The organism is Bacillus sp. CHD6a (assembly GCF_001293645.1).
Lineage (GTDB): Bacteria > Bacillota > Bacilli > Bacillales > Bacillaceae_I > Sutcliffiella_A.
The window spans coordinates 170912-228582 of the sequence record NZ_LBMD01000002.1 but is presented as its reverse complement, the minus strand read 5'-3'; the positions used below and the strand labels follow the sequence as shown (position 1 = coordinate 228582).

Here is a 57671-nt window from a genome sequence, read left to right as displayed (position 1 = left end):
AGACTCCTGAGGGAGCTAGCGCTAGGTGGAGACCCCGCAGGCGTAGCCGAGGAGGCTCCAGCAGTGCCCCTAGGAAAGCGAAGCCATTTGCGGAAATCACCAGCGGTGTTTAGTACAATTTCAAAATAAAGGTCTTTTTCAGTAGCTTCTGCGCAAGGATATGAGACTCCCCAAACGCCCCTAGGAAAGCGGACCCTAGTACGTAAATCACCAGCGGAGTTTAACAGAGCCTTTACTTAAACAACTCTTTCAACAAAGTCCAAAACCCCTTCTTCTTCTCCGGCTCCGCTTCCTTCGGTTTCTTCTCTTCCATCTTAATTGCTTCCGTTTTAATCACAAACTGAACGGAAGTCACTTTCTCATTTTCTTCCGATACAAACGACACAGGTTTAAAATCCGACTTATCGTATTCCTGAATCATCTTATCGATCTCAGCTTGCATTTTGGCAGGAAGGTCTTTCGTTTCGGAATACAATTCCTCTGTTCCCTCCGATAACTCATTCACTCCTGATGACAGTTCACTCGTACCGTCCGTCAAGCCAACCAAGCCTGTATGAAGTTGTGAATAGGATGTGGATAGCTCTGCAACTCCATTCGTATAGCCCACCAGCCCAGAATGGAACTGATTATAGTTGACTGCTAATGTTTCCAATCCTTTCGTCAACTCTGCAAACCCACTCAAGTCCGTTTCCTCTATTGAAGCAGATAACTCATCCGCAATTGTCGTCAACGTGCCACTTATCCCTCTTACTGCTCCATCGACTTGCTTCAAGGATGGTTCCACTGCCGCAAATGCTTCCTGCACCTGTGCATAAGTCCCTTTTACCTTTTGAGCAGCTGCATAATTGGCTGCTAACTTATCCACAACGGCTGGGTCTGCACCACTTTCATATAACCCGGCAATTTCTTCTTCCGAAAGGTCACCGGCAGGAATTTCTGTGATTGCTCCATCTAGTGCAGCATAGGCCGCCCCGTAGTTTTCCTGTAACTTCACAAGACCATCCGCCGTTGCATTCAAGCCTTGTGCAAGTTCACGCAACCCGGCAGGCAATTCGGTCAAACTGCTCAGATCAACGTCTGCCGCACCATTGGAAAGCTCACGATTAATCGTTCCTAGCGCTTCTTTTATAGAGCTCGATGCTCCCACCAACTCAGATGAGGAGCCATTCAACTGATTGATGCCATTTTTATATTGCGCAGAGCCATCCCTTAGCTTCGCTGCACCGCTGTTCCACTCAGAAACCCCGTCCTGCAGCTCGCCAACTCCATCATTCAATTGCCTAATGGCATCAGACAGTTCCGCCATATCATTGGTCATCCCTTCCGTTCCGGTTGTATCAATCGGAAGGCTGGATGGGACTGCTGCTATCTCGACACCATTAAATTCAAAGTTTTCTACATCGGCCTCGACCTGAAGCTGCTCTTCTTTTCCAGGCATCACCGTAAACGTGATCTGTTTATTTTTCCCCACATTTGCCTGCATGCCACCAGAAGATGCTTCAATATTCTGGTACGTATTTGGCAGTGTCAGGGAAACCTGAAGTAAGTAATTTTCATAAAAAACGGATGCAACACTATTGTTCGCCGCTGTTTCAACTTGTATTTCCACATGACCACTTTCCCCCGCAAGCTCTGCAGGGTCAACTTCACGTCCATCCAAAAGATACGTAACCGTCACATCCCAAGGCAGTACCGTTCCTTCTTCCAAGTCTCCTTGGTAGTAGAACTTCCCTTCCTGTTCCACATCGGCCACCACACGCTCGCCTTCTTGCTCAAGCTCTGTCATATCCGTCAGGTTTTTCACAGTTTTGTACTCCCCGAAATCGAGGATCTCTCCCGCCTTGGCAACCTCAAGGGTATTCACGACATAAATTGGTCCAAGGTCTCCATTGGCTTTCAGGGTGGCATAGACTACTTCTTCCTTGGATCGTACATTCTTTTGATCTTCTGCATAAGCCCCACTCGCATTCCCAAGAAATGAAGGCAAGAAAATCATTCCGGCTAGTGTAACAGATAGTAGTTTTTTCTTTCTCATCATCACTTCTCCTCTTTAAAATTGGATTTATAGGTCGTTTTCTTGATGAATCGATCACACACAAGCAGCATCGCCGGCAGGAAGAACAATACCATGACAAACGCTAGGAGCGCCCCTCTTCCAAGCAACAGTCCAATCGAACCGACAATCGGGTTAGAAGACGTAATCCATAAAATAAACCCGACACTTGAAAGGATGGCTGCTGAAATCGAAATCGAGAAGGTCTTCTCATCCAACGTTTTGATAATCGCCTTCCTCGCAGACATTTCCTTGCGGTGATGCGTGTAAGCCTCTGTAAACAAAATCCCATAATCCACCGTTGCTGCTAACTGCACCGTACTGATGATGAGGTAACCTACAAACACTAGGGACGTTTCCGTAAAATATGGGATCGATAAGTTCATCCACACAGAGGACTGAATCGCCAATAATAAGACAACCGGAATGGAAATGGACCGGAACCCAATCAATAACACAATGGCAATCGTCACAACCGTCAGCACATTGACCAGAATATTATCTTTCGTTACGGTTTCTTTAATATCATACAAGGTCACACTCTCCCCAAGGCTGAGCGCGGAATCCCCATAATACGCAGATGCGGCTTTATCCACATTTTCCACAATCGCAAACGGAATGTCTCCTTCTGTCGCTTGATTCGTATTGATCACTATACGGCTATAATTTTCCGAATAAAATTCATTCCGTACCTCTTCATCCAAGTACTCTGGTGGAATCACCGGGTCCACCATATTCACGTAAGACACAACGCCTGTGACATAGTCCATGGACTCAAGCTCTTCCACAAGTTCCTCCTCTTTTGCCACCTCGCCTTTTGGCACTAAAAGTACAATGGGAGTAATTTCGCCAAACGACTCGTTGATTTTTTTATAATCCGAACCCGCTCTCGTATGGTCTGGCAGTTCACCAAATCCATATGTAAAAGAGGTGTTGGTCTGTGCGAGGAATGCGGGCACCAATAATGCAAGTACGATGAGCAAACTTGGCACTCTTAACTTCACTACGAAGTTCCCAATTCCCTCAAAGCTTGGGATAAAGCTTCTGTGCTGCGTCTTATCCATCCATTTATAAAAGAACAGCGTTAATGCTGGGAGAAACACCATTACACTGATAAAACTAAGGACGATTCCTTTTACTAGATTCAACCCAAGGTCAGAACCAATCTCAAAGTCCATAAACGTCAGGGCGATAAAACCGAAAAAGGTTGTCGCAGCACTCGCAGTAATCGCTGGGAACGATTTTTTCATCGCAAGTTCCATGGCCTCTTCGGGATGGTTTGTTTTTTTACGATATTCGGTGAAACTGTGCAACAGGAACACCGCGTAGTCAAGCGAGACGGCAAGCTGCAAAATTGGCGCAACCGACTGCGTTACAAAGGAAACTTCCCCGATAAAGATGTTGGTTCCTAAGTTAATTAAGACAGACACACCAATTGCCGTCAGGAAGAATACTGGTTCCACCCAAGACGTGGTCGAGATAATTAGAATGAAAATAATGATAGGCACAAGCAGCATGGCCGCATACATCGATTCGTTTCCGGCCATTTTTTGTGAAGTCGCCGTATTAATCGCTTCCCCTGCAATTGCACCATTTTCACCAATCAATTCATAAACCGCATCCGTGATCGCTACCTCATCCCCACTACGGACGCTAATAGAAAACAGGGCATTTCCATTTTTGTAGTAACTTTCGACCATCTCCTGATCCGCTATTTCAAGTGGCGTTTTCAGGTCCACTACATCATCAAGCCAGATTACCTCTGCCACTCCATCGATGGCTTCTAATTTTTCTTTAAACGTAACGGCTTCCTGTATCGTCACATCAGCTATCATGACCCGCGTATCCGGAACTGCACCCGTAAATTCCTTTTCCATGATCTCCATGGCCTTTGTCGACTGGGCATCATCCGGCAGATAATCTACCATATTATAATTGACCGAGACAAAAAACTGCGCCACGGCCGAGATGATGGTCACCAACGCAAACACAATCAACACTGCCTTTTTATGTTTTATAATACGCGATGCAATATTTATCGTTGTTCATCCTCTCTTGTTTCTTACACCTTTTCATTTTATTATTATATTAGACACGGTGTTGGGTATACAACAGACAGTTGGGTTCCGTATGTTAGATAGACAACAAATCATTCTATTGTGTTGTTTTTTTATGAAAGGGTGTAAGGAAGATGAGCGAAAAGATGGATAGAAGAAAGCAGTACACACGCATGGTGCTGAAGGAAAGTTTACTCGACTTGCTTAAGGAAAAATCCATAGCAAGCATTACCATAAAAGAAATATGTACAAAAGCCGATATAAACCGCTCCACCTTCTATGCCCACTATTCCAGTCAATACGACCTACTTAATGCCATTGACGATGAATTCACCGAAGACATGGTCAAAACACTTAACCAATATAATTTCTCAAAAGAAGACGAGGCATACCAAATGGCCGAAAAGATCTTTGAATACATCGCTTCAAAAAGTGATATTTGTTGTATCCTGTTAAGCGAAAACACTGAAGTGCAATTCCAGAAAAAGGGCATGATGATTGCAAAGGAATACATTTTAAAGAATTTTATTCCTAGTAAACAGGTCGACGCGGACACCTTTGAGTATTTAAGTATATTCTTTGTTAGCGGCAGTATTTATATGATAAAGAACTGGTTGGAGAGTGGGAGGAACAAGACACCTAAGGAAATGGCGGGTTTGTTGAATGAGTTTTTGAACCGTGGGTTGAGGGGACAGGTGCGGTGAGGCAAGAGTTGGATATGGGAAGGGTGAAAGTAAAACGGGTGGAATGGAAAATAAATTGGGGACTTTGGAAAATAAAACTAGGGGAACGGAAAATAAATCGGGGACTTTGGAAAATAAATTAAGTCTAACGGAAAATAAAATCACCCGAACGGAAAATAAATACCCGCTTTTGGAAAATAAGTCACCGGAACCTACCATATCCCTCTCGATTCCGGGAAGCTCGTCATCATATGGTCCTTTAATCTCCCCCTTAACTAGCAAACTGACTAATCCTTAAGACTTTCTAGCTCAAAAAGAAAAAACAAGACCCACACATCAGGTCTTGTCTCTAACTCTATCTATTTCGCATTCTGATCTGGCTGGTGGATACCAAAAACGTTGCCTTCTGTGTCCGTGTAGTAACCCTGCCATGCCATTCCCGGTAAGGCATGCTTTGGCACAGCCACTTTCCCGCCGTGATCAAGTATCAATTTTTCCGTAACATCGTATTCTTCCACACCTAATGTGCAGGCAAAACCATTTAGAGGTTGATTGGCCTCAGGCGCGGCACCTTTTCGTTGCATCAATGCACCATTGATCCCTGGCTCCCCTTCTTCCCCTGTAACGGCTCCAAAATAAGGCGTTCCAGCATATTCGCTCCAATCCTGAAACGTCCAACCGAATACCTCTCCATAAAACCCCTTCGCACGCTCCATGTTATCCACATGAATTTCGAAATGAATTAATCTTCCCATAGTACCCCTCCTACTAGATTAATATTTCTAATATGTACCAATGTACTTCTCTATCATAAATCATCGATGGACATGGATTCAATAACTAGTTACGACGATACGGAAACTTCCTTCATTGCCTCCTCCAAAAACTCCAACACTTCCGGTTTCACTGGATAGAACCCCAATTCATTAGAGGCATCTTCGGACTTCCTCACATCCCAGAATTTCTCTGCCAATTCAACATCTCCATGAAAGGTATCCTGCGATAAAATCATCACATCCTCAGCAATCAGCTGGCCTTCTTTGGATGCAGGCTTTTTCCCGTCTTCAAGACAATGCTCAATCCGCTTAATAAGATTGATCCACTTCTCCACCTCCACCGAGTTGTCTTCCAACTTCGGCAAGTTCTCTTGCAAAATCACTTGCTCCTCCTCGCTGAACACCCTTGCCATTTCAGCTGCATGTTTCTGCCTCTTTCCTTCCAAACCCTCACCAAGCAAAGGAATTAGATGCTCCCATTTAATGTCCTCTTCAAGTTTAATCATGTTAAGCAGAGAGTGAGTGTGATCAAGCGATAGACTTAACCCCTCGAGGTCTCCCACCAACTTTTCCTTATGTAAAAGAAGAACCCTCTCGATCGTAATCTGATTTAACACTTTTTGAATATCCTTCAGAGGCAAAGCCGTTTCCTTTAACAGTATTACTTTTTGAAGCTGGAGGATATCGCCTGCAGAATATAACCGCCTTCCACTGTCAACCTTTTTTGTCGGTTCCACCAACTCAATATCGTCGTAATATCGCACCGTCCGTAGAGATACCCCCAAATTCTTAGCAACCTCTCCCGATGAAAAATAATTCATACATTCCCTCCTAAACTACTTGCAGGTTACGTAACGTCACCATTTATCCTACATTTATCATACAAAATATTTGGAGGAAATCACATTGGAAATTAACACAAAATGGAATGTTAATGAATTGATCCTACTACTCTTAATGGCATTAGTTTTCGTGCCAATTTTTATTGAGCTATGGCTGCACAGCGTTTTATTGCAAGCATTCGAGAACACACTATACGCTGGTACCTTGACAGGTCTAATCATGGCCATTATTTTCACACTAAGCGTGTACTTGGTTGCAATGAAACCTCATGGGTTTGGATGGGATGTTGTCGGCCTTCGTTCCTTTTCGAGAAGCTATTGGAAATGGATCCCGGTGTGGACGGCAGTATTGATTGTGTCTAGTATTCTATTGGTTGTTATCATGGATATGTTGGGAATCGGAGTCGACAACAGCAAATCTGAATCACTGAAAGAGCAGGTAACTTGGTTCACCTTCACCATTGGATTCCTTTCTGCAGCTGTTATCTCCCCCATCTACGAGGAAATCTTCTATCGAGGATTTTTATATAAGTGGATTCGCGGGAAATGGGGTGTGGGTGCTGGGCTTATGGTTAGCTCGCTCATTTTCACCGTCGTGCACATACCAACCTATAACACGCTGCCGGTCAACTTCCTTTCAGGTGTAATTTTTGCCTGGACCTATGAGAAGTCGGGGTCGATAGTTCCGGGAATGATTATTCATGGGGTGTTTAATGGGTTAGCGGTGGTGTTGACGGTGTTGGGTTGAGGGAACAGGCACGTCGACCAAGTGTGCGATGCTATTTTTGACGTATTTTGTCGAATGGCATGTATATCGCTTAAAGTCGCTCAAAAAAAAAAAAAAATGGCTAATAAATTTTAGAGTTTGGACAATAAATCTAATAATTGGACAATAAACTTACCCGCCAATCGAAAAGGAGCCATCCATTTTGGCTCCCATTACACTTTAAGCACCTGCCTACCAGCAACCCGCAGACTTTTCCGTGAAAAAACGACCACAAATACTGAAGCGACCACCAGAATTACAGTCAGAATCATAAAACACAACATTATCTCTCCCATGGAAACAAGCCCCGTGAACACCCCTAACAACACAATGCGCAACAAAAGCCCCACTGCTCTCAACAAACCATCGACCCTGCCTATTATCTCATTGGGAATCCGCTCCATCATAAAGGCATTCCGAGCAACCCTTGCACCGCCATTACCGAATGCGATCAACAGCATCATGAACAGATAGCCGCCAACGGGTAGATATACCATAACGGAAATGGCCATCGTAAAAAGGATCATCGTCCCTGCAACTAGCTTCTCATCCTCCCATATCCGCGCAGCAATCGGAACAATAATTCCAGCCAAAACGGCACCCAGCCCATACACCATCCCCTGGATTCCATAAATATCCCCCTCTACTTCCAACACATCCGCCAAGTAGACAGGAAACAAATAGTTTGTTAGCATCACCCCAATGAACGGTAAGGACGAGGCCAGCAAAAACAGAAACAAACCCGGCTCCCTTTTCATAAAATTAATAGCTTCAGAGGTACTTACTGAAACTGCTTTTTCTTTTCTCGTTCTCACATACGGTATTCTCACAAAAAAGTAGATGGCAAGCGCATACGTACATACATCCAAAAGCAAAATATAATGGAGATCCCACTTTAAAAGAAGCACACTCGCAATTGCACCAGCAAGCATACTTGACAGCTGACCCTGGACCTCCATCGTCCCGTTCAATACCTTAAACTGATTTTTATGAAACAACTCCTGATTTAAAGCAAACATCGTCGGATAGAAAATCGTGTAGTACAAGCTGCCAATCATGTAAATGATAATGTAGTGCCAAAGTTCGTACTCCATCCCCAGAAATCCCACGCCGGAAAACAAAATCAAAGCGATGAGACTGAGCACCTTACTGCTTACGATCATTTTCTTCCTAGAAACTTTATCAATTAAATACCCCAAATACGGTGTAAGGATAAAGTTAATGATCGTCATACAAATTGCCACAAAACCAAACACTTCATTGCCCTTATCGCTTGTCACCAACAGCCACGGAATCGCAATCATGGTGATCCCGCTGCCAATAGATGAAGCTAAATTCGCTAAAATGATATACCGAAACCTACTGTCCTTATATAAACTGTTCATTGCCGTTCTTCCTCTCCAGGTATGATACTTTTATCATAATGGAAGAAGAAAATGGCAACATTCAGCGAAGGAAGGAAGTTTGGATACAGCTTTGTGATGGGATAGGTACGACTTTGGGTGTAGGAGGACTATTTTTGCAATTGTTTTCCTCAGTTTTTCATGTCCAATCTCATTTACTGTCCAAACACACCCATTCACTGTCGGAAATGGCCCAAATACTGTCGTAAAAAACACAAATACTGTCCGTCGTCCCTACTTTACTGTCCAAACTACCCCAAATACTAGCGAAGCGACAAAACCCAACAAAAAACGACCCCGTCCAAAAATCTACGGAGTCGCACTATGTTATTTGGAAACAGGCACGCCGTTCCCCAACCGGGTCGGCGTGCCTCTTTGCTCCCTTATATCAACTATTAAGCACCTATTATAATTAAAAAAATGAAAAATGAAATAAATAACAATGCCGCATATAGAAGCATCACCAGCCGTGCTACAAACCAATTGAAGCGATCATAAGTAATTATTGCTACAAAATTCGTCAATCCTAACAGTGTTAGAAACAACAATGATCCTAGGCAATCCGAGTACTTACACAATCCATCAAATAATCTTTCACCTGCTCTTCTACTAACTAAATATAAAAGAGCAAAGAAAAAATTAATAAATATAAATGATCCAATTGCAAAATAAATAGTTTCAATGAAATTCATTTAATATCTAGCACCCTTTACACCATCGAAGTCCAAAAAATTATCCAGTTTAATTTTACCAATCAGCCAACTTGTTTAGAATAGGTGTTATGGTTTATGTTTTATCTAGATAGCAAGCTCCTACTTCTAAATTTGTAACTTTTCTACCATACAAATGTTTGGATTTTTTGGCATGCATACAACATTCGTTCTAGGTTACTTCCTTTTTTTCACATTCCCATTTTATGAAAAGGCAAAACTCCAAATTTTACAATTACATTTTGTCGAATGGCAAATATATGACCTTAATTGGACAATATATTGAGAAAGTGGATAATAAAACAAAAGTCTGGACAATAAATCTTAAATCCGGACAATAAAACAAATCGAGCACACGGAGGAGATACCACATTGACTACAAAAGATAAATTCGACTTTCTATCAGAAACCGATAGATTAATAGTAAGACCTTTAAAGAATGAAGACTATGAAAACTGGTTACATGAATATGAAAGCAGGTTACCTTCCCAGCATTCTTATGATGAAGGGAAATTGGATATGAGCATTTGTACACTGGAATGGTTTCACAATCTTGTGGATAAGCATCAAGAGTTGGCATGGACGGACAAAGCTCATATATTTGGAGTGTTTAGAAAAAATGATGGGACTCACATCGGCATGATCGATTTTTCCACCTTTGCAAGAGAAGATTTTCAATGGGGGAGGATTGGTTATACCATACATAATCAATATTGGAGAGCAGGTTACGGGAAAGAGGCAGTAAATGCAGCTCTCAACATCGCTTTTCAACAGTTGAATTTCCACCGCATTGAGGCTCACATTAACTTGGATAATACTCCTTCTGTAAAATTAGCGGAAAGTATCGGTATGGAATTTGAATGTATTCGGAAAGGCTTTATTTTGGAAAATGGAGAGTGGACGGACAACTTGGTATATTATAAAAACGCTAATTAAAGCTTTAGGGACAGGCACGGCGCTACAAATGGACCGCAGTGCCTGCAACCCTCTACCCTTAGTTCATTCCGTTCCATTCCCCTTGATTTTTAGAGGATTTTTCTTTTTTGGCTTTCTCTTTATGGGCTTGGTTAGCTGCAGCACTGCCTAATTCCTTAGAGAATTCAGCGTCTGATTGGCTAGCGTCAAAGCCTTTTTTATTCTTTTGTTCCGCATCTGTTTTTCCGTTTCTTTTCGCCATGGTGGATATTCCTCCTTTTTTATACTGACGTCGGAGCGACAGGCACCGTGACCAACAATGGGTCGCCGTGCCTGTTCTCTCAGCCCGTATACTTTCCCCTTCTTTTATCCAAACTATCCTTATCTTTGTTATTAACAGGAGGAGTTAATTTTGTCCCAGGATGGAAGACTTGTTACCTTAAGCTCGGGAGAAATCTCCGCACTTTGGTCTGGATACATCGGTGAATCTCTTTTATCAGGGATGATGCGGAGCTTTCTTCATAACGTGATCGATAAAGATGCAAAGCAATTGATGCAAGAAAACGCTGATCTCACCTCAAAAAGAATCAAACGATATGAGGAGATTTTTGCCCAAGAACAAATGAAAACACCACAAGCATTCAGTGAAGCAGATGTGTTCCTTGATGCACCCAAAATGTTTTCGGATAAATTCTATCTCTTCTATTTAAAAGAAATGAGCCGGGCATCTATTATTAATTACGCTAATGGTTTGTTTGCCTCCCACCGCCGGGACATACGGTTATTTTTGCAGGATAATATGACCGAATATCTCACCGTGTTTCAAGACACCATAGAGGCTTTGTTAGAAAAGGGAATTGTCATCAGAACACCCAGCACTCCTATACCCACAAGTGTTCAGTTTGTGGAGGACCTTTCTTTTCTAGGAAAATTAAAGGGTTCCTCACGCGCAATTTCTGTTCAAGAGATTAAAGAAATCTACATAAATCTTGATACGAATATGTTAGGAAAGTCCTTGATGATCGCGTTTAGTCAAACATGCAAGTCCAATTCACTAAGAGAATACCTGATGCGCGGAAGAAAAATAGCGCATAAACATATCGATATCTTTATTAATATTCTAACGGACGAGGATCTTCCCTCCCCCCAACTTTGGGATCCGGAAGTAACAGAATCCCGGATTGCACCGTTTTCAGACAAGCTGATGTTTTATCACACAGGCCTCGCGAGTGCCAGCGGTCTTGCCAATTACGGCACCGCCCTCTCTCAAATAACGAGGAAAGATATTGCACTTTCTTTTGCAAGACTTGTTGTTGAAACCTCTAAATTCTCGTACGACGGAGCAAAACTTGCCATAAAGAAAGGCTGGCTAGAACAACCACCGCTCGCGGCAAATCGGGACGAACTTTCTAGTCAATAAAAAAGACAGGCACGGCGACCAAAATGGATCGCCGTGCCTGTCCTCTCAAACGACTAAATACTTACATCTCGCTTCTGGAAGAAGAGGAATGTCAAAGTCATGAATATAACGTAGTATACTAGCAAGATGGATAATGAAATAGGCAAAGTGACATCTTGAAGTATTTTGTCTTGGAGTGCATAGACGGTTAAGTCAAGATGCGGGAAAATCAGGAATTTTGCCCATGTAAATTTCTCTGCCAGAAATACGATGATTCCACCTAGAACAGACGAGAAGAATAGAACAGCAATACCGATACCAACTGCAAGTGCTTGGCTTTTGAACAAGGTGGAAAGCATGAAGGAGATGGTCATTACCATCAACAAACTAGGCAAGAAGTAAAGAATGCTAGTGAAAAATTGTGTTCCAATGGCCACTTCTTTTTGGCCGTCTATTGTGTAAACGATGGATTTCATGTTGAAATCACCAACCCCAAAGAATAGGACACTAACTAGATACCCTGCAATTAAAAGCACAGATAGCATAACAAGGGAGTAAAGAAGTACGGAAATATATTTGGATAATAGAATGCTCCATCGACGGTGCGGGCGGATCAATAACTGTTTAATTGTCCCATCTGAGAACTCCGCTGAAACGTTTGCGCTGCAGACTATGACGGTGAATAAGGTAATAAAGAATGTCATCCCAATGACAACATCATTCATAAAATGCCAGCTGACTTTTTCAGTGGGGTTTATGTCTGCATCGACGAATTGTTGCTTCTCATCGATTTGTAACTGGTATATTTCTTTTTCCTCTTCTGGTGCTTCTGCTAACAAGGCTTCCAATTCCGCAATTTCTGCTTGTGTTTCACTTTTCCAATTATCGTTTGTCTCTCCAAACACATTTTGGTAGATAGCAGCGCCTCCCACTACCCCAATAACAAGAATTGCTATGTAAATCCAACTAGATACTTTTGAAAATATTTTCATCATCTCATTTTTTATTAATCCGATCATGCCATATGCTCCTTTTTATCCTTGTTTGTTAACTCTAAGAAACGGTCCTCAAGTGTTGCTTTAACCATTTCAATCCCGAATACATCGATATTCTGCTCTACAAACAAACGGTTAATCTTGGCAACATCCTCTTTTACAATGGAAAGGTGGATGATGGTTTCTCCCTTTTTCCCAACATTGTCTTCAAAATTATTCTTCTTTAAAATATCCACTGCCTTGTCCACATCACTTACTTCAAAGACATACTCTCGCAATGTTTCTTGTGTTCCAACCGATTCGTTCATGGTGGAAATATGAATAAGCTCCCCTTTTTCAATGATGGCGAACCGATCACACATAAGCTGCATTTCAGATAGTAAGTGAGAGGAGACAACAACAGAAATACCATTGTCCGCAAGCAACCGTAAATAATCACGAAACTCACGAATCCCCTGTGGATCTAGTCCATTGGTAGGTTCATCAAGTATAAGCAAGGAAGGTTCATGCAATAATGCCTGGGCTACCCCAAGGCGCTGCCTCATCCCTAAGGAATAGGTTTTCACTTTGTTGTGAATCGCATCCTCAAGCCCTACTAAACTAACCATTTCCTGAATACGTTCTTTGGTGATTTTCTTTGTGGCCATATTGGCATAATGTTTAATATTTTTGTATCCTGACATATATCTATAAAACTCCGGATTTTCAACAATCGCTCCAATTTCACTCATAGCAGACTTAAACGAGCTGTCAAGATTATGTCCATTAATGATGACACTTCCACCTGTTCTGTTAATCAAGTTAACTATCATTCTAATAATGGTGGTTTTCCCAGCTCCATTAGGTCCGAGGAGACCGAATATTTCCCCTTTTTCCACTGCAAAAGTTACATCTTTAACAATCGTTTTACTTCCAATTCTTTTGGTTAAATTTTTCACTTCTAGTGCATAAGACATGTAATTCCCCTCATTTCCATATTTGCTGCATTTCGAATTGTCAGAGAAGCGGCACTCCCCTACATTTACCAATATAAACCAAGCTGTTAGCCATTTCCAGTTTCTTAGCAATTTTCATATGAGATTGTGATATTTTTTGTATTGAAGGGACTGGCACGGCAATCTACAAGTGAGGCTTCGTTACTGTCTTGTCCACAAGCCTCGAGCGCATAAATCCCTAATTTCCCCATACCGACTCCCCTCAACCGACGTTCTCCATTCTGTCACAAATTCCTTCGCGTATCTAACAATCTTTTTGATTATAGGTTGGTAGTTTGATAGAATTTAACCGGAATTTATTTTATGGAATACCTATAAAAGCATAAATGGAGAGGGTTATATGGCAAAGAAAAGTAATACTTCTTTTAGATTAATCATGATTTTAACGCTTGTTATTGCCGGATTATTAGCTGCAATCATCATCCTTACCCAGGCAACAAAAGAGGATGCACAATCCTTTGAAAATATGCCGGATATCTCTGGACAACCTGTCCTTGGAGAGGAAGATGCACCGGTTACCATCGTGGAGTTTGGAGATTTCAAATGCCCTGCTTGTAAGGCATGGGGAGAAAGTTCCTACCCACAGTTAGTGAAAGATTATGTGGATAGCGGCAAAGTAAAATTTGTCTATATTAATGTTCTTTTCCACGGGCAAGAGTCCGCTTTAGGCGCGGCAGCCGCAGAAGCTGTATGGAAGCAAAATCCTGATGTGTATTGGGACTTTCACAAGCAACTTTTCGAAGAGCAACCTTCTGCAAATCATAACAGCCAATGGATTACGACGGAAAAGTTGATCGAAATTGCAAGCAACATGGATGGCATTGATATGGAACAATTCAAAGCAGACCTTACCAGCCAAGAAATTGTGGATGCCGTTCGCCTCGATTCTGATCTGACGGATGAGTTTAAAGTAGCGATGACCCCAACTATTATGGTCAATGACCAAGCGTTAACAGATCCATTCGATTACGAAAAGATGGTTGAAATCATTGAACAAGAACTTGATGGTGAGTAACATGAAGCAAGAAAGCAGTAATTCCCATCAGATATATTTGTATGTTGCCTGGGTGGTGGCCCTTGTCGCCACTTTAGGCAGTCTTTATTTTAGCGAAATAAAAGGATTTATTCCGTGCGATTTATGCTGGTATCAGAGAATTATCATGTACCCATTGGTATTGATCCTGGGGATAGGCACGTTTCAAAATGACGTTTCAGCAAAGAAATTCGCTTTGCCCTTGGCAGTCATTGGGTGGTTCATTTCCACTTACCACTATCTTGTCCAAAAGGTACCGGGCTTTGCTGAAATCAAACCATGCGTAAGCGGCGTTCCTTGTAATGCCCAATATATCAACTGGCTAGGCTTTATTACCATCCCATTTTTGGCGTGGACAGCCTTTACATTGATTATCATTTCACTTTTAATTCTTACGATTAAACAACGGAAGCAATAATAGAAAAAAAGCTACTTACTTGGAATACGTAAGTAGGCTTTTTTTAATTATTTCAGGTAGAGAAGCAGACTAACAAAAACAGACCCTCTTCATTTTCCCCCTTTGAAGGTGACTGAATTTGAACAATCCACTTCAGCACTTCTTGAAATACAGTTGGATTTAACTAGTAGTACACATACTGTCCCCTTTTCAATGCATAAACTAATTCAGCGTTTTTCAAAACAGACAAACGCTGTGATATTCCAGCTCGGACCCCTTACACAACCGGCTTAAACTCCACCACAGAAGATAGTTTAATCAAAGTAGACGGCTCTCCAAACGGCAAAGTGGCATCGATAAATTCCTCGAGCTCTTTCACCGACTCCCCTACCACCTTCACTAAATAACTATATTGACCTGCCAGTCGATGGCACTCCACTACAACCGGATGTTCTCTGCAAAAGTCCCTAAACTTCTTCCCTTGCTTGGTGTCAAAAAGGATAAAGGCTGTTACATTTTTATCAAGTTTCTCAGGATCAACAATCGTCCTGTATCCTTTTATCACTTCTTTATCTTCAAGCTTTTTTACCCGCTCATTGGTTGCAGGGGTGGAAAGCCCAATCCTTTTCCCTAGTTCTGTCATCGACATCCGAGCATTTTCTTGAAGATGAAAAAGGATACTCTGATCAATCTCATCCATGCTACTTCCCTCCACACCAATAAAATTTAAAGTGATTACCTACTATTATAATAAAATAGCATGTAAGTAACGTAAATAACCTTCAAAAAATCATGTGATTAATTCCGTACACCCTATAAACTATAACTAACTTAAAGTAAGGGGGATAACAAATTATGGAGATCTATCAAGCGACCATGAAAGATCTAGAAGGGGTTGCAAATCTATTTACTATGTATCGCACTTTCTATCAACAAACACCAGATTTAGATGGAGCTAAAGCATTCATAAAAAGTCGATTAGATAATGGGGATTCGGTAATATTCGTTGCAAAAATAAATGATGAATATGTCGGATTCACCCAACTTTATCCCACCTTTTCTTCCATAGCAATGAAACGAGCGTGGATATTAAATGACCTGTTTGTAGATTCAAAGGTCAGAAATCAAGGGGTTGGAGGAAAGCTTTTACAAAAAGCGAAAGAGTTTGCTCATCAAACAGGTGCTAAAAGTATCACGTTAGAAACCACACCAGATAATGAAGGAGCTCAGCGATTATACAAAAAAAGTGGATATAAAAAGGATGATCAATATTACCATTATTACTTGGAACTAAGGGAGGGTTAAACCCAGGTGCTCCTCCCACTTCAAGATTAATTCCATCCCATTTCATATCCCTAATCGCATTAACATATATTGGTATATGTTAATGATTAGGAGGGGAACGGATGGATGAATTCTTTTTAATTTTGTCTCTAATTTCCGTCTTAGCATTTCTTATTGGCATGATAAAACCCAGTATAGTATTGTCGTGGTCTCCTAAAGAAAAAAGAAAAAGAAAGCATGTAGCGTTGTATTTTGGGATTGCAACAGTGGTCTTTTTTATTTTATTTGGAATAACTGCACCTCCCATAAGCGAGAGTACAGTTCAGAGCGAACAAAGAGATAGTGAAGAAGAATCAGAGCTAGCAGATAATGAGCCAGTGGAGGATGAGGAAGCAAAGGCTAAACAAGAAGCGGAAGAGCAAGCTAAAAAAGATGCCGAAGAGCAAGCTAGAAAAGATGCCGAAGAGCAAGCTAGAAAAGATGCCGAAGAGCAAGCTAGAAAAGACGCCGAAGAAGCAGCAAAGAATGCGGAAACGATGTCACAAACCCAAGCAGTTCAAATGGCAGATGACTACCTAAATTACACCGCATTTTCAAAAAGCGGCTTGATCGCACAATTAGAGTTTGAAGGGTTCAGCAATGCAGATGCTACTTATGCTGCAGATAAACTCCAGGTAGATTGGCAAGCACAGGCAGTGAAAAAAGCGGAAGATTACCTTAGCTACACCCCATTTTCAAGAAGTGGCTTGATCGCACAGTTAGAGTTTGAAGGGTTTAGTAATGCGGATGCTACTTACGCTGTTGATCATCTACAGGTAGACTGGCAAGCACAAGCAGTCCAAATGGCTCAAAACTACCTTGATTACACGGCATTCTCAAGAAGTGGCTTAATCCAACAGCTAGAATTTGAGGGGTTCAGCAATGAGGATGCCACTTATGCTGTGGATGAAGTAGGACTTTAAAAGGTAGACCTCACAATATTGGAGACATGCGAATCTGCATGTCTCTTCTTGTTTTGTAGAATGGGTATAAATAGGTCCAGATTCCTGTCCCCTCAACCCCAAATCTATGCTAAAAGTCTCATTTATTGTGATTTACACAATTTTTACACAATTTTCAAACCTCTTGATGTACGCTATTTAAGTAACGAAGCAACCACGAGGAGGAGAAACGTTTGAATCAAATTAACAAAAGAGTAAGAGGCTTATTTATTATCCTATTTGTTTTTACCCTTGCATGCTCTCACGCCGTACCTGATAAAATGAGCGCTGCAGGTTCCGGTACATGGAGCTCTCCGTTTACTGTGAGTCAAGCAAACTCTAATCAAAACGGCTCAACGAATACCGTCGAAGGCTATGTAGTGGGTCAACCAACTGCTACCGATACAGTGGTTACGAGCAATTTCCCTAACGACTACGCACTAGCGTTAGCAGACAACCCGTCTGAAACAAACACTTCCAATATGATTTATGTTCAGATTCCTTCTTCCTTCCGTTCAGGCTATGGTTTGAAGAGCAACCCTGATCTAATGGGAAAAAAGTTGAAGGTGACTGGTTCTTTATCAGCTTACTTCTCTCATTCAGGTGTTAAAAACGCTTCTGCATTTGAGGTAGTAGATGGAGGAACAACGCCCCCTACTGACCCACCACCACCAAGCTACGATCAGTATTACAGTTCTGCTGAAGGGAAAACAGGATCTGCATTAAAAACAGCACTACATAACATCATCGACGATCACCAAACTCTATCCTATGATGCCGTGTGGGATGCGTTGCGAAATACAGATGAAGACCCAGCAAACGCTAACAATGTTCTTTTACTGTATACCGGCCGTTCTCAATCCAAGTTCACAAACGGAGGCGGAGTAAACGATTGGAACCGCGAGCACGTTTGGGCAAAATCCCACGGAAACTTCGGTACAACTCAAGGTGCTGGAACAGACCTTCACCACCTACGTCCAACGGATGTGACGGTAAACTCCTCCAGAGGAAATCTGGACTTTGATAACGGTGGAAGCCAACATTCTGAAGCACCAGGAAACTACTATGACAGTGATTCTTGGGAGCCGCGTGATGAAGTAAAAGGTGACGTAGCACGCATGATTTTCTATATGGCGGTACGCTATGAAGGAGACAGCGGAGAACTAGATTTAGAGCTTAATAACGTAGTAAACAACGGCAGTGCCCCTTTCCACGGCAAACTGTCCGTCCTGCTGCAATGGCACGCACAAGACCCAGTGGATGCAAGAGAAATCCGCCGCAACAATATCATTTTCGAAAACTATCAAGGAAACCGCAATCCATTTATCGATCATCCGGAATTTGCGGAGATGATTTGGTAGGATGATGTAGAGGGACGGAACTCTTTTAAGGGTTCTGTTCTTTTTTTATTAAGATGCTTTCGTTTAAGCACTCAAGGTATCTCCTGGGCTCAAACTGCAGTAAAATTCATTTTTTTATAGAAAATGTCTCTGTTTTTGGGGATAAAATTTGGTTCGGACACTTATTCTATTACTTCGGACATTTAAGCAGAGAAATAGTTAGGGGTTCGGACAAATCGGAGCCACATTTGGTCAACTTTTGTCCACCTTCGGACACCCAAAAATTTCGTTCGGTCAATTACCGTCAATCTTCGGTCAACTCTGCTGAAACTTCGGCCAACTTTTCAAAATCTTCGGTCAAAAATTAGAAATCTTCGGACATTTGATTAATTTCAGAAATGAGCCCCAATGTTGCACTTTAAAATAAGAAAAAGGCAAGGCACTTGTCTACCACAAACTTAGCACTCGCAGAAAATTAGTTCGCAACTTGTGGACGATGCCTATTTCCTTAGGTTTATTGCTACTTATATTGTTCTTAACCAATCAGGTGAGTCCTTTTGGATTCATTGTCTTCGGCGGTGTAACTACTTTCATGGTAGTGGACTGTATTCGCTTATACCGTAGATGGCGAAAGGAAAAAAGGGAAGCTAACTAATATTTGCTATTTGTATGCTGATTATACTGTTAATATAGAAATTAAAGGATTGCGAATTGCACTCCTATTTTAATGACATTTTAACTTTGCTCCCCATCAATCCCTTATGTTTTACAGCTCTTTGTAAAGTTTCTCCCCATTTTGCATTTCTTCTAGTAGTGGGTTGTCATATTCGGAATAACTATCTAGATAGGCTCTTATCCCACCTACTATATGAATTCTTGCAACATCATCATTTAATAAATATGTTCCAATACTCCGCTAGTTAACTTTGTTCCATACTCTCTTTCAAGATTAGATAACACGTAACACGACTTTTATTTGTTGTATTAATCTCATTCTTTTACCCATCAAAAATTCCCCTTTTGCATATACCTATTTAAACCACTATCCACTCCGCTTCCAAGAGCTTATAAAAAGAACCTCAAACCTAAATTTAATTAAAAATCCTCTTCCCATGCTGAAGGCGCTATTTTATGAGAGTATTTTATCTCCCCCTATATCCCAGAGAGGGTTTCCCACCTCCATGTAGAATAGTTCCCTTATAGGATCACAAAGGAGGAACCACAATGAACCGCGTAAACATCATCACACTCGGCACGAAGGACATCGTAAAATCACACCTGTTCTACAAGGAGTTAGGCTTTGACACGTCCGTCAGAGGACCTGAATCCGCTCCGGCCATAATTTTCTTTAAAAATGAAGGTAAACGAATCGCGCTTTATCCAGTAAATGAATTAGCGAAAGATGTGAATGAACAACAACCTCCTGAGATTGGAAGAGGTTTCCCCGGAATCACCCTCGCTTATAATACAAAATCCATAGATGAAGTGGACGAAGTCATAAAGAAAGCGGAGTTAGCTGGAGCGACCATCGAGAAAAAGCCGCAGAAAACGGACTGGGGCGGCTATAGTGGATACTTTACCGACCTTGACGGGTACTATTGGGAAGTTGCTTATGGGGAAGCTTGGGAGTTTGATGAAGCGAATATGTTGGTGATTGAGGATGTATGAAGAAGCTACAGGCGTTGGCCTGTAGCTTCTATTTCATTTAAAACCACGTAGAATCACTGAGGATATTGTTGTATTAATTTGTGTTTAAGTTTAGTCAACTCATTTAACGCTTCTTCTGAACTGACTAAGAATTCATTCTCTTTTACCTCTTCATATGGCACATATCTATTCTCTTTAGGGACGTTAATAATCTTATGACTTTTATCTTGATAATTAAAGATAGGTGGTATGATTAAATCCGGTAAAAGATAGATATTATCTTCATTAGGGTCTAGGGAATCAAGCTTTCTATCTAAAAAAATTAAGTACTCGTTCTGAGGCTGCATGAAATTGACAAAATTGAGGTTTGCCGACATATCGTCAAAGAAAAGTTGCCAGCTTAAACTAGTAACTGCAATTTCATCTCCAACACGTACTTCATCTCCCTTATAGACTTCTAAAACCTTGACATATTGTTTATTATTTTTAAATGAAAAGCTTGTTTCCCCTTCAGAAACCACTCTGATTATCAGATTACTATGGGGTAAATCATTCTTCATAGTTTGTATTATAGTTGGAGACATGTCAAAATCCCATAATGCTACAGTAAAATTGTCCATGACAGTTGAGGTCGCTGTTACATTAGAGTAGGTATCTTTCATGACATATCCTGTTATTGTCGCTCCGATAAATGCTAGTATCATTATCATAGAAAGTATTTTATTTAGCATATTCAAGCCTCTCTGATGTTACCTTTCCTTGATCCATATAGAAAGTTTGATCAGCAAGTAGTTGAATGTCCTCTTGGTTATGACTTGTAAGGAGAATCATAGCTCCCCGTTTTTTTTCTTCTAAGATAATTTTACGAATTAGTTCCACTCCCTCACGGTCTAGAGAATTGGTAGGTTCATCAAGCATTATTATATCTGGCTTTTCCATGATTGCTTGGGCTATTACGATCCGTTGTTTCATCCCTAACGAATATTTTTTGAAGGTTCTTTTGTCTTTCGGATCAAGCCCAACTCTCTTGATTGCATCATTTATTTGGCTATCATTAATTTTATTGTTTAGCTTAGATAATAATTTTAAGTTCTTAAATCCAGTAAATTCTGGGTAAAGCCCTGCATTCTCTAACGTTATTCCTACGTTCGGCAAGATAGGTAGGTCTTTATGTAATGCTTGGTTTTTGTACAGGATCTCACCTGAATCAATTTTCATTAATCCTGATAAAGCTCTAAATAACATTGTTTTTCCTGAACCATTTCTCCCTATAAATCCATAAACAATACCAGGTTTTAAATTAAGGGATATATTGGATAATACGGTGCTCTTTTTGATGGTTTTACTGATGTCTATTACTTCTAACACTGCTATCTCTCTCCTCATTCTTTATTTAATGTTATCCATTCTTGTTTCTTAACGATAAATAGCCCACTACCTACACTTAATAAGCAGAGGATAAAGAAATATAAAATAGAGGCATTAAGACTTAGATCAATATTCAAGAAATTAATTCTGTCATTCAAACCTAAATTGTTACTATTATGCCATGATAATATTAGGTGTGAGATGGGATTTAACTTCAAGAAAAAGGCACTTTGATTAGTTAAAGATACATCTTCCCACAAAAGCAACATACTAACACAGAATAATTGAAAACCCACAATTACCATAAACCCTATACTGCTATCAAATCTGATGGACATGATGTTCATTAGTAAAGCTGTAATAAAAAGCCACAAAGAATGGATCGCCAAGTAATAAAAGAACAGTATAATGGATGCTTGATCAAACAGTATCTCATTGGTTGAACTTGCTATAATTGTTGCAAAACCTACCATAGTAAGGGGATATATTAGGGAATAACTATATAATTTTAGACTTTCTTTCAAAAACCATTTTCCACGATGATGACACCTAGAAAAATAATAGATGCTAGCTGAACAAAAATGTTGGTAAATAACCGTACCAAATAATATTTGAAAAATAAAGAAAGGTAAGAACTGTATGGATAGTTCAATTAAGTACACCAGGTTTATGGAGACCTCTGAAAAACCAAATTTCAAAATAATATCAGAAAATATTACTTCTCCTTTTACACTCAGAAAAAATATTGCTTGAAATCCTCCCCAAAGTATAGCCGCTCCTATACACCTTAACAGTGTACTCTTCATTCTAAATGTCACCTTTTCTAATTTTAAATAATATAAGTAAAACGGATACGACAAAGATAATTCCAATAAAAACAAATAAACCCGTTAAGCTTTTAGTCGAATTAGCAATAGGATAATAGAAAGCAAAATAATAAAAATAATTAGTCTCCAAAGTCAATGTCGGAAAGAGCTGTTTAGCCATTCCAACAACATATAGCAAAGCATAAACAGGTAAAAATAAAAGCACTTTGTATTTTATTGGAAAGATAGATATAGCCACTGTAAACATTGCTAGTACACTAGAGAACAAGCCAAAGATAAAAATAAAAACAATTGCATATAAATATGGCGAAAAGATAAACAAATCAGACAAAAAATACATGCTGACCATTTCTATGTAGGAAGCATCATACCAACTTAAATTAGATGGGTCCCCAACTGCTGAATTTGGAAAGGCTATGATGTTTAATAGAATTTCAAGTAAAAAAGGGACTGTAAAAATGATAAAAGTAACGAGAAATACAACGATTAGTTTCCCCCAATAGTATGCACCGATACTCACTCGTGATTGAATAAATAGTAACTGGTTGTTTTGTTTATCCCCAAACAAGGAAAAACCTGCAGGTATTACTAGTAATAAGGGAAAATATTGAAGAAGATAAAAGCTGTATTCACTATAATTGGATAGCGTTAACAGTTTCATCGGATGATACATATCTACTATGTCTGTCCCACTATAGGTTAAGAGGTTTGTAAAGTAGTTTACGAGCATGATAGAAAACAAGAAAAAAAACACGATCATTGCCACTTTCTTCTCTACAATAACTCTCCATTGCATATTTATTGATTGTAATAACATAGTTGCTATCCTGCCTTTCTAATCAACTAAAGGGGTAAAATCAAAAAATGAAAATTAATTATCTGCCATTATTATATAACTACGAATTGTAAAATAATACTAAAATTTGTAATAAAATATAAATTTTTAGTATATATTATATTTTTATGTCAATAGAATTCTAAAGAGGCTTATGTAATTTTCAAATTAAGAAAGGTATAATTATTACACTCGGCACAAGCGCTTTATCCGGTATATTAAATAGCGAAAGAAAGATGTGAATGAACAACATTGGAAGAGGTTTCCCAGGAATCACCCTCGCTTATAATACAAAATCCATAGATGAAGTGGACGTAGTCATGAAGAAAGCGGAGTTAGCTGGAGCGACCATCGAGAAAAAGCCGCAAAAATCAGACTGGTGCTAAAGTGGATACTTCACCGACCTTGATGGGTACTATTGGGAAATTGCATATGGGGAAGCTTGGGAGTTTGATGAATCGAATATGTTGGTGATAGAGGATGTATAAAATGAAAGCTACAGGTGAGGTCCTGTAGCTTTCATTTTGTTTCTAATAGTTTGGATGAATTAATAATAGAAAAAGTAAGACGCCAAGCATCCCAGAAGGATAGAACACGATGCAAGGAAAAAAGGGTTTAAGTAACTGATTTTGTCTTTGGCAGAGGACGGCACATAGTTTCCATTCGTCTCTATGGCTGCAGTGGCTTCCCCAAAACTAGAACCACCACCACTATACGTGACAAAGGCAGCAACAATGCTTGTAATAAAGGCGACATTACTAAATCGGAAGTCAAAGAAGTGGGAGATCATGAGGATGATACCTAGTAAGACAACTAAGGTTAAGAAAAAATAGAGGAAGAGCTTTTTCATTTGTTTGAACCCCTTTTCTTAATGGAAGTGGTATAGGTAACATACGGATTAGGAGTAAAAAAGTTCCATATATTTTATTATTAACATTCATTAACACTCACCCTCTATATCTTCAAACAAATCAATGTGACCCCCAGTACACAAATATCGTATAATCACCTACAATACAGGCTAAAATGAGTATAATATCGTAGATTTCTACTTACCTCATTTGCTTCTACTAAACATATTTTCGTAGAATAGATGTAAAATCACTACAAATTTGAGGGTGACCAATGAAAAACAATAAAACATTGGAAGACTGGATTGCAGATTGCGAGCGTCTTAGTAAAGAGAACACTTACCTTAAACAGCAACTAACAAGTCTTCTTCAACCAAATAAATCAGCTGAAAATAATGGGCAAGATATAGTAACCAGACATTCACCACTTGATGCCAAAATTCAACTATACAGAAGACTTTTCAACGGAAGGTCAGATGTATATGCAACCCGGTGGGAAAGTAAGGATGGCCGAAATGGATATTTGCCTGCATGTGCTAATGAATGGGATAAGTCTATTTGCCAGAAGCCAAAAATTAAATGTTCGGAATGTAGGCACCGTAAGCTCTTGCCTCTAACTAATGAAGTAATAGAAGGACATTTCAAAGGAAAACATAGTATTGGATTATACCCTTTGCACGAAGATGGGACTTGTTCCTTTTTAGCTATAGATTTTGACAAACAAGATTGGAAAAAGGATGTAGTGGCTTTTGTTCAAATTTGTAAACAATGCAAAATTCCCTACAGCGTAGAAAGATCTCGTTCTGGAAACGGTGCACATGTATGGTTTTTCTTCAACGAAAGACTAGAGTCATCTCTTGCAAGAAAGCTAGGGTATAGCTTGCAAACAAAAACACTAGAGGTACGTCATGAAGTAGGAATGAAATCCTTTGACAGGATGTTTCCAAACCAAGACACCGTCCCAATAGGTGGCTTTGGCAATCTTATTGCTCTTCCGCTTCAACGACAAGCTGGCCTAAATGGGAACAGTTTATTTGTGGACGATAATTACACCCCTTTTCCTGATCAGTGGATATACTTGTCTACAATCCAGAGACTTAGCAAAAGTGATGTTTATCAACTAATAAAGCAACTGGACGGCTATGAGGCAAACTTTGGATCGATGCCTTCTAATACAGTTTACCCAAAAAATATTACTATCGAAATTAAAAACGGTCTCTATATTAAGAAAAAGCTAGTTCCTTCTTCTTTAGCTGAGAAATTAACCGAGCTTGTATCCTTTCAAAACCCTGAGTATTACAAAGCAAAATCAAAAAGATTATCAACGGCCAATATTCCACGAGTGGTTAGATGTTCCTATGAAACTTCTGAACATCTTATCTTCCCAAGAGGGTGTAAGGAAGAACTAGTTTCCTTGCTTAATGAATTAGGTATTAATACGACCTTTGAAGACTCTGCATATGAAGGAGAACCGTTAGAAGCTACTTTTAATGGCGAGCTAACTTCCCAACAAGTCGATGCTGTTTCTCAATTAACACAACATGATTGTGGGGTTTTATCTGCGACAACAGGATTCGGAAAGACAGTTGCTGCGGCTGCTTTAATTGCCGAGCGTAAAGTCAGTACCCTTATTATTGTCGATAAAATACAACTTCAGCAGCAATGGATCAATCAGTTGAAGGCTTTTTTAGAATTAGGAAATGACGATGTTGGTGAAGTGGGCGGTGGTAAAAAGAAAGTAACTGGCAAAATTGATGTTGTTACACTGCAAAGCCTTGCTCATAAAGGAGAAGTAAAAAGCTTCATTACTCAATATGGACAAATTATCGTGGATGAATGCCATCATATTTCAGCCTATACTTTTGAAAGTGTGCTAAAATCAGTCCGCGCAAAATATGTATATGGATTAACTGCTACACCAATAAGAAAAGATGGCCTTCATCCGATTATCTTTATGCAATGTGGACCTGTTCGCTATAAGGTGGACGCACGAAATCAGGCTAAGGTAAGGCCATTTGTTCACAGGTTAATCGTGCGTAAAACAAATTTCAAATCTAAATCTGAACAGATCCAGGAGTTATATCGTTCCTTGGCTAAGGACCAAAAAAGGAATCAGCAACTATTTGATGATGTTTTATTAGCTCTTGAGGGGGGCAGGTCTCCTATCATCTTGACAGAAAGAATTGAACATCTCGAAGAACTTCAGGAAATATTCAGAGGTTTCGCAAAAAATATCATTACACTGTCAGGGAAACTCTCTAAGAAAGAACGAATGTTAGAACTAAAGAGACTTTCTAGTACACCCGACTCAGAAGAAAGGCTTGTCATCGCAACAGGAAAATACATTGGGGAAGGTTTTGATGATGCTAGGCTGGATACTCTCTTCCTAGCAATGCCAATCTCTTGGAAAGGTACTCTCCAACAATATGTTGGCCGCCTCCATCGATTGCATGAAAATAAACAAGAAGTACAAGTATATGACTATGTAGATAATCAGGTTCCGATGCTAAAAAGGATGTATGAGAAAAGGCAGAGCGGATATAGGTTGATGGGATATGTTACAGATGGTGAAAGTAAAAATAGTACGGAGCAGATGCAGTTGTTTTGAGAGAGGTTTTTATTCCAAAATAAAAATGGCCATAGCTCATTTGCTGTGGCCTCCTTTTATTGACATAAGTTACAATCAAACTCAGTTTCATTTGTGGTCTCGTAATGTTTCACTGCTTTTTTATAGTATTCTATATGATCTTTGGGACTAAATGTTACTTCATCACATTGCAAACATTTAAATACTGGGAAATTTAAGATAACCAACTCTATATCCTCAAATTCCTCTTGAATGGTGATTTTTCCAGGTATAGCCACATCTCCACAACTGCATTCTCTTACATAGCCATACTTTTCAATCAAGGTTTGAATTTTTTTCAAGCTTGTCATTGGTTGCGTAACTCCCATACTAAATCCCCCTTTAAGTTTTAATTTAAACGTAGGGAATATTATTATTTATTCCCATAATAGACATTAATCACACTTTATAATCAAACTTCCATTATTTTAAGCTCAAAACCGTTACTACCATTATTAGTCTACCTTCAATTGCCTCTTTACTAAACTCTCTTTTAAAAGATATAGCAATTCTTCCAGATTTATTACCTAGAGGAGCATTCAGTGTGAAACTTAAACCTTTTTTTGAAAAATGATTACTATCAAAATGTATTTTTGCTTTTTCAATATGCTCTGTATAAAAAAGTATAGTAGCAATCTCTTCTAGTAATCTAGTCGGGTTGATGGAAAACCCCTTCTCCTTTAACTCTCTTTTCTTTTTAGAAGTGACATGGGTAGAAACCACAAACTTATTTTCATCAATTAATTCTAGAGGCCCTACACAACTTTCCGTTATTGCTTTTAAATATTCGTAAGCTTTCAACATGTCTTGTGGATCAAGAATAAAGTCAATTCCATCTTTTGATATTTTTTCTGAATCTAGTAATCTTCCGTTCGTACAAACTTGCTCTATATAAGGTTCAATCATTCCATTTCCATGTTCTGCTTTTGCTTTGTGAACATAAAATTCTTTTCCATCTTTTGAATAAAAAGCAACAGTATTATTCACTAATATATCTCCTGTTATTTTTCAGAGTTTTCTTAATAATAACACATTAGTAGTACAGAAGTCCTTAATTGTATTACGTTAACCCAATTCGAAATAGGGTTCTGTCAAAAGTAGCACCTCTTCATTACAGGAGTCTTTTATTTTCTACCTCAATTGCCGCCACCATCCTCCCCCTAACCCGCTCCAACTCCCTAACATCCACTTCTCCCACAGCTTCCTCATTATAAAAATCCCCAAACCATTGTCCCTTATATCTTGGTACCACATGCATATGGTAATGAGTCAATTCGTTAAACACTCCACCATTTTGGTTAATAGTGATACCGTCTGGTCGTATAGGTGCTTCAACGCTTTAGTTAATAATATAGAAGCTTTCATAATGGCATTAGCCGTTTCCTCATCGAGTTCGTCGACATCTAAGAAATGTTGTTTAGGCAGGATTAAGGTATGTCCTTCGTTGAACGGGTCGTGATCTAGGAAGCACGTGACATAGTCATCTTCGTAGACCATATAGATGGTTTCGCTTTTGTTGGCTAAACGGCAGCCTAGGCAGTCTTTTGTAATGGTCATGGTGAGCACCTCTTTTAATTATTTTAATAGTTTAGCCGCTCAATAGAATAGAGGGTTTTGAAGAGCTGTGAAGAATTTAGTAAATATCTAGTAAAAAGGATGTGCGGTAATGTCGGAATCTCAAGTTATAATTGGAGTACCAGGTAAATGGGAAACACGGACGGAATTAATACAAGCTATTGCCTCTCATAGCGAAGGATACTTTATGGCTGGACATATCATACATAATGCTAAAAGGGATGTCGGTTTTTAAGTGGAAGTGTATGAACAAGACCCAGGATTAAGGGATGCTTTCTCCTATGCGAGTCGAGAAACGTTCGATGAAAACCTATTAAGTGAGATTGAACATCACACCTTTACCATTTATGTCATAGCAGATAGTAATCGGTTCGAAGATCTCTTAAACGTAGTAGAAGTCGGTGCAGGGTTATTGAGATCTGGTGGTTTAGCTGTGAAGATTGAGACCACAGGGGTTGCCTACACAAAAGAAGAATGGAATCAGCTCTGCACAGAACAAGAATACTTCCCTATTTATTCTCATTTTGTCACCCTAATTGGTGATGAGAATCACTACTTTTCATGTGGGATGAAAGCATTCGGGTTGCGGGATACCGTTATTCCCTCTTCCCTTCCACCTGAAGAAGCAGCCGACCTACTCAATAACGTCAATCTATACAGTATAGTGGAAAATCCTACTTTCAGAAGCGGCGAAACATTTAGCATTGGGGAGAACACTGCCGTCTTCAATATAGTTTTGACGAATGACTCCAGGTATGACGAAGAAGATGTGATTTATAATCCATATGGATTGCTCGAGCTTACACCAGTATAAAAAGGGAGGTACAAACGTACCTCTCAGAGTTATCCCTTATATCCCGAGCCCTTACTGAAATACTTACTGAAATACTCCCCCTGTAAAATCCCATAAATCGCACAATCCTTATACTGACCTTTGGAATTCCCAATCATATCCCTCACAATCCCCTCTTGCACCATCCCTGCCTTATTCATGATGCGGCCGGACGCTGGGTTGTCGGTGTTGTGTGCAGCAGCAATCTTATGAAGATTCATGTGCCGAAAGCCAAATTCGACCACGGCTCGCAACGCTTCTGTGCCATACCCTTGATTCCACCACCGGTACCTAAGGGAATAACTCACCTCGCAATTTCCGGTTGTCTCATCGAAGTCATACAAATCAATCTCACCATTCAGCTCTCCACTACCCTTCAACTTCACTGCCCAATAACAAAAATCTTCCTTCTCATATTGCGACACAATATTGGCGACTCTCTCCACCGTCTGCGAAACGGCTGTATGAGCCGCACTCACCCGATTGTCTGTCACCCGCTCATCTGAAATCCAGTGATCAAAGACTTTCTGGGCATCATTAAGCTCAAACTTTTCTAAGATTAATCGATTTGTTTCTAGCTGTGGTGTTCCGATATATTTAATCACATTGTACCTCTTTATAGGAAAAAGATTACTAGTCCCTACTTAATCTATATTTCACTTTTCGACACAACTTGCATAAATCCTGTTCTTTTGCATAAAAGAGAGGAATAGCCTAATAGACCATTCCTCTTGCTCTAATCTGTATACATCCAAGAAATTTTACCACCATTAGATATTTTCACCCTATACACCAACGCACTCACCTTAAAAGTATGTTTATGGTTATGAAGGAAAAAAGCCTCTTCCTCCTCTTTACCGAGGAATTAACCATAGGATTTCCACAATCGTGCTAATTATGGATTATTATTTTCTATTGAATAGTTTCGTTGTACTGCGCATTAAACTATCTGTTTTTAAAGTTTAATTGCTCTTCATACTGAACATCTTTTTAACTGGATTAAGCCGAATTTTTATTATCTTCATCTTTGATTGTGTTTAATATTTTATAAAGTTTATTGGATATATCTTGCATGCCATTAATTAACTGATTGTATTCAGTTATATTTGGAGGTAATTTTCCTTCATGAACGACATAGCTACTCGCCTTGTATAATACCATTACCTCATTAGAAAAGGCCTTAGAAATAATTTCTTTTTCAACTAAAGTAGTTGTAATACGATAGAGAGGCAAAGTTGTATTTTCATTGGTTAACTTATAATAAATTTGTCTTAACATACTTTCTATTAGAACCCTTTGTTCTAGAGTTGTTCTAATTCCTTCATTATCGTTAAAATATTCTTCAAATTTCACTTCTTTAGCTACCACTTTATCAACATTTGAGAAAGAAAATTCATTATGATTTCCTTTTACATTAGTCTTATTTTCTGAAACGCTTGTTTTATTCATTTTAATAAATCCGAACATTAAGTCAATCAAGTAGTTTATGAACTTGTCCATTATAGGTTTTAAGAGTCCTAAAACAATAATTGTTAGGGTAATTAATACTACTAATAAGAAATTATTCAAATTTAAACTTTTATTAAAGCCCTCTACAAATTGTATTGCCAACATAAATAAACCTATCATTATAAAAGCAGATATCCTTGTTATATTAAAGGATAATGGGTCATTTTCACTTTGTCTTTCATCAGTTATCTCGTATCTAAATTCTCCTATCAATTCCTCAAGATGTCTTAGCATATCTAATCTTGTATCACGAGGAATATGCTCATTTTCATAAACCTTTGCGTAAATCATTTGTGTAATGTCTTCTATTTCTAATCTTAATTTGCAATTTTTCAACATTTCAAATCCATTAATAAATGATTTAATATCAATTTTGGAAATTGTAATTCCGCTATTCACATGATTTCTAATTACTAAGTTTATTATTTGATCTTGTAATTGGAGAATTTCTTTTTGTCGTTCTTTTCTGCGCTTGTACTCCTGATATACAAAAAAAATAATAGCTAAAAATAATGAAAGAATTGTTGCCGAATTTACTAAATTACTTGAGTTTATGGTATTTTCCAGGAACTCCAACTTTTCCACCCCGTGTCCTATTAAGGATTTTTTTATTTTTAATGCATGTAATAATTGACCATAGATTTTTGTTAGTTAAGATTAAAAGAGCTATTTCCTGTACATTAATAACTTTTTTTGGAATTCCTATTTTTCAGATATACAAGATTACTATGTATTATTTTACCACTTAAAAAAGGATATAGATTAAAAAAGTTTATCTTTGATATTTATTGTTAATAGGTTCTCAACAATTGGACCAAATTATAGTAGGGATTTTGTTGTCAATAATATAAAATTAGGTGGTAAATATTATAAAAAAGGAGCATAACCTACTAAAGTCAGCTCCAGAGCTATATTATTCGTTTGCTTTTTCTAGGGGGAAAACTACTTCTGGCAATATAATCATCTTTTGTGGTCTCTTCTGTTTTTGTATCAAATTTATTTATATCAATTGATAAGATTTGCAATTCAATCAATGATGAAATTTCCATTAACTGAGTTGTTCTACCAAAAAAATCAATATAAGTTTTAATAATACCATTTAACATAATTATAAGACCAAAAAAACCTATAAATAATGAAAGGTAGGATTTACCGATATCTATATTCCCCAATCTAAATTCATAAAATGAATGTGCAAGAACTCCAGTTATTAAGAAAGCCACAAATAATTGTTTGATAATATCACCAAAAGGTGACAACCTCCTCAATTCTATAATTCTAATCTCTTTTTGTATTAACTGATCCAAGCCTAATAAATGCTCTTTTGAGCGAATATTTAGCTCTTTCATCATATTCTCAAAGGCATTAACACTAGGTATCCCTAAAGGATCCTTTGCTTTAATTTTTTTATAAATATATTTCCCTTGTTAATTAGCCCAATAGAAAGTGATTATAAAAATTAATATTGAGAGAATCATCCATTGATTTAATGAATAATAGATACATATTCCCATAAATAAAACATTAAGAAAATACAATACAAAAATTACCCATACTGTTTTACTAACTGATGAAGTTTTCTTTAATGATGCCCAAAACCCAAAGTATTTTTTATATAAGTTTAGTAGATTAGCTAAATACAAAATATTCTCCTTTTATGTTTACCCTTTAATTTTACACATTTGAACCATTCTCTTAAACATGTAAGTTTAGTTGTTATTAGAAGAATTAATTAATTACATACCTCTCCGGCCCCTTAAATACTTCCTTCACATGCCAGTAAATGAAGTCATCCTTTGGGTAGTAACTTGCCTCTATCGGTTTCAATATTTCATTACCATGGTATTTCATTAACCACTCATCAAATCCATTGGTGCCATGCGCATCCTGTGAAACAATCATTCTACGATCATTGTTGATGGTGAAAACGCCTCTATCAAAAAGCTTATGATGAAGGGAGCATAGGGCAATGCCGTTCTCTTCTACATCAGGCCCTCCAGCATGGTGCCACTTTATATGAGCAGCTTCTACTCCTACCAGAGTATGTGCAAGCCTTACATTAAATCCACATACAGCGCAGCTATACCCGTATGCTCTAAGTATCTTATCTCTGAACTTCGAATCTCGTTTTCTCTTTTTTGTATAGGTAAAAGAAAAGTCCAATCCAACCGCACTCAAAATATCATCATGAATGGAAGCAGGAAAATGTTGTTCAAGAATTATCTGAGCAAGCTCCGGAATAAGACTCATATTATCTTTTAGAGTCTTATACACCTCAGGTATGAAACCGCCTGCAACAGTTTCTTCAATCAACTTCCTATTGTTCGGACTTGATAGGTTAACAGGCTTATCTAATTCCCAAATGTCATCTCTCGAAAGTCTCACAAACGGTTCTTCGGGGTGATATGACTTCCTGATGGGCCCAAAATCTACTAACAACTGCTTCAAATCCTGCCCCGCTTGCTCATAAGGTAAAAACCTAGGATTTCCTTTCTGTAATTGTCCCAATGCATACAATAACAGTAAAGGTTTATGAGGAGCCCTCTGGTTCCCCTTTTTCCAAATGGTTAGGTTACTTATTGAGTTTTTTATTTCATCAAGATTCATCCTGCTTACCATCCTCGACTTCTATTAAAAGTATCTTCTCTTGGAATCCACCGCGTTTGTCCGTTTTTTCTTTACGTACTTTCTCTACTTCTTCCATTGAAAAACCATGATAGTTTGCTAGGGCATGGATAACTTCTAGTAAGTCAGCTAGTTCCTCCACTGCATCCTCGTTTGAATGGGATGCACAGTATTCATCCAATTCCTCATAGCTTTTAAGTTTGAGGTATTTTATGTAATCATGGTCATTTAATATTTCCAATGTGTACTTCTTTCCTGACTCTTCAATAATTTGTGGTATTTTGTCTCGGACAAGTTTGTTGTAGATTGGCATATTAGTACCCCATTAGTTTTTTTATAGGCAGTTTACTTAATATAAATTTTACCATATTGCATTTGATTTTGGGTTTAAATGTAAAGCTAGTATCTATTTGATCAGTCCTACAATAGTGGTATCATAACAATAGCTAATTAATATGAGGTGTCTAAATGAAAAAAACAGTTAAAGTTGTCGCAGCTATCATTGAAAACGAACAGAACGAAATACTTTGCGCTCTCCGTTCACCATCAATGGCTATTCCAAATATGTGGGAGTTTCCAGGTGGTAAAGTAGAAAAAGATGAAGATTTACATTCTGCTTTAGAGCGAGAAATTGAAGAAGAAATGGATTGTAATATTAGAGCTGGTGAGCTATTCCATGATAACATTCATGAGTATGATACATTTATTATTAATTTAATTGCTATCAAGTGCACCATAACCGAAGGAGAACCAGTTCCAAATGAGCACTCTAAGCTTGTATGGCTTAAGAGAGAAAATTTGAATTCCTTAGTATGGGCTCCAGCAGATATACCTGCGGTTGAGCAATTAATATTAGAAAAAGTGTAGCCCCAATGGACTACACTTTTTCTGTTAACTCAGTATATAAAACTGGTGGAATCTTGTTCTCCAATTCTAAGATAACTGTAATAGGTTTATTCCCTTCGTACTTGATGGAATTACCCTTTCCAATGTAAATATAAGGTTCCGTCTTTCCCTTATCAATCTCTTTATATTTTCTAACAAACAGATGAAGATTGACACCTCTTTGCTTATTGCGGACTAGGTCCTGACCTCTTTCAGTATGTTGAGATGTATTGTTGACAGATTGCCACTGAAGGTGACCTGGATCCATGAACTTATCTTTATAGTTAATACTGTCTTTAATGTTTTCTTCTTTATGGAGATCTATATATAAGAAAAATTCTTTTCCATTCACCACTAACCCTGAACCTCTAAAGGAGCTATGCGTTTTACGATAGTTTGATAGTAATGCTGCGTCTACCATTTGATATTGCTCATAGAGTTTAAAGTGTGGCACTCCATAATATTCTTCCCTATATTCTCTTTCATACCGGAATATCCCGTAACTAATTATATCTTCAATATAATGTCTATAGAAATCATCTTTCAAAACATCATCCAAAAGCTTTGTTTTACGAACTACACCAGTTTGATAAGAAAACATCTTAGGGATGTTCTTTACTTGCAGCCGATCATAGTAATCTTGATTTAAGTATTCAAATGCATGAATGATACTATCCTCATCCACATGCTTTACCAATTTTAAGATTTCATTCTTTGCTTGGTGAAGGGTAACTTCAGAATGGTCTAATAGATAGCGTATAATGACAAAATCATAAATTCTCTTTAAGGGAAGCTTACTGGAAAGCTCTTTGATGATAGCCTCAAAAGATTCATTGGCTAATAGCTTCTTTAACTCTTCTTCTTTTTCAACCTTTGCTAAGAAATGAAGGTATGATTTTTCTTTAGAAATAAACTTAGTTGGATCCGGGGCACCATCATATTTCAAATAATCTATTAGTAAATATGGAATTCTTCCTTGGTTCATCTGCTTAAACTCAAAATACTCTTCTTTTAAGTATTTTATGGAGTTGAAGTTTTCTTGATCTATTTGAGCAAGGATTCTTTCCTGAGATATTTTATCCATTTGGATATGAGTACATCCTGGAATATTAGCAAACCCTGTTGCAATAGCTACCTTCAAACTTTCTTTATCATAATATCGACTTCCATTTAACGCTAAAGCAATAAGAAAGGTTTTATTATGATTACCAATGAAGTCGAGGACCGTTAAGAAATTCTTGTTTGCATGTTTCCGCAAGCCACGTCCCAGCTGTTGGATGAAAATAATTGGAGAATTAGTTGGCCGTAGCATGAGGACCGTATTAACCGAAGGAATGTCGACTCCCTCATTAAAGATATCCACCGTAAAGATAATCTCCAATTCATCCTGTTCATCTTCTAACCTATTAATATAATGTGTTCGTTTCTCAGGCGAGTCATCCCCATACAAGTAGACACTGTTAATGCCTCTTTTATTAAACTCGTCACTCATATATCTTGCATGTTCGATACTTGCACAAAAACCTAAGCATTTTCTCTTCTCTCCATCAAAGTCATAAAACCTCATTTTCTCGATAATGAAATCTACTCTTTCATTGACCTTTAAACGTTTTGTTACCTCTGCAATATCATCTATGGATACATCACTAAGATCTATGGCGTCTATATCTGTTATGCCAAAGTAATGAAACGGAATAACCAATTCGTCCTCTAGTGCGTCATGTAACCTAACTTCAAGAGCTACGTTGTTATCAAAAAGATCAAACACATTATGACTATCACTTCTCTCCGGGGTAGCTGTCATCCCAAGAGTGAATTTCGGAGTAAAGTACTCAAGTATCCTTTGATAGGTGGAACTCGTAGCATGGTGTGCTTCATCTATGATTATGTAGTCAAACTCTTCCCTATCAAATTCATGCAAACAGTTAGTAATAGACAGGTTCGTAGCAAACACAAAGTCCACGTGTTTTTGCTTTTGATTTCCTGTTAATAGTCCAAAAGTATAGCCCTCATTTGGTAACAGTTTTTCAAAGGTTTCCTTTGCCTTCCTTAATATCTCTTCACGATGGACGACAAAAAGAAGTTTTTTTGGTTTGAATTTCTTTACGTCGAAAGCTGACATATATGTTTTCCCTGTGCCCGTTGCTGCTATTACTAGAGCCCTCTTTTCTCCATAGTATCTAAGCCTCTCAAGGTTTTCGGTTGCTTTTTTCTGCATTCTATTAGGAACAATGTATTCACTATTCTCATAGATGAGTTGCTTCTTCCATCCACTACCTTGTAGGTTCTTTAAGAAATCCTCATATCTTTTAATAAAGTCTGCATCAGCATCTACACTTGTGTTCCATAGATATTCATATTCTTTAAGTACATCTTTAATAAAATAAGCATTCCGTTTTGAGATAATTTCAACATTCCACTCCACATTACTTTTGAGGGCACTCTGTGTAATATTGGATGAACCAATAATTACTTTATAACTATCAGGATATTCAAAGATGTATGCTTTCGTATGAAATCCTAGTTCTTTATCCGTAACAAAAACCTTAAGATTTACATTATTAAACTCTTTAAGTTTCTCCAATGCCTTTGCATCAGTGAAATTTAAATAAGTGGAGGTAATTATCTTCCCCTTAATACCTCTATCTGCGGCTTCCTTAATAGGGTCCAACAAAAGCTGTAGACCACTAAAGTTAATGAAGGCAACACTAAAATAAAAACTAACGCATTCGTTCATTGATCTGGTTAGTTCAGTTAACAAGTTTCCTCTTTCTGAGTTAACTATGAGTTTCTCTCCTATCATTCTTATCCCCTACTATTCATTTATCTTTTTGACTCTCTTTTGTGTCTCAATCTTATTCTGTTGCTGCCATCCCTCAAAATAAGAAGTAAACTCCGACTCCCCAGAATACGAAATACACAAATACTCCTTCGCTCTCGTCATTCCAATATACATTAACGAAACTTCCCGCTCCTTATCCTTTTCAAGCGGGAATGGCATGGTATCCGCTTTCACAATAAACACTGCTTGGAAGTCTAGACCTTTACTACTGTCTATTGTGCTTATCTTGACAGTCTCTTCTTCTCTATTAAAGGCTCTTTTGCTAGCTTCATTTTCCGTTATCCATGTTTCGGGGATGCCTTCTTTTTGGAGTGCTCTTTGGATGGTACCGATAATATCTGCTTTATGCGTGCGTTTAACTCGATATAGAACGAGCATTTCAGAGTAAGGAACTTTCCGCACTTGGTGGAGCTGTTGTATTTGCCTTGCAATAATTTGCATTTCTTTTGCAAAACTTTCTGCTTTTAAGATGGCTGGTTCTGGACCTTTGCGTTTCGTACTTTTGGGTGAGATAATCTCTACGCCTTCTGTTTCGCCCACTACCACCTTATTTTGTAGCGAGGAATTCTTTTGGAAGAAGTCCCAGGCACAGTTGACAATTTGTGAGGTGTTCCGGTAGTTAATATTCAGTATTTTTGATCTACCACGGAAATCCAGACCTGTATCCTTTAAATAGCTTCTTTTTCTTGGATAAATTGTTTGTGCACGGTCTTCTACAAGAAGTAGAGCTTTGGTTTCAGGGTTTAGACATAAGCTAACGAGATGCAGCCAGCTTGCTTCAAAGTCTTGTCCTTCGTCTATTAGAATAGCGTCATATTTAGGAGCAATTGCTTCTCCCTTCTCTAACTTCTCAATGTATGTATCGATGATTCCTTCACTCATCTTTAGGTCATTTTTCAACCATTGGTGAAAATTTCTCACTTCAATATTCCTAGGTGTTTGCTGGATTTGTATTTCTCCATCACCAAAATGAAAGTCAAAAAGATTATCAGGCTCCAATGCCATCGCTCTTACTATTTGGGCGATATTTTGGGAGAGTGATATGTTATAGCACAAGATCAAGATTCTCCAATTAGGATTCTCCTTAGCCAGCATCTTTGCTCTACTCGCCAGGATAATGGTCTTCCCGCTGCCCGCTACTCCACGAATAAGTCTGTTTTTATCTCCGATTTGTTTGGCCATATTCTCTTGGTGGAAATCCATTGTTTTGATATCTCTTAAAGATAGAAGCAGCTGATCCTGGTAAGGAACAGGCTCTTTAAACTCAGCACCAATTCTGACCTCTGGAAATAGATAGTACCTAATCGTATTAATTTCTTCATATGTAAGCGGCTCTCTCAATCTAAAAGGTACTTGGAACATATTTATTAATTTTTCTGCAAGCACTTCCTCCGAGAACTCCCCATAATCGGGGTCTATTTCTTCTCGTGTAAGCATGCTGTCAGGGTCAATGATAGAATAAATCCCATCCTCTAGCACCTGCTTTTGGTTAAGGCGTGTAAAAACAACGCCATAGCCATAAGGAAATTTCAGTTTAAACTGATGCTTCCCTTCAGTCTGAATTAGATTCTTATCCTTCTTCAACACATCATTTATCTTAAACACGTAATCTCTTGCCTGCTTAAGTGGACTCTTCACACTATGTAGATTCCCACCAGTATCTCTAATCGTCCACTCATCTTTATTTAATTGATACAACGTGTTTCTAGTATAATCTTTCACCTCGAGCACAATCAGTCCTAGATCAGGACCAATAATCACAAAGTCCGGCCTAGTCCCCTGAATCTCCGGTTCAAAATACACTATATAGTCATCCGGCAAATACTCCTTCAACGTGCGGAACAAAATTCTCTCCCCAGAAGTAGCACTGCTCCTAATCGTTTCCGGAACCGTAACGGCCATCCTTTTCACCTACCGACAAAATATTACTTTTATTATAGCAAAAGAACCAGGTTTTTTACATAAAGTTACAGAAAACACAAAAAAGATGCAGTTAGTTATTACTGAGCACCTTTTTTAATTTAATATTTGATTGATGAATTTTTTTTGCAAATCATTATATAAATTTTAATTAAGTACATCTGATATTACTTAAAGAGTTTTTGATTTAGATATCACTAGGTAGTTTTGCTTTGACATCTTCAAATCTCTTTCTCAAATCATCTCTATCTTTTTTTAATTTCCTTAACTCTTCTTCAGAGGTTTTTTCTAATAATCTTTCAGTATTGCAATCATTGTTCCCAATTAGATACTTCAATAATGTTAGTATTCTTGGAACTAATTTAGCATCATCTGATTTTAGTTCTATATACCCTGGCGATTGGACATTTATTTTAATATCTAAATCCCGCTTGTTATATTCATCTTCCAAGCTATCTTTTTGAAGGACATTAGCGATTGGTACTAAATTTGTAATGGCGTTTATAAACTGAGATAAATCATAAGCTGGTATATCTTCTTCTTTATTAACCGGCAATATTAAATAGCTCTTACCGCTTTTTTCATAAAAAGAATACATTGTTCTATCTATAAAATGTGCATATTCATTTGCACTGTTAATTGTTTGATGTGCTTGCATCATCTTAAATAAATATGGATCTAATTTCTCTCTATCTATTTCTTTTATCCATTTAACAGATTTAGATTTAATAAATGGACAGGTATCGTTGATATTATTTGCTCTAGATATATATTCACTTGTAACTATCCCAAAATTAATTACCTTGGAATTTTCATTAGGAATCATAACTACATCCCCAACTTTTATTTCAAATAGAAATTTTCTTATCTGATTATATATTCTTCTTGGTTGCTTTTTAGGATACTTATTTATGATGTAATTAGACATTGCATCAGACATAGCTTTATTTCTAAAATCATTAATATTGGAAAATTCGTCCCAACCTATAGAAATATAATTATTATTAGAAAAGTCAGAATAATACTTTCCGCTGTCTGTTCTCACTAACCAATAATTTCTTGATTCCTCTATATGTTCAATTAAGGAGCTGTAAGGCTCAAAAAATTCATTTAACGTCATATCCAAATTGTCCACATCCTATATTTAATTTATAATTAACATTATAAACCAATCAATTCATAAGGAGGTGAAAATTTGAAGGAACAAACTTCTCAAATGTTTGTAATATTCATTGCAATCTCTTTCATTATTGGTATTTTTAATAATGATTTCATAAAAAATGAAGCATTATTATTGTCTATGACATTTGCTGCACTTGCCTTCACTCTATTAGATTTATGTAAGCTGTTAAATCTAAATAAAAATATTAATTATATCTTACTATTTTTTGCTGTTTTTTCTATTGTTGCATTACCTTACTTAGAAGGAATACATAAATTAGTAGCCAGTCAAAGTGATAGAATAACAATTTTAGGATTAGCCATAGTTATATTAATTATAGGTATTAGACAAAGATTAGATGAAAAAAGAGATATTTTCCAGATTAATAATTATATTGATGAAACCAAGAGTATTATTAATTCTCAAAGTCAGATCATTAATGAACAGAATGAAATTATTGAAAAGCTAAATAATAAACTTAATTCATCAAAAGATAATGAAAAAAAATAAAGGCGAATTCTCAAACACTTGGGGGTTGAGAATTTTCGCCTTTATCTATGATATAACGTTACGTTAGATTTGGTTAATTTCTCCCTCCTTTTAATTTGTTCACACTGGATACAATCCATTTCCTATTTGTGAACATTTCCACGCCAAAATGCTTCTTGTACCTTTTTTTTGGGGGATCCAAGTATTTATCAGATACTTAAGAAAATAATTGTGCTAGATTCTCCAACGCTTGTCCGAAATCATCCATTTTATTCCTTTAGGAGCATTTTTTAGAAAAAAAGTTCAATATGTTTTACTTATTAGTCCATTACTTTCACTTTATCTTCAATAAAATCAATTTCACTTTTATTTAATCCATACTTCTTATACAACTGCTGATCAATTTCAGGAATATCTTTTGACCAATCAATATCAGAATTATGTGTAAAATCTTGAAGAGGTATATATGCCCATTTAGAAGGTGGATTATCTTGTGTTATTTTTAGAATCCCCAACAGACATCTTAAAAACTTAGTTTTTATATATTTCAAAGCATTCTCTGCTTCACTTTGAGTGGTAAAGGCACCAATACTAATAAAAGTAGGGGTCGCTGATTCAAATGGTCGCCCAATCAGTATTTTCATAGTCCCCACCTAGTCATCAGCCTTTATTTCACAGGTTGCTTCTTTTCCACTCCGTTTATTGACTCTGCAATAACCTCACATTTCTTTATCCCCCAAACATAATGGTCGGAAGTGTTCGCTGCAAAATAGCTGTATAAATTACTTGTTTTCGTCCATTTATAGTATTTCTTTGTCATGATTTCTTCATTGGTATGGGATCTAATGAGTTCCATCACCCGTTCATGGCTTAGCTTTAATTTCTTTAGCGCTTGATTCAATGTTACGTCTTGGTAGTTTTCCCATGTTCGCATATTGAGTAGCCCGATCTTGCTCCATTTATAACCCGGTGCCGGCATAAACGGGGTATCCCCATTCATTCCTTCCCTATACCATCTCTCCAGCATGGCATGCCATTCATACAGGTGCATGACTATATCACGGAAATTCTTATCTCTTTCTACAGTTTCAATGGAAATGCCCCTTTTTCTAATTGGTACGGATTCAATAATTTCTAGTAATCTATTAAAGTTATTCTCACTATTCATCAGTAGAATTTCTTTTTCACTTGTAGTCATCTTGGTAATACTCTCCTCCCGAAATACTCACTTTGTTCCTTTCAAAACCTAAATACCGAGTCCCTTGAAAACTTAATACTCCATTGTCATCTTCGGAAAGTAACCCATACTCCTTACCAGAAAGATGAAACTCCGAACGGTCCCCACTTTCGAACTCGAATGTCACATAATAGCTGGTATGTGAGCTTGAGGAATGGTGGTGATGATTCATATTGGACCTTTTGGTAACATCTATCCGTTTTGATGTAACAACAGCTGGTACACTTAGCCTCGGAGACTGCTCATTTTTGTGCCATTGACCAATGCCTTGGAAAACTGAAACTAAGATAACACCAATAATAAGCACAAAAACAATGCCAATAAAAATAGGCCCGATCTGAAACATAAAATCACCGCTACCCATATATGGATCTGACATGAAACACTCCTCCTTTGGTTACGTTGTTCTGTTGTTATATCTTTTCATTACAGTTACGAAAACGGCAAACATAAGAGCAATCGCACTATTTATCATTAAATAGTATCCAACTTGCAGACCAAAAAAGATGGCAAAAGGATCTCGAATAATTAAGATGGCTAAAATACCACCAATTGCCCCAAATAAAACTGCTGATAGTAATATGGAAAATGCCGCAAAGTATAGGTTTTTCCTCTTGTAAGATATGAACCCAATGATATTTGCTGCAATAATAAAAAGCACCATAAGTATTAAGAAAAAATCACTCATTTTTCTCACCCTTTCGGTGGTCAACAGGTACAGGCACCTCGACCCATTTTAACGTTGCATTACATAGGATTTTTTAGTTATAACTCACCTCGTAACCTGTGCATTTAATGTTGTTGATAATAGTAGAGGGCAACCACTCCAAGAATAAACATAAGTCCTGTTCTAAATAGTATCTTTTCCCTTTTCGTCGCACCTATTTTATCATCTGCAAATTTAACATAGGACACTAAAAAAATGTATCCGAACGTAGTTAGCACGTATCCCTGTGTATCTTGAAAAAATAATAAATTTCTTAAGATGGCTACACCTAGGAACAGAAGACCTCCATATCCAGCTAATAAGTATATGTATCTTTTGTTTTTTTCTTCACTCAAAAGACGTCCCCCTCTGCATTAGTGAATTTACCTTCTATACTTTTAATAGTAAAATAACTTCACTTTCCTCTAACAACTCGCCTGTGTTTACGAATCCAAGTGACTCATAGAATCGAAGTGCCGAATAATTATCTGGCTCTGTTGAGAGACCAATGTAATGACAATCATCATTCTTTTTGAACATATCTACGACTTGTTGCATCGCCTCTTTCCCGAGCCCCCTACGTTGATAAGAGACATCAATCATAAATCTAGGAATCCAATACTTCCTTTCTTCAATCTCATTTGGATCATTTTCCGTCATCACAAAACCTATAACTTCCTCATCCAACTGTATGGCGTACGGTGTAAGATTGGGATTCACCTTAGATTCTGCAATGGAATATACATTAGGTGCAACTCGATGAACTTGATCCTCCGCTAACTTTAGTTCTAGACATTTATACATGTTTTTCGTCGTTAATTCTTGAATTGAAATTTGAGCCATCGTCATTCTCCTTTAGATAAGATTACTACTGTATTTTCTGAATAAATAAACCTGATAGAATACCTTAACGGGTTTATTTCCGTGCAGTTGCTGATGGTGCTTCTAATACTACTGATACTAGTAGGTAAATAGGATTGGAGAGTTTATCTTCTCTTCTGTAACAATATAAAAAATAGTGTAATTCTACTGACCTACTTATTCTGTTAAAGCCCAAGTTGCCGGGCAATGACCATAACGGATAAGTTAAATATCACTACTATCAATATTAAGGAGATAATCATTGGGTATGTAGTTTGGGATTTTCTCAGGAGAGTCAAATAAACTACTTTTAGTAAATATGGTGAACCCCACCTCTTCAATATCTACAAAAGTTTCGAGTTTATTAACATCAAGGTTTTCAAATACTAAAGGTTTATCCATCCAATGTTTTGGAGGAATTAAATCTTGCTCTGATAGATCATTCCCGTGAAATATGAATACACTCAGACCATTGGAAACCAGTTCTTCTGCAAGCTTACTTATAAGATGTAGCTTCTCTGTTGAGTCTACTTTTATGACAGCTCCATCTGACGAAAATTCAAAAAATGGAATGTTATTAGAAATCAAAGTTTCTTTCTCATATCCAAAGATCATTGAGTTCAATACAAAGAAAACAGGAAGACCGAACATTTTTTGGACCAACGATATTATTAAATCATTTGTGATGTCAGTCATTCCTATAGATATAGATGCAAAAACATCTTTTGGAAAGCTGAAACTATTAATAATGCTTTGGTCCGAATATTGTACAAAATATTCCTTTTCCAATTTCAGTCCTCCTTCTATAATACAGTACCGTTTTTAACAATCGCTCCTAGTTTCTTTAAGATTTCATTCCATATCGCTTGTATATTTTTCTGGTAGTAATTCCATTACATTGCACTTCACTAACTTATCATTATAGGAAATGATTACATCTGCATTTTTCCCATAATCACTAATTAACTCTCTACACATACCACAGGGAGCAACTACCCAGCATTTTTCTATATTTTCGTGTGGATGAGGGTGAGCGACTGCTACAATTGTTTCAAATTCGTGGTCACCTTCTGAAATAGACTTACCAATAGCCATTGCTTCTCCGCACACAGTTATTCTTCCCACATTCGCTTCTACGTGAACCGCTGAAAAAACATTACCACTTGCTGTTCTAACTGCTGAACCAATATGATGTCGTCCATATCTATAATTCTTTTCAATTACTTCTTCTGCTTGCTTTATCAATTCATAGTCTCTATCTTCTAAAGGTCTTACTTTTAACATATTTATTCTCCCCTTTTGATGGTTCTAAAAATCTTATATATTCCAATTATTTCATAATCTTATTTTTCTTTCCTTTTTGGGAGTAGCTTCTCCTTGCTATCCCGTTCTCGCTTTTCGGATGATATCCCACTTTTCCTTACTGCTATCACCTTGATTATTAGAGACATAAGAATTATTATCTGAAACTAAAAGAACTCATATAACCCCTCATCGAAGTATTGAAACTCCTCTTTTGTTACCTTATATCGAGTATACCCCTCATAAAAAGCAGTTAGATACTCCGGATTATTCATGAAGTTCCTTATTGCGAGGGATTCGTCATATCTTGGATCACCGACTGTCATTCCAGAAACATCTATAAATAGCTGCACTTCTCCATCTATTACAAACACATTATCTGTTGTGCAATCACCATGTATCATGGTTTGTTTTACTGGAGTAGGCTTATTGGTCTCTAGATGGGTTAATAATTGTAATTCCGCCCCTGTTTGCCCTTTTTCTACATAGCTTTGTGCCTTTGTAAGCTGACCTTCTAACCAATCCCCTTCACCTTTTAAGCTCTCAAGTGGCTCATTTTCATGAAATTGTTGTAGGAAGCTACCAAAACTTCTAATTAAGGATTTCCTTTCTTTGAGTGAAGTTGAATTATTCAACGCTGAAGTTAATGACATCCCCACTTCAAACGACATTAGTAGATGATCACTATCTTTTTCCTCAATAAGACCGAAGTAATCAGGTACAGAGATGATTGGATCGTTATTAAGTTTTTGTAGGACCCGAGCTTCTGCTCGTAACCATTCACGATATTTCTCTTTATAGCTACTTTTTAGTAAAAATGAACCATCTTCTGTGGAAATTTTACGCACTTCGGAAGTCCAGCCTTGCTCATCTAATACACTCACTTTATGTATAGGACCTATTACTCCCTCTATCTTTCCCTGTAGACTCTCATTCATATAATCTATGACCCCCGTTGTTTCCGTTTCTACATTCCATTAGAAATTCCATGTCTTTTTAGCGTTTCAGTTGTTTGTGAAAATATTTGTCAGTAGAATTACTTTTTTACTTGTTGTCAAAATAAGCGCTAATCCTTTATACATAAGTAGCGCTTAGCAGTTGCCCCCTTTGTACTTGTACCACCTTATTCCATAAACCTGCTCGATTCTTAAGTAAGGAGCGACTCATTATGTTGCAAGTGCTCCTAGATTGCGGAATATTGTTAAGTATTAAACTTCATATAAATATTTAATAATGTCAGGAAAACGTTCTCTCCAGGATTCTTCGTTATGAACTGCATCTTCAAAGATTGCAAAATGATAATTAATGCCTTTATTCTCTATTACATTTTTAAAAGAGATATTTGAGTTAAGGTAAGCAGCTGAATCAAATGAGGCTGTCTGCTCTTTGGTTCCTACATCAAAATAAAATCTTTTAATATCTGTTAAGTCGCTTTTTTCGGCAAAGTTCTCTATGTCTTTTTGATTTAGCCAGTAAGCATTAGAAAGTGCAGCTACTCTTTTATAAATGGAAGGATATTTACACATAGCATAAGTAGATATTAACCCTCCAGCTGAACTCCCAGCCATTGCAGTATCATCAACAATTGTTCTATATTTATTATCAATAAAAGGCTTTAGTTCTTTTGTGATAAATTCTATGTATTCTTCTCCTTCTCCACCTAAATCAATTGAATTATCTATACATAAACCTTCATTTACACTTTTCTCACTAATCCAAGGACCGAACTCATCTGAACGTTTTGTACCTTCTCCATTACAATCAATACCTACTACGATGAGTTCTTTGCCGCTCTTTAATACACAATCCGCTATTCTCCAACTTGAACCAAAAAAAGAGTCTTCATCTTTAAATAGATTTTGTGCATCGTGCATATATAAAACTGGGTAATCTTTTGTTGAATACACATATTCACTAGGTAGTAAAACGCTTATCTTCCGAGCTCTATTTAATGCTGTAATCTTAAATTCAAATGTTTCGACCATACCTTTACTTCCTCTCAAATTTAATAACCCTGTTCCACAATCCTGCCCGATTACTTAATATATAAGTGAATGAGGAATGAGGGACAATTCGCTTTGACCCCGTCAAGCTTTTGCTAGCAAAATCAGATAACATAGAAGATGGTATAACATAAATTTAAGTAATTAGGAGCAGATTCATGGCATAACCTGTAACTAATCCGCCAAGAACGGAATCCTGCAATGAGTTTTTTTCCAAACATTAAGATGCCATTTTTCCAATAATGTCTTTCCATTAATTTTGTTAAATCGATGCGTACAAGTCGTGATACCATTAAATATAATTGCATCTACAACATCTCCCACCCTAAATGAAAAGGTGCAGTAACGAAGTAGAAAAACATCCCTATCGCAAACACTTTTATCAATTGCTTTGGAGATTGATATAAAACAATGATTGTAGCGATCCAGAGTAGGAATTCCAGAATATAGCTAATGTCCAAATACCAAAAGCCAAATACAAAGGCTTGTCTGGACATGAACATTAATAGAAACGATGAAATGAGTATAGCCAGGATCCCATTGCCTTTTGCATACCAACAAACAAAAGCCATGAATGGAGAGATAACCGTCATGGTGACCCAAATCATCATATACGATCTCGGAAAAAAGCCAGCTACCATAATCGTGTAAACGTAATAACTACCTACCATGCCGACAAAAAACACAAAAACATTGATGGAAGCCCTTAAGGGTGACTTGCTATGCAAAGCAACTAGCATTGCAAGGAATAACCAAACGCCCATTCGAGAAAAGAAGTTTCGTAAATCCATTACTTGAAGAAAGTAAGGCAATTGGTTACTAGCCGTTTCATCGAGCATTTTAGAAAACACACCTAGCATAACTCCTGCGATAAATAGGAAGGACGAAGATACAACTTTCTTTGAGAACGATATATTTACTGGCCTTCTAATATTATTTAACACATCATTCATGTATTCCCCCCCAACTCCTGGCCCTTTCGACAAGCTCATTCACAAACTCCTGCTTCCCTTCTTGATACATATGGTGGTTTTCAGGAAACTTCCTAGCTAATTTAAGTTTCCATTCTCCATATGCTTTTGCCTCTTCTGGGTGTGCCAGCAGATACATTTTGAAATCCAAGTGTGATTGTATATGTTCATTTCCGACCTGAAAGATATGTACATGGTGAGTTCTATGTTGCTTGCCTCTTGGGAAGTATCTTCTCCCTGCTATCCCGTTCTCGCCTTTCGGTTCATACCCGACTTTTCGTAACGCTTCATTGTACCGATCAACCTTTTCAATATCTTTTACCACAATCAACATATCAATGATGGGCTTGGCATAACCGATTGCCGGTACAGATGTACTTCCGATGTGAAAGATATCTACTAATTCTTCTTTTAAGATTTCTTTTAGTAGCATGTGTTCTTGGTCATATGCCATTTCCCATTCTTTGGTCCATGGTTGTATGTTGGTTTTTCTCATAGGATTGTACTCCTTTATCAACTAATTATCTTTTCTGTTTGAATGGTTTTTTGGAGTTATCCCACATCCACTGAATGATTAGCACTATAATAGATAAGATGAAAACATGGATACCTTTTGTGAAAGTTTCCCCCACCCCAAAAACAACTAGAACTATGTACGCTGGAACGAAGAATGTAATAAAGTACAAACCGTATTTTTTCATAGACACCTCCATAGGGACAGCACAGCGACCCATTTAATTCAAAAATGGATTGTATTTTGTACAACCCCAAGCCTCCGAGTACTCTATGTATCTGTAAACATTATGGATTAAATGTCATTAGTCAGGTTGGTTAATACCAATTATTTCATAATTTATAAATTCCTACAATAAGTTATTCTTCATTTAGGTAGGTACATAGAACAAGGGCTAATCCTTGTTACATAGCACTATAGACCCCTGAATTAGGAGCCTCCTAACAATATTATTACAAATATATTAAGATCAAATTTTTTCAAAGGACTTGAAGGATAGGCTAACGAAATTTAGAATTGCAAATATTCTAATAATGAGGTGGAAATTATGGGTCTGCAAGTTGAAAAAGTTTTCGTTAATATGGCAGTTAAAGATTTGAGCAAATCCAAAGAATTTTTCTCTGGTCTTGGTTTTGAATTTAATCAACAGTTCACAAATGAACTAGCAGCTTGTATGGTTATCAATGATCATAGTTATGCGATGTTATTAACGGAGGACCATTTCAAGACGTTTACCGGTAAGGAAATTGCGGATTCTACCATATCCACAGAAGCAATCATCGCTTTATCTGTCGATAGTAGGGAAACAGTGGATAAAATTGTCCATGCTGCTTTGGAATCTGGTGGAAAGCCGTCCAAAGAACCACAGGATCACGGCTTTATGTATGGTTGGAGCTTTCAAGATTTAGACGGGCATCTTTGGGAACTTTTTTACATGGATCAAGCTGCACTGCAACAATGAAACATAGACGACAAAATGCAGGTAATCATTATGATTGCCTGCATTTTTAGTATAATTTAGCCTTTATATTATTAAACCCTGATACAATCTAAAGCAACAGGCCACTTTTCCTGTGTATAAGCCATTGTCCAAAATTGATGTTCTAATTGTGTGCTAGTGATGAAGTGGTCTCGCATGCGTTGCTTTTCTTCTTCACCTGCTTTTGATGCACAAGCATCAATCTTGTCCATGAACACCTGTGTGATAGAAGTTACTTCCCTGTTTCCGTAGAACATGATCCATTCATAGAAAGGATGATCAGGTGTTGGCTTCACTTCTTCGATCAGCTTTTTCCCAATCTCCCAATATGTCCAAGGGCAAGGGGCTAAGGCAGCAAGTGTTTCACCTAGTGTCCCGTTTGCTGCCGCTTCCATCATATGCCGAGTATAGTGGTGGGCAGTAGGGGCAAGTGGAGCTTTTTGCAAATCTTCATAACGAACGCCAGCTACTTCACAAAAGTTATTGTGTGGATGAACTTCAGAATTTAGCACAAACCCTATTTGTTGTTGGAAGAATGCCATATCTTCTCGGTCGGTGCATTTGGAAATGGCCAGCCCATAAATTCTGCAAAAAGTAGATAGATACTCAAAATCTTGCTCTACATAATGAATAAGGGCCTCTTTTGGTACATTCCCTTCCCCAATACCTTTTACAAATGGGTGTTCAAAGATTGCCTGAAAAATCGGATCTGCCTCTCTTCGTAGCTGCTCAGAAAACTTCATGTCGTATTCCTCCTTAAAAAATTTTTTAGGAGAATACCCACCTTTTCCCACAGAAGAACAAAACTTAGTAAAATCGCTATCTATTAAATAACGAAAAAGCTCCTCTTCCATGGGAAAGAGGAGCTTGAGTATATGTACGTACTAAACTCAATGCGCCACTTTCCTCCGCTGGTATCACCCAGATCAGGTTCAAAGGGTCCGTCGCGTAAAGCTTCGTCTCAGCCAATTGGCTCCCCTAGTGGATATCCATAAGAATATTTTACAACATATAGATATTTATTCCAAGTGACTTTTGTTTTGGAGGCGAGGACCTACATCTAAGTTGGAAGTCCAAGCTTTAATCCATCGGGACATACACGACGATACCTTCTGAGATTAATTCCCTTGAACTTGACTTTCTTTCTCTTTCAAATAGTTTTCATAAGCTTCTTTGACTGGATCGTATTTGGGTTCATCTTTTGTGAGCCTTTTGTGGATGTCGTTTAGGAGATACAGTCCTCTAAACAAGATGCCTGCGAATATTCCAAAAGCCAGGAAACCGCCAACCAAAGGTCCCATCATGAGTAATAGATAACCTAATATGGTAGACAATAAAATCGACAGTAATAAATACAATATGAAGCCCCCTTTTATTCTATGTATCTGTAAATATTATGTATTAATCGTATATCAAAAAGGAAATTTATGCTAATGTATTTTTATGAATTGGGCTGAGCGGACAGGCACGCCGACCCACGTTCTTCAATTAAGAGGAGGAGTTTTTATTAGACATTTGTGGATTGTTGTTTCGTTAATTCCTATGCCGTTTCTGTATCATTACTTCGAAACTTCACAGCATCCAGAGCGAGCTGATTTCTCGTTCGTAGGTACCTTATTATTTGCTGGATTGGTTGGTTTCTTGTCTATGAAAGTTAAGGTTGGGCTTATAATTCTAGTAAACGTGATCACTATTATTGTTTCCGTTTGGTTGGGGACAGCTTTTATTACTCCTCCTAATGAAGGTTGGTTTAAACCTATTGGGATGAATTCTGCGATTGTATTAACCGGGGTAGTGTTAGTAGGGGTTGTGTTAGTACTTCGGTCTGTTTTTAAGCATGTGTTTTCGAGGGAGTAGAGGAGACAGGCACGGTTTCCCGTTGAATAAGATATAGACAGTGGCGCAGTTAAGTTTGCCGCCACTGTTTTTTATTGCTCGTACCTCTCCCCCTCTACTCCTCCACCCACTGAATATTATGAGCATCAACAAACTCCGCACTCTCCAATGTTGATAAATCCATCACATACGTATTGCCAACTGATTCTGCAACCATCCCCTTCAAGATCGTTCCGAGTGGGGTTGCGTGTTCCATGGAATGATAGACTAAGTGTTGTCCGTCTGGGGAGAATCCAGTTGGCCGGTATCCGGTGAACTTCTCGTCATACAGACCATGGAATTTCTTGATAATTTTTTCGTTTCCTTCGCGCAACAAATACAAAGAACCTTTTTTGGAGGAAGCCGTCCCATTTTCCGTTTCGTTCTGTAAATAATCTGTCTTTGTTTCCATCACTTCTTTTTGCAATACAGTCGGTGTCGCTTCCCCTTCACTTAAGGAGAACAAACTCCAAGTTCCGTTATCCATTGCGATGAAGTAGACCGTTTTCTCGGTCTTATTATAATAAAAGTTTATTATATTATCATTATAGTTTCCGAACCCGTCATTCCCCTTCCCTTGATGGCTATAGACTAATGTTTTATTTTGCAGGCTTGCGTCTGCTTTGAACAAGGTAAGTACCCCATCCACCCTTTCGGTAAAATAGATCGTTCCCTCTAAATCTGTTAATACGTCTTCATTTATGTTGCTTGTAGCATTCTGAAATAGTTTAAAAGATACGACGGAAATTACGGCTACTAATAAAAGTCCGATGATGATTTTTTTCTTCATATTGTCCCCCTGTGTTATATCCAATAATAACCATAATTATAGCGGAGTCTTCCTTTTCGTCAACGCCCTTTTTTGTAAAGCACCCTTGACATTCCACCGAATGTAAAGTATGCTTTACTTACAACCGATTGTAAAGCGTACTTTACAAAAATAATCGGAGGTGTGGAGAAGTTGAAAAATAAGATTAAAGATCTGCGCAAAGCTGCAAAGATGACGCAAGAGGACCTAGCTGTACAGGTAGGCGTCTCGAGACAGTCCATCATTGCGATTGAATCAGGAAAGTATAATCCATCACTTGAACTAGCATACAATATCTCAAAAGTATTCGATTGCATCATCGAAGAGGTCTTTCTATTAGATGAAGGGGGAGAGAAATAATGGAGGTACAAATTGGCGGGTTGGTCGGTTTATATGGAGGAGCTGTGATTGGAATATTAGCTTGGTGGTTTGGCCGCCGTATGGCCAAACCGCATGGTGGGTTGGATGAACTGCATGACCATATTTGGCAAAAGGCGCGGGCCATTTCTTGGTTCTTCACTCTTGCTTCCTTGTACATTCTATTCACTTTGATCATGTTCGGTATGGAATTAAGGGCCGGGATGGTTCTTGGAGTCATCATGCTAGTTCATATGGCGAGCTGGGGAATTACAGGTGTAATTTTGTCGATCAATATGAACATGTCAGAGCCCTTGAAACCATCTAGAGTCAAATTGGGGATAGCGATTGTGGCTGTTTCCCTCCTTATTTTTTTTGTTCTCTCTATTGCTACCGGCATCTGGTGGTTCTTGCTTGCAAGCGTTCCACCAAACACAATTGGGTTGATATGGGCATTGACACCGGAAAAAAGCAGGGATGAATTTTGATGAAAAAGGAATAGCATCTTAAAAAAGGACCATTAAAACCGTCTGGGTTCTAATGGTCCTTTTTTTCATTTAAAATTCTCAAGCCCTGCGCAGCCTAAAATAATACATCCACGTTTTCGTGATGTATGTTCCGAATAGGAGGATACAGATGAAAAACATAATGGTGTTTGAATTCACGATGGACCACTCCCCACCGTTTCGGAAAATATAGAAGGTGTTCAGGCTCGCAATATAGATGTACATAAGAACCAGTGGTAAAAACAAGGCGGTATAGGAAAGGGCCACTTTCTTGGCTTGCTTGAGCTTATGCGTTTGTTCGCTATACAAGGCTGGTTGTGTTTCGCCTTCTTCGTATTCCTTGCTCCAGATCGTCCATTTTTGGAGGGCTCCCTTTGAACTGAACACTTCCTTCCAACCTGCTTGTCTATGAATCTCAAAATAGCTGTCGTTCGATAGGTTTTGGTAGTCGGCGCTGTATTTGATAGACTGCGGTTCCCCTTTTCGGAAGTAGAAGGTGATGCCAAGTCTGTTGATGCGGTGGAGGCGGTTTCCGTCTGCTGCCATTTGTTCCAGCCATTTTTCCAGTTTGTCTGGTGCGTACATCCAGCCGAATTTGCGGCGTTTGATGAGGATGCCTTCACGCTTCAGTTGTTTTTCTTCTGCTTTGGTAAGGTTTTTCTTCTCTAGGGTGTTTGGTGTCCTATAAGTTGATGGACTCTCGGTTGAGAGCGCCTTGTTTGTCTTCTTTATTTTCCAAACAGAGTAGATCATGAACAGGTAAAAGGCGGTTACTAGTGCTGCACCAGTGTAGGTGATAATCCAGAGTGGGCTCTCTTCTACTTCCACGTTGCCGTCACTTGAGATGGTGGTGGTGGTGATGAGGGCCACGTTCGCGAGCGTTGCGCATGTTATGTAGATGAGTATGGCCATGAATGCGTAATAGATAAAATTGTTACGCTTGATAATGGCGTCGCGACTGGTGGAAGTGGTCACTTCTGCCTGCGGTCTTTCGTTTGCAATCACATACCACTTGCCGCTTTGGGCGACTTTTTCCCAGCCGTCATTGCGCATCGTGTTGGAAAGGGTTGCGGGTTTTATTTTATCGTAGCCGATTCGGTAGGTAACATCCTTTGGCTGGCCCTTTTCAAATGTAAAACCTCGTTTAAAACGGTGCATCTCTTTTACGCGAAAGCCTGCCTTTGCCTGGTCGGTAAGCCATTGCTCTGTTTTCTGCACATCATAGCTCCATAATGGTTTCGTGTAGGTTTTCATTTAAAATCCCCCTCGTACTTCAATGCGTTACCGTGAAGCTCCTTCAATCGCTCGATCTCTGCGGTGATCAATTCTTTGCCGCTATCGGTGATTTCGTACACGGTTTTTCGCTCGGCATCCGCGAATACGGTAATCACTCCATCCTTTTGCATTTTTGTAAGGGTTCCGTAGATGGTGCCAGAGCCTAGACGTATTCTGTTGTTTGATATTTCTTCGACGTGCTTGATGATGCCATAGCCATGGCGTGGTTCTGTTAATGAGAGCAAGATGTAGAATGCGGTTTCGGTCATGGGTATGTATTTTTTTATAATTTTGGATAGTTCCAATGTGGACACCTCTTTTACTGCGGTATGTCGTGACGTGATATATGTCGTATCATGACTATATCATGGTGTGACATAGTTGTGCAAGAGGTTTTGAGTTGAAGAGGACTTGCACGGAGAACCCGTTTGGGTAGATAGTTGTTGAATGGATGGGCAGGTATTATTTCAGTATAGGTTGCGAAAATGGTTGTGCTTTGACGAATGGATTTAAAGTCTATGATTACAAAGTTGAATTTTGATTTAAACCAACGTTTGTTTAAATTTTGTTATGCTGGAAAAACAGAAGACTTCAGGTAAGCTAAGTTTTTACTTGTAAGCCTTTTGGGCAAATGTCCGAAGTTTTCGCAAAGATGTCCAAAGATTTCAGGAAGTTGACCGAAGATTTCCCAAAATTGACCGAACTAAAAATCCACCCTGCTAAAAGTTGTCCGAACCCCCCTCCTACTTTGACCGAACCTCACGTCATTTTCATCATTTTTTGACCGAAGGAAGATAAAAGTTGTCCCAACCAATTTTACTAAGGCCATTTCTAATCAATAACAGCTACTTTTTCATTTAGCAGGCAAAAAACATAGCCCACTTGCCCCATATCCTTAACAAACTTCCTCTCCCCTTTTCACACCCAATAAAAAAACAGGTGATCAACGTGCAATCACCTGCATAATGCTTTCTATTCATTTGAAAAATGGGTCAAGGAACCTGTCCCCTCAAACCTATTTCTCTTCACGATATTTCTTCAAATATTCTTTCACTTTAGCTGGATCAGCTTTTAATTCGTTGCCTGTGTCTACCAATGGACTTACCGTGGACGTTGCTTTCTTTTTGTTGTTTTGATAGAAACTGATGATTTCGTCTTGGTTGATAGAGTGTAAGATTGCTTTTCTTAGGTTTTCGCTATCAGAGACTTCGCGATTTTTTGTATTGAAAAGTAAGTAAGCAACGGCATTGCTGTCGTTCTTTTGAAGGAAGAGTTTTTCGTCACTCTCGACTACATCATACTTTGTCTCAGGTACGCCGTTAAATAGGTGGATTTCACCGTTTCGTAGTGCAGATAAAGCACTGTCTGGATCTTGGATGAAACGAACCGTCACCGTTGAAATATTCGCCTCATACTCTGTTCCTGGCATATAGGCAGGGTTTTTCAGGAAAGTTGCTTCATAGTCGTTTTTGCTGTTAAGGATATATGGTCCGCTGGCATATAGGTGGTTGTCATATTGTCCACCCTCTGTCACTGTATTTTGATCTCCGTAAGGAACATCCTTTGTTGGGTCGAAGCTTGCTACATCATACGTATTAATGCTCTCAACTTGCTTTTTGGAAACAATTCCAGCCGATTGATGCGCCAGGTAGTTCAATACTTGAGGGAAAGGTTTGGACGTGGTTACTTTGACCACTTGGTATTTCCCTTCTTGATTGTTTGCATCGTTTTTATCTGCCACTAGCTCACTGATTTTCACGTCAAGATCTTGTTCCAACGCTTCTTTTATGGTTCCTTCGCCGATAGATTGCTTTGCTGATTCTAGCTCTGCTACATCTGTCACAAGCTCTGCATCTTCAATATGCTCGTGCAGGCTGTATGTGCGGTGATCTGGAACAGAGTCTGCTGTGCTTGCACGTTTCAGGGAGAAGATAACATCATCTGCACCTACTCTTTCTCCTGTGTCTTCTGCTGCTCCATCTGTGATTTTAGCAAAATTGATATCATCTCTTAGCAAGAAGTAATACGCGGCATTCCCTTCTGCAATAACATGATTTAAAGACAGAGAACCGTCTGATGTCACTACATCGTCGTCTGTTAAGTTGACTAAGCGAACATACATATTAGTATTTAGAGTGTTGATAGAACCATCGTTTCCTTTGATTGGATCAAGGGATGTAAGTGCGCCGATTGCTTGTTGTGTCACAAGTGGAGTCGACTCTCTTTTACTTGAATCATTAAAGTCGATTGTTTCCCATGCTACTGCACGTGACTTTGCCAATCTTACGGTTTCTTCATTTAGGACTTCTTTGTTGACACCTTGGGCTTTAAAGGAGTTATACAAAGGTGCGATATAGGCCTTGTCAAATACAAGTCGTTGTTCCAACGCTTGATACGTGGATGCGAATTCCTCTGGTGTTTCTGTACTTGCTTGATCGATCAATTTGTCTACTTCTTCATCAGACATGATGCTGTTAGCGCCGTCTGTTTTGAAAAGCGCTCGTACTGCATAATCAGGATTTCCTGTTACCGTCGTCCAACTGGAGTGCGCAATATCATAGTTTCCTGCTTCTTTCTGGGACGTAAAGCTACCATAGTCTGGCTGTATGTTTAATTTAACCGTGAATCCATTTTTCTCTAATTGATCTCTTACAATATTGAGGTCATCTTCTGAGCTTGCCATCCCCAATACTTCAATTTCCACTGCAGAACCACTCTCAGTTACCCCGTCGTTTGCTTTTTCTTCTTCCACACTAGACTTGGTATTAAGGCAGCCTGATAAAACCAAAACGGCAATGAATACAAGCGTTAAATACGTTTTCTTCAATTAAAACTCCTCCTATTTCTTTAAAGGTCATATGGTCTATTTATCTATCAATCGGCCCGGGGATCTAGCGCGTCTCTTAATCCATCTCCTAGAAAGTTAAAGGAAAGCACCAAAAGGATGATGGCTAATCCGGGGTAAATTGCTAAATATGAATGGGATTCTAAATACGTGCTGCCAATCTTCAAGATGTTCCCCCATTCCGGGATATGCGGTTCAATCCCAAGGCCCAGATAGCTTAAACTACTTGTTGCGATAACAGCTCCGCCTATGGTTAAGGAGGATTTTACTATCATCGGGGCCATGGAGTTGGGGACGATTTCTCGAAAAATGATGGAAAGATTACTAGCTCCAAGCGCTCTTGCTGATTCTACGTATTCATAATTGGAGACCATCAGCACATTTGCACGCATGGTCCTTGCATACGTTGGGATGGCACCAACACTTAGGGCAATAATTAATGTGGTGGTACTGGAACCAAAGGCCGCTATAATGACAATCGCAAGCAAGATCCCTGGAATGGCATATAAAATATCCAACAGCCTCATAATGACATTATCCGTATGACGTCCATAATATCCAGAGATGGCTCCAAGCGCCCCTCCGACAACAAATGGGATCAAGGTAGAAATGATGCCCACAATCAGGGAAATCCTTGCCCCAAAGACAATCCTTGAAAAGAGGTCCCTGCCGAAATTATCTGTACCTAATGGAAAAACTAGACTTGGAGACTGCAAGATAGCCTCATAGTTATTTTCTATCGCAAGGCTATAATCAAACGTGAAGTAGCTGCAGATGGACAGCGAAAACGCAAATAGGATAAAGAACATCC

Annotated in this window: 65 protein-coding genes, 1 pseudogene and 1 riboswitch (1 of these 67 cut by a window edge); of the genes and pseudogenes, 20 read left to right on the top strand and 46 right to left on the bottom strand. The window is 38.3% G+C overall.

Features of this window, described 5'->3' with window-relative positions; translation table 11 throughout:
• Nucleotides 1-232: 232 nt before the first annotated feature.
• A complete protein-coding gene (locus AAV98_RS03855) occupies nt 233-2038 on the bottom strand; it encodes a hypothetical protein (protein ID WP_060664234.1) in 1806 nt (601 codons plus the stop codon).
• On the bottom strand, nt 2038-3981 hold the full coding sequence (locus tag AAV98_RS03850) for an efflux RND transporter permease subunit (protein WP_231687699.1): 1944 nt from the start codon (nt 3979-3981) through the stop codon (nt 2038-2040). The genes AAV98_RS03855 and AAV98_RS03850 overlap by 1 nt, the downstream gene beginning before the upstream one ends.
• 263 nt (nt 3982-4244) lie before the next feature.
• On the opposite strand from AAV98_RS03850, the gene AAV98_RS03845 reads away from it, so the two are divergent.
• Nucleotides 4245-4814 carry a TetR/AcrR family transcriptional regulator gene (locus AAV98_RS03845; RefSeq protein WP_060664232.1) on the top strand — a complete coding sequence of 190 codons (570 nt, stop codon included), beginning with the start codon at nt 4245-4247 and terminating at the stop codon, nt 4812-4814.
• A gap of 338 nt (nt 4815-5152) precedes the next feature.
• Here AAV98_RS03845 and AAV98_RS03840 read toward each other — a convergent pair whose 3' ends face one another.
• Entirely contained in the window at nt 5153-5548 is a 396-nt protein-coding gene (locus AAV98_RS03840) for a VOC family protein (RefSeq protein WP_060664231.1), read from the bottom strand.
• An 89-nt stretch (nt 5549-5637) separates the two neighbouring features.
• The gene (locus AAV98_RS03835) at nt 5638-6390 is read right to left on the bottom strand and encodes a MerR family transcriptional regulator (protein WP_060664230.1); all 753 of its coding nucleotides are present in this window, start codon (nt 6388-6390) and stop codon (nt 5638-5640) included.
• Nucleotides 6391-6475: 85 nt separating this feature from the next.
• Between AAV98_RS03835 and AAV98_RS03830 the strand changes: the two genes are divergently transcribed.
• Entirely contained in the window at nt 6476-7159 is a 684-nt protein-coding gene (locus AAV98_RS03830; RefSeq protein ID WP_231687688.1) for a CPBP family intramembrane glutamic endopeptidase, read from the top strand.
• A gap of 191 nt (nt 7160-7350) precedes the next feature.
• Here AAV98_RS03830 and AAV98_RS03825 read toward each other — a convergent pair whose 3' ends face one another.
• Nucleotides 7351-8562, bottom strand: coding sequence for an MFS transporter (locus AAV98_RS03825; protein ID WP_060664228.1), 1212 nt, complete (start codon nt 8560-8562; stop codon nt 7351-7353).
• A 1100-nt stretch (nt 8563-9662) separates the two neighbouring features.
• On the opposite strand from AAV98_RS03825, the gene AAV98_RS03815 reads away from it, so the two are divergent.
• The gene (locus AAV98_RS03815; RefSeq protein WP_060664226.1) at nt 9663-10226 is read left to right on the top strand and encodes a GNAT family N-acetyltransferase; all 564 of its coding nucleotides are present in this window, start codon (nt 9663-9665) and stop codon (nt 10224-10226) included.
• 58 nt (nt 10227-10284) lie between these two features.
• Here the strand turns inward: AAV98_RS03815 and AAV98_RS03810 are convergent, their stop codons facing one another.
• On the bottom strand, nt 10285-10467 hold the full coding sequence (locus tag AAV98_RS03810) for a hypothetical protein (RefSeq protein ID WP_060664225.1): 183 nt from the start codon (nt 10465-10467) through the stop codon (nt 10285-10287).
• Between the two features lie 150 nt (nt 10468-10617).
• Here AAV98_RS03810 and AAV98_RS03805 point away from each other — a divergent pair, with 150 nt between their 5' ends.
• On the top strand, nt 10618-11625 hold the full coding sequence (locus AAV98_RS03805; protein ID WP_060664224.1) for a DUF3231 family protein: 1008 nt from the start codon (nt 10618-10620) through the stop codon (nt 11623-11625).
• Between the two features lie 53 nt (nt 11626-11678).
• Here AAV98_RS03805 and AAV98_RS03800 read toward each other — a convergent pair whose 3' ends face one another.
• Together AAV98_RS03800 and AAV98_RS03795 are read right to left on the bottom strand one after the other, a co-directional pair.
• Nucleotides 11679-12623, bottom strand: a complete 945-nt coding sequence (locus AAV98_RS03800) for an ABC transporter permease subunit (RefSeq protein WP_060664223.1) — start codon at nt 12621-12623, stop codon at nt 11679-11681.
• On the bottom strand, nt 12620-13555 hold the full coding sequence (locus tag AAV98_RS03795) for an ABC transporter ATP-binding protein (RefSeq protein WP_060664222.1): 936 nt from the start codon (nt 13553-13555) through the stop codon (nt 12620-12622). The genes AAV98_RS03800 and AAV98_RS03795 overlap by 4 nt, the downstream gene beginning before the upstream one ends.
• A 379-nt stretch (nt 13556-13934) precedes the next feature.
• Here AAV98_RS03795 and AAV98_RS03790 point away from each other — a divergent pair, with 379 nt between their 5' ends.
• Both AAV98_RS03790 and AAV98_RS03785 read left to right on the top strand, forming a co-directional pair.
• Complete coding sequence (locus tag AAV98_RS03790) at nt 13935-14609, top strand: DsbA family protein (RefSeq protein WP_060664221.1); 675 nt, start codon at nt 13935-13937, stop codon at nt 14607-14609.
• Nucleotide 14610: 1 nt separating this feature from the next.
• A complete protein-coding gene (locus AAV98_RS03785; RefSeq protein WP_060664220.1) occupies nt 14611-15045 on the top strand; it encodes a disulfide oxidoreductase in 435 nt (144 codons plus the stop codon).
• A gap of 256 nt (nt 15046-15301) precedes the next feature.
• On the opposite strand, the gene AAV98_RS03780 is transcribed toward AAV98_RS03785, so the two are convergent.
• Nucleotides 15302-15724, bottom strand: coding sequence for an Lrp/AsnC family transcriptional regulator (locus AAV98_RS03780; RefSeq protein ID WP_060664219.1), 423 nt, complete (start codon nt 15722-15724; stop codon nt 15302-15304).
• A 155-nt stretch (nt 15725-15879) separates the two neighbouring features.
• On the opposite strand from AAV98_RS03780, the gene AAV98_RS03775 reads away from it, so the two are divergent.
• The 4 genes from AAV98_RS03775 to AAV98_RS03760 all read left to right on the top strand — a co-directional run bounded on the left by AAV98_RS03775 (nt 15880) and on the right by AAV98_RS03760 (nt 20296).
• Nucleotides 15880-16329: a GNAT family N-acetyltransferase gene (locus AAV98_RS03775; RefSeq protein WP_060664218.1), complete on the top strand. Its 450-nt coding sequence runs from the start codon at nt 15880-15882 to the stop codon at nt 16327-16329.
• 101 nt (nt 16330-16430) lie between these two features.
• Nucleotides 16431-17270, top strand: coding sequence for an Ltp family lipoprotein (locus tag AAV98_RS03770; RefSeq protein WP_082380757.1), 840 nt, complete (start codon nt 16431-16433; stop codon nt 17268-17270).
• Between the two features lie 299 nt (nt 17271-17569).
• Nucleotides 17570-18649 (top strand): endonuclease, encoded by a 1080-nt coding sequence (locus AAV98_RS03765; RefSeq protein ID WP_231687698.1) that lies wholly within the window; start codon nt 17570-17572, stop codon nt 18647-18649.
• A gap of 1203 nt (nt 18650-19852) precedes the next feature.
• Nucleotides 19853-20296, top strand: a complete 444-nt coding sequence (locus tag AAV98_RS03760) for a VOC family protein (RefSeq protein WP_060664216.1) — start codon at nt 19853-19855, stop codon at nt 20294-20296.
• A 53-nt stretch (nt 20297-20349) separates the two neighbouring features.
• On the opposite strand, the gene AAV98_RS03755 is transcribed toward AAV98_RS03760, so the two are convergent.
• From AAV98_RS03755 to AAV98_RS03740, 4 genes are read right to left on the bottom strand one after another with little or no spacing between them, the layout of a single operon-like run.
• A complete protein-coding gene (locus AAV98_RS03755; RefSeq protein WP_060664215.1) occupies nt 20350-21006 on the bottom strand; it encodes a hypothetical protein in 657 nt (218 codons plus the stop codon).
• Nucleotides 20996-21643, bottom strand: coding sequence for an ABC transporter ATP-binding protein (locus AAV98_RS03750; protein ID WP_197284223.1), 648 nt, complete (start codon nt 21641-21643; stop codon nt 20996-20998). Before AAV98_RS03750 ends, AAV98_RS03755 begins: the two co-directional genes overlap by 11 nt.
• A gap of 14 nt (nt 21644-21657) precedes the next feature.
• A complete protein-coding gene (locus tag AAV98_RS03745) occupies nt 21658-22449 on the bottom strand; it encodes a hypothetical protein (protein WP_060664213.1) in 792 nt (263 codons plus the stop codon).
• Between the two features lies 1 nt (nt 22450).
• Complete coding sequence (locus AAV98_RS03740; RefSeq protein WP_060664212.1) at nt 22451-23287, bottom strand: hypothetical protein; 837 nt, start codon at nt 23285-23287, stop codon at nt 22451-22453.
• Nucleotides 23288-23547: 260 nt separating this feature from the next.
• On the opposite strand from AAV98_RS03740, the gene AAV98_RS20870 reads away from it, so the two are divergent.
• Nucleotides 23548-23691, top strand: coding sequence for a hypothetical protein (locus tag AAV98_RS20870; RefSeq protein ID WP_331456866.1), 144 nt, complete (start codon nt 23548-23550; stop codon nt 23689-23691).
• 161 nt (nt 23692-23852) lie between these two features.
• Here AAV98_RS20870 and AAV98_RS03730 read toward each other — a convergent pair whose 3' ends face one another.
• A complete protein-coding gene (locus AAV98_RS03730; RefSeq protein WP_060664211.1) occupies nt 23853-24155 on the bottom strand; it encodes a hypothetical protein in 303 nt (100 codons plus the stop codon).
• 275 nt (nt 24156-24430) lie between these two features.
• Between AAV98_RS03730 and AAV98_RS03725 the strand changes: the two genes are divergently transcribed.
• A complete protein-coding gene (locus AAV98_RS03725) occupies nt 24431-26764 on the top strand; it encodes a TOTE conflict system archaeo-eukaryotic primase domain-containing protein (protein ID WP_060664210.1) in 2334 nt (777 codons plus the stop codon).
• A gap of 56 nt (nt 26765-26820) precedes the next feature.
• Here AAV98_RS03725 and AAV98_RS03720 read toward each other — a convergent pair whose 3' ends face one another.
• From AAV98_RS03720 to AAV98_RS03710, 3 genes and pseudogenes are all read right to left on the bottom strand, one after another.
• Entirely contained in the window at nt 26821-27111 is a 291-nt protein-coding gene (locus AAV98_RS03720; RefSeq protein WP_060664209.1) for a YgiT-type zinc finger protein, read from the bottom strand.
• A gap of 94 nt (nt 27112-27205) precedes the next feature.
• Nucleotides 27206-27769 carry a hypothetical protein gene (locus tag AAV98_RS03715; RefSeq protein ID WP_060664208.1) on the bottom strand — a complete coding sequence of 188 codons (564 nt, stop codon included), beginning with the start codon at nt 27767-27769 and terminating at the stop codon, nt 27206-27208.
• A gap of 124 nt (nt 27770-27893) precedes the next feature.
• Nucleotides 27894-28339, bottom strand: a pseudogene (locus tag AAV98_RS03710) (HIT family protein).
• Nucleotides 28340-28448: 109 nt separating this feature from the next.
• Here AAV98_RS03710 and AAV98_RS20680 point away from each other — a divergent pair.
• Entirely contained in the window at nt 28449-28592 is a 144-nt protein-coding gene (locus AAV98_RS20680) for a hypothetical protein (RefSeq protein ID WP_231687687.1), read from the top strand.
• A complete protein-coding gene (locus AAV98_RS03705) occupies nt 28593-29171 on the top strand; it encodes a DUF4261 domain-containing protein (protein WP_231687686.1) in 579 nt (192 codons plus the stop codon).
• 29 nt (nt 29172-29200) lie between these two features.
• On the opposite strand, the gene AAV98_RS03700 is transcribed toward AAV98_RS03705, so the two are convergent.
• The 5 genes from AAV98_RS03700 to AAV98_RS03680 form a co-directional block, all read right to left on the bottom strand.
• Nucleotides 29201-29794, bottom strand: a complete 594-nt coding sequence (locus AAV98_RS03700; RefSeq protein WP_060664207.1) for a GNAT family N-acetyltransferase — start codon at nt 29792-29794, stop codon at nt 29201-29203.
• A gap of 394 nt (nt 29795-30188) precedes the next feature.
• Nucleotides 30189-31283, bottom strand: a complete 1095-nt coding sequence (locus AAV98_RS03695) for a hypothetical protein (RefSeq protein ID WP_156317613.1) — start codon at nt 31281-31283, stop codon at nt 30189-30191.
• A 323-nt stretch (nt 31284-31606) separates the two neighbouring features.
• The gene (locus AAV98_RS03690) at nt 31607-32050 is read right to left on the bottom strand and encodes a hypothetical protein (protein ID WP_156317610.1); all 444 of its coding nucleotides are present in this window, start codon (nt 32048-32050) and stop codon (nt 31607-31609) included.
• A gap of 376 nt (nt 32051-32426) precedes the next feature.
• The gene (locus tag AAV98_RS03685; RefSeq protein WP_060664204.1) at nt 32427-33305 is read right to left on the bottom strand and encodes a phosphorothioated DNA-binding restriction endonuclease; all 879 of its coding nucleotides are present in this window, start codon (nt 33303-33305) and stop codon (nt 32427-32429) included.
• Nucleotides 33295-33636, bottom strand: coding sequence for a nucleoside triphosphate pyrophosphohydrolase (locus AAV98_RS03680; RefSeq protein WP_060664203.1), 342 nt, complete (start codon nt 33634-33636; stop codon nt 33295-33297). The genes AAV98_RS03685 and AAV98_RS03680 overlap by 11 nt, the downstream gene beginning before the upstream one ends.
• Nucleotides 33637-33791: 155 nt before the next feature.
• Here AAV98_RS03680 and AAV98_RS03675 point away from each other — a divergent pair, with 155 nt between their 5' ends.
• Nucleotides 33792-34190 (top strand): (deoxy)nucleoside triphosphate pyrophosphohydrolase, encoded by a 399-nt coding sequence (locus tag AAV98_RS03675; RefSeq protein WP_060664202.1) that lies wholly within the window; start codon nt 33792-33794, stop codon nt 34188-34190.
• A gap of 10 nt (nt 34191-34200) precedes the next feature.
• Here the strand turns inward: AAV98_RS03675 and AAV98_RS03670 are convergent, their stop codons facing one another.
• The 3 genes from AAV98_RS03670 to AAV98_RS03660 form a co-directional block, all read right to left on the bottom strand.
• The gene (locus AAV98_RS03670) at nt 34201-37011 is read right to left on the bottom strand and encodes a DEAD/DEAH box helicase (protein WP_060664201.1); all 2811 of its coding nucleotides are present in this window, start codon (nt 37009-37011) and stop codon (nt 34201-34203) included.
• A 12-nt stretch (nt 37012-37023) separates the two neighbouring features.
• Nucleotides 37024-38952, bottom strand: coding sequence for a 3'-5' exonuclease (locus AAV98_RS03665; protein ID WP_060664200.1), 1929 nt, complete (start codon nt 38950-38952; stop codon nt 37024-37026).
• 205 nt (nt 38953-39157) lie between these two features.
• Nucleotides 39158-40096 carry a hypothetical protein gene (locus tag AAV98_RS03660; RefSeq protein WP_060664199.1) on the bottom strand — a complete coding sequence of 313 codons (939 nt, stop codon included), beginning with the start codon at nt 40094-40096 and terminating at the stop codon, nt 39158-39160.
• 69 nt (nt 40097-40165) lie between these two features.
• Here AAV98_RS03660 and AAV98_RS03655 point away from each other — a divergent pair, with 69 nt between their 5' ends.
• A complete protein-coding gene (locus tag AAV98_RS03655; protein WP_060664198.1) occupies nt 40166-40642 on the top strand; it encodes a hypothetical protein in 477 nt (158 codons plus the stop codon).
• A gap of 299 nt (nt 40643-40941) precedes the next feature.
• On the opposite strand, the gene AAV98_RS03650 is transcribed toward AAV98_RS03655, so the two are convergent.
• The 14 genes from AAV98_RS03650 to AAV98_RS03585 all read right to left on the bottom strand — a co-directional run bounded on the left by AAV98_RS03650 (nt 40942) and on the right by AAV98_RS03585 (nt 48402).
• Nucleotides 40942-41265: a hypothetical protein gene (locus AAV98_RS03650; RefSeq protein WP_060664197.1), complete on the bottom strand. Its 324-nt coding sequence runs from the start codon at nt 41263-41265 to the stop codon at nt 40942-40944.
• A 23-nt stretch (nt 41266-41288) separates the two neighbouring features.
• Nucleotides 41289-41819: a ClbS/DfsB family four-helix bundle protein gene (locus AAV98_RS03645; RefSeq protein ID WP_060664196.1), complete on the bottom strand. Its 531-nt coding sequence runs from the start codon at nt 41817-41819 to the stop codon at nt 41289-41291.
• Complete coding sequence (locus AAV98_RS03640) at nt 41806-42237, bottom strand: DUF2500 domain-containing protein (protein ID WP_060664195.1); 432 nt, start codon at nt 42235-42237, stop codon at nt 41806-41808. Before AAV98_RS03640 ends, AAV98_RS03645 begins: the two co-directional genes overlap by 14 nt.
• Before the next feature lie 18 nt (nt 42238-42255).
• A complete protein-coding gene (locus tag AAV98_RS03635) occupies nt 42256-42546 on the bottom strand; it encodes a hypothetical protein (protein ID WP_060664194.1) in 291 nt (96 codons plus the stop codon).
• A 104-nt stretch (nt 42547-42650) separates the two neighbouring features.
• Nucleotides 42651-42920 (bottom strand): hypothetical protein, encoded by a 270-nt coding sequence (locus AAV98_RS03630; protein WP_060664193.1) that lies wholly within the window; start codon nt 42918-42920, stop codon nt 42651-42653.
• A gap of 34 nt (nt 42921-42954) precedes the next feature.
• Nucleotides 42955-43407, bottom strand: a complete 453-nt coding sequence (locus AAV98_RS03625) for a GNAT family N-acetyltransferase (RefSeq protein WP_060664192.1) — start codon at nt 43405-43407, stop codon at nt 42955-42957.
• A gap of 243 nt (nt 43408-43650) precedes the next feature.
• Complete coding sequence (locus AAV98_RS03620) at nt 43651-44214, bottom strand: hypothetical protein (protein ID WP_060664191.1); 564 nt, start codon at nt 44212-44214, stop codon at nt 43651-43653.
• A gap of 63 nt (nt 44215-44277) precedes the next feature.
• Nucleotides 44278-44709 carry a cytidine deaminase gene (locus tag AAV98_RS03615; RefSeq protein WP_060664190.1) on the bottom strand — a complete coding sequence of 144 codons (432 nt, stop codon included), beginning with the start codon at nt 44707-44709 and terminating at the stop codon, nt 44278-44280.
• 185 nt (nt 44710-44894) lie between these two features.
• Nucleotides 44895-45665, bottom strand: coding sequence for an aminoglycoside phosphotransferase family protein (locus AAV98_RS03610; RefSeq protein ID WP_060664189.1), 771 nt, complete (start codon nt 45663-45665; stop codon nt 44895-44897).
• 270 nt (nt 45666-45935) lie between these two features.
• Nucleotides 45936-46712, bottom strand: a complete 777-nt coding sequence (locus AAV98_RS03605; protein WP_060664188.1) for an alpha/beta hydrolase — start codon at nt 46710-46712, stop codon at nt 45936-45938.
• Between the two features lie 122 nt (nt 46713-46834).
• Entirely contained in the window at nt 46835-47038 is a 204-nt protein-coding gene (locus AAV98_RS03600) for a hypothetical protein (RefSeq protein WP_060664187.1), read from the bottom strand.
• On the bottom strand, nt 47039-47683 hold the full coding sequence (locus AAV98_RS03595; RefSeq protein ID WP_060664186.1) for a hypothetical protein: 645 nt from the start codon (nt 47681-47683) through the stop codon (nt 47039-47041).
• Complete coding sequence (locus AAV98_RS03590) at nt 47676-48197, bottom strand: GrpB family protein (protein WP_060664185.1); 522 nt, start codon at nt 48195-48197, stop codon at nt 47676-47678. The genes AAV98_RS03595 and AAV98_RS03590 overlap by 8 nt, the downstream gene beginning before the upstream one ends.
• A 25-nt stretch (nt 48198-48222) precedes the next feature.
• Nucleotides 48223-48402 (bottom strand): hypothetical protein, encoded by a 180-nt coding sequence (locus AAV98_RS03585; RefSeq protein WP_060664184.1) that lies wholly within the window; start codon nt 48400-48402, stop codon nt 48223-48225.
• A gap of 360 nt (nt 48403-48762) precedes the next feature.
• On the opposite strand from AAV98_RS03585, the gene AAV98_RS03580 reads away from it, so the two are divergent.
• Nucleotides 48763-49176: a VOC family protein gene (locus AAV98_RS03580; protein ID WP_060664183.1), complete on the top strand. Its 414-nt coding sequence runs from the start codon at nt 48763-48765 to the stop codon at nt 49174-49176.
• Between the two features lie 71 nt (nt 49177-49247).
• Here the strand turns inward: AAV98_RS03580 and tenA are convergent, their stop codons facing one another.
• Both tenA and AAV98_RS03570 read right to left on the bottom strand, forming a co-directional pair.
• The gene (gene tenA, locus AAV98_RS03575; RefSeq protein WP_060664182.1) at nt 49248-49937 is read right to left on the bottom strand and encodes a thiaminase II; all 690 of its coding nucleotides are present in this window, start codon (nt 49935-49937) and stop codon (nt 49248-49250) included.
• Between the two features lie 143 nt (nt 49938-50080).
• A riboswitch (TPP riboswitch) is annotated at nt 50081-50184 on the bottom strand.
• A gap of 128 nt (nt 50185-50312) precedes the next feature.
• Nucleotides 50313-50552, bottom strand: a complete 240-nt coding sequence (locus tag AAV98_RS03570; RefSeq protein WP_060664181.1) for a hypothetical protein — start codon at nt 50550-50552, stop codon at nt 50313-50315.
• A gap of 157 nt (nt 50553-50709) precedes the next feature.
• On the opposite strand from AAV98_RS03570, the gene AAV98_RS03565 reads away from it, so the two are divergent.
• Nucleotides 50710-51051, top strand: coding sequence for a hypothetical protein (locus tag AAV98_RS03565; protein ID WP_060664180.1), 342 nt, complete (start codon nt 50710-50712; stop codon nt 51049-51051).
• A 94-nt stretch (nt 51052-51145) separates the two neighbouring features.
• On the opposite strand, the gene AAV98_RS03560 is transcribed toward AAV98_RS03565, so the two are convergent.
• On the bottom strand, nt 51146-51859 hold the full coding sequence (locus AAV98_RS03560) for a hypothetical protein (RefSeq protein ID WP_060664179.1): 714 nt from the start codon (nt 51857-51859) through the stop codon (nt 51146-51148).
• A 171-nt stretch (nt 51860-52030) separates the two neighbouring features.
• Here AAV98_RS03560 and AAV98_RS03555 point away from each other — a divergent pair, with 171 nt between their 5' ends.
• On the top strand, nt 52031-52237 hold the full coding sequence (locus tag AAV98_RS03555; protein WP_060664178.1) for a helix-turn-helix transcriptional regulator: 207 nt from the start codon (nt 52031-52033) through the stop codon (nt 52235-52237).
• The gene (locus AAV98_RS03550) at nt 52237-52722 is read left to right on the top strand and encodes a hypothetical protein (RefSeq protein WP_060664177.1); all 486 of its coding nucleotides are present in this window, start codon (nt 52237-52239) and stop codon (nt 52720-52722) included. Before AAV98_RS03555 ends, AAV98_RS03550 begins: the two co-directional genes overlap by 1 nt.
• Nucleotides 52723-52800: 78 nt before the next feature.
• On the opposite strand, the gene AAV98_RS03545 is transcribed toward AAV98_RS03550, so the two are convergent.
• From AAV98_RS03545 to AAV98_RS03530, 4 genes are all read right to left on the bottom strand, one after another.
• Complete coding sequence (locus AAV98_RS03545; RefSeq protein WP_060664176.1) at nt 52801-53994, bottom strand: DUF2812 domain-containing protein; 1194 nt, start codon at nt 53992-53994, stop codon at nt 52801-52803.
• A complete protein-coding gene (locus AAV98_RS03540; protein ID WP_060664389.1) occupies nt 53991-54284 on the bottom strand; it encodes a PadR family transcriptional regulator in 294 nt (97 codons plus the stop codon). The genes AAV98_RS03545 and AAV98_RS03540 overlap by 4 nt, the downstream gene beginning before the upstream one ends.
• Before the next feature lie 746 nt (nt 54285-55030).
• Nucleotides 55031-56842, bottom strand: a complete 1812-nt coding sequence (locus AAV98_RS03535; protein ID WP_060664175.1) for an ABC transporter substrate-binding protein — start codon at nt 56840-56842, stop codon at nt 55031-55033.
• 47 nt (nt 56843-56889) lie between these two features.
• A protein-coding gene (locus AAV98_RS03530) for an ABC transporter permease (protein ID WP_082380765.1) crosses the window boundary here: on the bottom strand, nt 56890-57671 show its 3' portion. It continues 637 nt past the right edge of the window; only the last 782 of its 1419 coding nucleotides appear in the window; the start codon falls outside the window, past its right edge — the gene reads right to left on this strand; the stop codon is at nt 56890-56892.

Coding starts and splice junctions, on each gene's coding strand:
- AAV98_RS03855 (WP_060664234.1), bottom strand. CDS start 2,038: ATGATGAGAAAGAAAAAACTACTATCTGTTACACTAGCCGGAATGATT.
- AAV98_RS03850 (WP_231687699.1), bottom strand. CDS start 3,981: ATGGTAGATTATCTGCCGGATGATGCCCAGTCGACAAAGGCCATGGAG.
- AAV98_RS03845 (WP_060664232.1), top strand. CDS start 4,245: ATGAGCGAAAAGATGGATAGAAGAAAGCAGTACACACGCATGGTGCTG.
- AAV98_RS03840 (WP_060664231.1), bottom strand. CDS start 5,548: ATGGGAAGATTAATTCATTTCGAAATTCATGTGGATAACATGGAGCGT.
- AAV98_RS03835 (WP_060664230.1), bottom strand. CDS start 6,390: ATGAATTATTTTTCATCGGGAGAGGTTGCTAAGAATTTGGGGGTATCT.
- AAV98_RS03825 (WP_060664228.1), bottom strand. CDS start 8,562: ATGAACAGTTTATATAAGGACAGTAGGTTTCGGTATATCATTTTAGCG.
- AAV98_RS03810 (WP_060664225.1), bottom strand. CDS start 10,467: ATGGCGAAAAGAAACGGAAAAACAGATGCGGAACAAAAGAATAAAAAA.
- AAV98_RS03800 (WP_060664223.1), bottom strand. CDS start 12,623: ATGATCGGATTAATAAAAAATGAGATGATGAAAATATTTTCAAAAGTA.
- AAV98_RS03795 (WP_060664222.1), bottom strand. CDS start 13,555: ATGTCTTATGCACTAGAAGTGAAAAATTTAACCAAAAGAATTGGAAGT.
- AAV98_RS03790 (WP_060664221.1), top strand. CDS start 13,935: ATGGCAAAGAAAAGTAATACTTCTTTTAGATTAATCATGATTTTAACG.
- AAV98_RS03785 (WP_060664220.1), top strand. CDS start 14,611: ATGAAGCAAGAAAGCAGTAATTCCCATCAGATATATTTGTATGTTGCC.
- AAV98_RS03780 (WP_060664219.1), bottom strand. CDS start 15,724: ATGGATGAGATTGATCAGAGTATCCTTTTTCATCTTCAAGAAAATGCT.
- AAV98_RS03775 (WP_060664218.1), top strand. CDS start 15,880: ATGGAGATCTATCAAGCGACCATGAAAGATCTAGAAGGGGTTGCAAAT.
- AAV98_RS03770 (WP_082380757.1), top strand. CDS start 16,431: ATGGATGAATTCTTTTTAATTTTGTCTCTAATTTCCGTCTTAGCATTT.
- AAV98_RS03765 (WP_231687698.1), top strand. CDS start 17,570: ATGAGCGCTGCAGGTTCCGGTACATGGAGCTCTCCGTTTACTGTGAGT.
- AAV98_RS03760 (WP_060664216.1), top strand. CDS start 19,853: ATGAACCGCGTAAACATCATCACACTCGGCACGAAGGACATCGTAAAA.
- AAV98_RS03755 (WP_060664215.1), bottom strand. CDS start 21,006: ATGCTAAATAAAATACTTTCTATGATAATGATACTAGCATTTATCGGA.
- AAV98_RS03745 (WP_060664213.1), bottom strand. CDS start 22,449: ATGAAGAGTACACTGTTAAGGTGTATAGGAGCGGCTATACTTTGGGGA.
- AAV98_RS03740 (WP_060664212.1), bottom strand. CDS start 23,287: ATGTTATTACAATCAATAAATATGCAATGGAGAGTTATTGTAGAGAAG.
- AAV98_RS20870 (WP_331456866.1), top strand. CDS start 23,548: ATGAACAACATTGGAAGAGGTTTCCCAGGAATCACCCTCGCTTATAAT.
- AAV98_RS03730 (WP_060664211.1), bottom strand. CDS start 24,155: ATGAAAAAGCTCTTCCTCTATTTTTTCTTAACCTTAGTTGTCTTACTA.
- AAV98_RS03725 (WP_060664210.1), top strand. CDS start 24,431: ATGAAAAACAATAAAACATTGGAAGACTGGATTGCAGATTGCGAGCGT.
- AAV98_RS03720 (WP_060664209.1), bottom strand. CDS start 27,111: ATGGGAGTTACGCAACCAATGACAAGCTTGAAAAAAATTCAAACCTTG.
- AAV98_RS20680 (WP_231687687.1), top strand. CDS start 28,449: ATGTCGGAATCTCAAGTTATAATTGGAGTACCAGGTAAATGGGAAACA.
- AAV98_RS03690 (WP_156317610.1), bottom strand. CDS start 32,050: ATGATGAAAGAGCTAAATATTCGCTCAAAAGAGCATTTATTAGGCTTG.
- AAV98_RS03685 (WP_060664204.1), bottom strand. CDS start 33,305: ATGAATCTTGATGAAATAAAAAACTCAATAAGTAACCTAACCATTTGG.
- AAV98_RS03680 (WP_060664203.1), bottom strand. CDS start 33,636: ATGCCAATCTACAACAAACTTGTCCGAGACAAAATACCACAAATTATT.
- AAV98_RS03675 (WP_060664202.1), top strand. CDS start 33,792: ATGAAAAAAACAGTTAAAGTTGTCGCAGCTATCATTGAAAACGAACAG.
- AAV98_RS03670 (WP_060664201.1), bottom strand. CDS start 37,011: ATGATAGGAGAGAAACTCATAGTTAACTCAGAAAGAGGAAACTTGTTA.
- AAV98_RS03665 (WP_060664200.1), bottom strand. CDS start 38,952: ATGGCCGTTACGGTTCCGGAAACGATTAGGAGCAGTGCTACTTCTGGG.
- AAV98_RS03650 (WP_060664197.1), bottom strand. CDS start 41,265: ATGAAAATACTGATTGGGCGACCATTTGAATCAGCGACCCCTACTTTT.
- AAV98_RS03645 (WP_060664196.1), bottom strand. CDS start 41,819: ATGACTACAAGTGAAAAAGAAATTCTACTGATGAATAGTGAGAATAAC.
- AAV98_RS03640 (WP_060664195.1), bottom strand. CDS start 42,237: ATGTCAGATCCATATATGGGTAGCGGTGATTTTATGTTTCAGATCGGG.
- AAV98_RS03635 (WP_060664194.1), bottom strand. CDS start 42,546: ATGAGTGATTTTTTCTTAATACTTATGGTGCTTTTTATTATTGCAGCA.
- AAV98_RS03625 (WP_060664192.1), bottom strand. CDS start 43,407: ATGGCTCAAATTTCAATTCAAGAATTAACGACGAAAAACATGTATAAA.
- AAV98_RS03615 (WP_060664190.1), bottom strand. CDS start 44,709: ATGTTAAAAGTAAGACCTTTAGAAGATAGAGACTATGAATTGATAAAG.
- AAV98_RS03610 (WP_060664189.1), bottom strand. CDS start 45,665: ATGAATGAGAGTCTACAGGGAAAGATAGAGGGAGTAATAGGTCCTATA.
- AAV98_RS03605 (WP_060664188.1), bottom strand. CDS start 46,712: ATGGTCGAAACATTTGAATTTAAGATTACAGCATTAAATAGAGCTCGG.
- AAV98_RS03600 (WP_060664187.1), bottom strand. CDS start 47,038: ATGCAATTATATTTAATGGTATCACGACTTGTACGCATCGATTTAACA.
- AAV98_RS03595 (WP_060664186.1), bottom strand. CDS start 47,683: ATGAATGATGTGTTAAATAATATTAGAAGGCCAGTAAATATATCGTTC.
- AAV98_RS03590 (WP_060664185.1), bottom strand. CDS start 48,197: ATGAGAAAAACCAACATACAACCATGGACCAAAGAATGGGAAATGGCA.
- AAV98_RS03585 (WP_060664184.1), bottom strand. CDS start 48,402: ATGAAAAAATACGGTTTGTACTTTATTACATTCTTCGTTCCAGCGTAC.
- AAV98_RS03580 (WP_060664183.1), top strand. CDS start 48,763: ATGGGTCTGCAAGTTGAAAAAGTTTTCGTTAATATGGCAGTTAAAGAT.
- tenA (WP_060664182.1), bottom strand. CDS start 49,937: ATGAAGTTTTCTGAGCAGCTACGAAGAGAGGCAGATCCGATTTTTCAG.
- AAV98_RS03560 (WP_060664179.1), bottom strand. CDS start 51,859: ATGAAGAAAAAAATCATCATCGGACTTTTATTAGTAGCCGTAATTTCC.
- AAV98_RS03550 (WP_060664177.1), top strand. CDS start 52,237: ATGGAGGTACAAATTGGCGGGTTGGTCGGTTTATATGGAGGAGCTGTG.
- AAV98_RS03545 (WP_060664176.1), bottom strand. CDS start 53,994: ATGAAAACCTACACGAAACCATTATGGAGCTATGATGTGCAGAAAACA.
- AAV98_RS03540 (WP_060664389.1), bottom strand. CDS start 54,284: ATGACCGAAACCGCATTCTACATCTTGCTCTCATTAACAGAACCACGC.